The organism is Pseudomonas sp. Irchel s3f19, from assembly GCF_900187555.1.
Lineage (GTDB): Bacteria > Pseudomonadota > Gammaproteobacteria > Pseudomonadales > Pseudomonadaceae > Aquipseudomonas > Aquipseudomonas capeferrum.
Window position 1 is genome coordinate 1 of record NZ_FYDW01000019.1, and the last position, 57,671, is coordinate 57,671.

Genomic DNA, 57,671 nt, shown 5'->3' on the forward strand with positions numbered 1-57,671 from the left:
CGCTGAGCGAGAAGTGGATCAAGCGGCAGGCACATGTCAGCGTTAAAGATCTGGAGGCGTCGATCGAGTACTACCTGGAAACCTACAACCAGAACCCGAAGCCATTTCGGTGGCACAAGAAGGCCGATGACATCCTTGCCTCAGTCGCTCGCGCGGCGCGAGCGCTGGGCAAATGATTTTCAGTGGTATTTCTGAAACACCACACTAGAGCTACGCAGTCGCTCCAGAGGTAATGGTATGCTGCCGCATAAGCAGCAGGACCAATCACACCTAACGCCTCAGCATCGTCTACAGTTGCTCTGCGAACTTCTATCAATCCATGCTCTCCTGTGCCATCTCACCAATTCCAATAAATCGCCTGAGAGCTTACATACTTATGTATACGTCTGTTTTGGGGCGACAGCGGACGCCCGCAACCTATATCCTTATACTCATCTCCCGCGCTCATATGCTGGGGTTAATGAAGTGCGATCTACAGTTATTGGCCGATAACTCATTCTGCAACCTAAAAGCTGATATTGAGTGCCGTAGCTGCTAACTTTGCCAACTCAAGCCTGCTTCTTGGCTCGGCACCGTCTTCGAGCATCCAGGTTGCCGACAATCCTGTCCATGCGAGCACCCATTGCAACAACCTTCGGCGATCAATACCGGAAGCATCTGCGATGAGTGCTATACGTCGTGCGAAGCAGTCCGGTGCAAGCGCGCTTGCTTCGTCGGGATTGCAGAGAATATTGGCATAATCAAAGCCGCGCTCGCCGCATAACCCCTTGGGATCAATGGCAAGCCATCCAGCTTGGCCGAAATCAAGCACATTACCGTGATGGATATCGCCGTGAAGTACTGCGACATCGCGTGGAGCAGCCAAAAGCTCGCGTGCCGCCCCCGCACAGTGTTCAAGAATGCCGCAGTGAGTAGCTGCCGCACTCAATAGCGATTCGAACCATTGCACGAGCGGAACCAGTTCAGGGATGGGCTTGGGGCGCGGTATGTGGAGACGGGCTACTACCGCACAGAGGATGCGAATGGCTTCGTCATCCCGGCCACTATTGACCATCTGGATGAGCGTGGCCGAGCCTTGCGCGCGCTTCATCAGTAAAGCTTCACCCTCGTGGGCCAGCACAGGCGCCGCACCGTCGCCGGCCCACCAAGCCATGAGCTGGCTGCCTGCTTGTTCCTCCGGCTCTTGTGAGATTTTAAGCATGGCGGGTACATTGCCTTGGCGAACGGGTAGTAGATTGCCGTTCAGCGAGACGAAAGCATCACCGTCGATTGTCAGTCCCCATCGTTTCAGATACTGATCAAACATAGGTTCTTCAAATTTAACACTGTCCATAACTATTTTTCATTCGAGCTCTATAAGCGCAGGATAAGTCTCTCGGGATCATCCGTCAAAAGGACATTGCCAGCAATAAGTATGCATTGACCAGAGCTTCGCTAAGCTACTGGAATAATAATTCTTACTGGTTGTTTCCTGTCACGAAGGTCTGAACGGGGCGAATGCAGTTAGTCGCATTTGATCTGGGGCATTCATGCGCCGCATTTCAGGTTTTTCTGCATAAATGCATTCTGAAGCGTTACGCCCAGGCGGATCGGAAATCCTCGCCGCACGACATGAAAACCGTGCAGTTCAAAGAACGCTTCAGCCGTCTTGCTGACGTCTGAAGTGAGTTCATCAATGCCAAGTAACCTGGCTTCTTCATGGATACGGTTCATGAGTAAAGTGCCTATTCCTTGCCGAGGATGAGTACCCGACACAAAGAAATGGTCGATGTAACCGTTCGATTGAATGTCGGCATAGCCCACAATTTTCCCGTCTACCTCAGCCACGAACGGGCGGAGGTTTCGAAGGTGCTCCGCCCATAGCGTTTGATCAAGATCGGCAGGAGCCCAGGCATCGACTTGATCTCGAGTGTAATCGAGTGACGCGATGTCATGTATGGCAGAGTAAAAAACACGGAACAGCGCAATCTCATCCCCGATTCTGAATCGTCGAATTACCCTGTGCTCCTCTCAAGGCTTCTTCAAAAAGAGAGAGTTTGCCACACCAGCTGCATGGCTGACGCGCAAACCGAAATCAAGCATGCCTGAAAGGCCGTCCGTGCTAGCAGGCTGCAATGGGTCGAGAGAAGGCAATCGGCACCGGCTCCTATGGACCCAATATAGACAGTGGGTGGCCGCTGGTTGCTTCGAAGCTATTCAATGAGCATCATCTGGGCTCGACAAGGAGACGTCCCCATGCCCACACCAGTGCTTCATCTCATGTCTGGCAAGATTGCATCCGGCAAATCAACTTTGGCAAAAAGTTTGGCTACCGAACTGTCGGCGATTCTGCTAAGCGAGGATCATTGGCTCTCAAAGCTTTACCCAGACCTAATCAAGTCAGTAACCGATTACGTACGCTTCTCGCGTCAGATTAGAGATGTGGTGGGCCCGCTCGTCACTGATGTGTTGCGTGCCGGGGTGACAGTCGTCCTGGATTTCCCTGCCAACACTCTCCAGGATCGGCAATGGTTGCGGGGCCTGGCTGACGCGGCCGAGGTTGCCCATTGCGTTCACTACATCGAGGTACACGACGATGTCTGTCGAAGCAGATTGCATATTCGTAACCGCCGTGCCGAACATGAATTTGGTGCGACCGACGCAGAGTTTGATCTGATCACCAGCTACTTTCAGCCGCCCGATAAGGATGAGGGGCTCCAGATCGAAATCCATCGCATTTGACGAAGATATCTCCAGAAAAATTGGGTCGCCTAGAGTGTCCACTCCTAGCCGATAGCAGGCATCTGTGAACGGCCGCAATGGGTCGGAAGCGGTCATCTGCGACCGACCGCTATCGACCCAACGCTGACGTTCGATAACCGCCCCTAATACCTTTCCTCTTGGAACAACCCACTCACCCACTCGACAAATACCCTCACATTGGGTGACAGATGACGGCGATCTGGAAACAGCACGGAAACGGTCTTCGGCTCGACTGGAACATCCGGCAGAACCTCCACTACACGCCCGCTATCGATGTATCGCTGCAACGCCGGGCGCAGCCCCTGTACCATCCCGATCCCCGCCAGTGCGCAGTAGAGCAAAGCCTCGGCATTGTCGACGACGATGCCGCTGCGCATCTTTACGCTAATCATTTTACCGTTGGCCCTGAATCGCCAAGGCATGATCTGGCGGCGCTGCTCAACCATGAAGTTGACTGCCAGGTGCGCCTGCAGATCATCCAGCGTGCCGGGTAAACCATGTTTCTTTACGTAGGCGGGAGCCGCGCAGGTCACCAAAGCGACCTCGCCGATACGTTTGGCAACCAGGCTCGAATCATCCAGATCACCGAGCCGCACGGAACAATCGATGCCTTCCGCGATAAGGTCGTTCAAGTTGTCAGAGGTTGCCAGAGATATTTCCAGGCCAGGGTAGCGCTCCATGAACTCGGGCAGTCGCGGGATTATCACCGCGTGACCGAGTACGGTCTGCATGTCGATCCTGAGCTTGCCTCGCGGCGGACGAGTCGGCGAAAACCAGTCCAGTGTGTCCGCTAGTTCAGCGAGTAATTTCAGGCTGCGTTCGTAGAACTCATCGCCAGCGGGCGTGGTGTTTACTCTGCGCGTGGTGCGGTGTAACAGCTGCACTCCCAATTCGTGCTCGAGATTTTGGATGAGCTTGGAGAGTGCCGGGCGATGTACATTGAGTGCCTCGGCCGCTTTGGTGTAGCTGCCATGCTCAACCACCGCCACGAACATTTGCATGGCTTCAATCAGGTTCATCGCCATCTTCCAGTTACCTGTGCATTGGGACAGACGTACTCTGCACTGAGGACGATAGCGAAGCTAGGCTCCCTCTCTCAGACACCAAAACAAAGTAAGCCATCACTGCTTGGAAGCAAACAGCGATGGCGTACGACGCCAGTCTCACTGCCGCAGGATGTTATTTAGTCAACCACGACGACGATCTTGCCGATCTGCGAATTCGACTCCATTCGGCGGTGTGCTGCCGCAATTTCATTGAGCGGGAAGACTTGGTCGATGACGGGCTTGAGCTGACCACCTGCCAAGCCTTTGGCAACGAATGCCTTGGCATTGGCCAGCTTTTGAATATCTGTGGTGATTTCGAACAGCTCGTAGCCGCGCACGGTCAGGTGTTTGCCAAGAATGTCGAAGACGGGAACCGGGATATCGCGATGATCGAGAGCGCCGTACTGGAAGAAAATCCCGTTGTTGGCCATGGACTTGATCAGCTTGGTTGCCTCGGGGCCACCAACCGGATCGAAAACAATACGCGCACCTTTGCCCTCGGTGATCGCTGCCACCTCGGCAATCAGATCCTCTTCCTGGGTGGCGATGACATGTTTTGCACCTGCATGCAGCAACGCCTGACGCTTGGCACTTGTGCGGGTAAGGGCCACCGGGATGGCTCCCTGCATGTTGGCGATCTGGATCGCTGCCAGGCCGACACTGCTCGACGCAGCCGGGATAAGCACGGTTTCGCCAACCTGTAGATTGCCGTACTCAATCAGGGCGCCGTATGCAGTAACAAACATCATCCAGCTGGCCGCTGCCTCCACGAAACTGAGGTTGGACGGATGCTTGACGACAGCATGCGCAGGCGCATTGACCACCTCGCCATACATGCCGTAATCAGCGAAAGAGAATGCCGGCACGACGCTAACTACGTCACCGGGAACAAGGTCGCGGACGTCACTGCCAACCGCGCGTACAATGCCGGCCGCTTCATAGCCCAGCTTCGCTGGGAACTGGGGATCAATCACGTACTGCCCAGTGCGGTACATGATTTCTGCACGATTCAAACCGATAGCTTTTACTTCGATCTGAACCTCGCCGCTTTTCGGCGTGGGTACTGCGACTTCATCGAGGATCAGAACATCAGCGTCACCGGTACGGTGAAAGTGAACAACCTTGGGCATGGCACACCTCATTAACGACAAGAGATAACGGTTCCTTCTGGAAGGCTGTGTTGATCCTACCCACCCTCTTGCCTGCGATAGAGAGCTGATCGGCTCATAAATTGGTACTCAAGAAGAACCAATCCCTAGCTGATCGGCAAACAGAAAGGCACGGATCCGCGAAGCGCAGCCATAGGTCGAAAGCGCCCGCTCATATGGATAACGGCTATCGACCCAGAGCAGACCCTGGGTGCTGGGGCACTTCACAGCCCACCGCCGGCAAGCCCAGCCCCCACATGCACAGCGCAGGCGTGTAAGCGGCTTCCATGTCATGGACGGCAGGTCCTGCCACCTGCGTCATCGCTGATTCACAACGGAATCTATATGGAAGCCAAACTCCGCACCGGCGTACACGGTGGCTATTGCACGCTTGACTGGAACAGTGGATGCGACGTCAACTTGGGCACCTTCGTTCGCCAACTTCCTCACATCGTAATGGGCCACTATGTGGCAATCGCTTGGTCGGATAGCGCGCGATATACCCTTAGCGCTGCTGAGATTGGGTCTGACAACGCACAGCGACGGGCGAAACACGGCCGTCGCTATCCACCCCAAGGCGTCTACGGCCGAAGGTCGGGCGCAGGCTGGCGGAAACCGCGTGTCAGCCAGGTGAGGTAGACCACGCCAAGGGCAAGCCAGCAAAGCCCAATGACAATCGCGGTCGCACTTAGCTGGCTTACCAGGTAAAGGTTCACGCACATACCCAGCAGTGGAAACAACAGATAACTCACCAGCCCGAGGCGCTCGCGCCGGCGAGCGCGGTAGTAGTAGCAGATGACGCACAGGTTCACCGCAGTGAAGCCAAGGAAGGCGCCGAAGTTGATGAAGGAGGTCGCCATTTCGAGCGTGAGGTTCAAACCCAGCAACCCGATCACTGCGGTGAGCAACAGGTTGAAAACCGGCGCCCCGGTCTTGGGGTTGAGCGTGCCGAAAAACGTTTTGGGCAGTATGTCGGCCCGGCCCATGAAGTAAAGCAGGCGGCTGGTGCTGAGTTGCACGATGAGGCCTGAGGCGAACCCGGAGATGATCAAACCGAGGTTAAGCCAGTCCGCAAAGACCTGCCCGCCTACTTCGATGGACATGAGGTAGGCCGCCGTCTGGGCATCTTCGAATACGCCACCGGGATGGACCAGCTGCATGATGTACGCGACCAGCGCAAACAGCAGGCCTGCCGTCGCCATCACCAGCACCACGGCGCGCGGGATGTTGCGCTTGGCGTCGCGCGTTTCCTCGGCCATGGTGGTGACCGCATCGAAGCCCAGATAGGAATAGGCCGCCACGGCTGCCGCTGCCGATACACCCATGAAGGTGCTGCTGGCGTTCCACAGGGGCGCGGTCAGGGACACCGGAGCCTGATGCAACAGGTGGATCAGGCACAACACCACAAACAGCAACACCAGGGCGAGGCCCAGCCCTGTCAGCAACTTGTTTGTGCGATCGGCAAGGCTGAGCCCCAGGACATTTACCAGCGTGGTCAGCCCGATATTGACCAACATCCACCCCCAGAACGGTATGCCAGGGAATTGCACATGGAGAAATACCGACTGCACCAACCAGGCGACCATGGGCATGAACAGGTAGTCCAGCAACACCAGCCAGCCCACCAGAAACCCTAACTGGCCGCCCAGCATTTGCCGGGCGTAGAAGTAGGCGGACCCGGAAACCGGAAACAGCCTGGCCATCTTGGCGTAGCTCAATGCCGACAACAGCATGGCGCCGGTGGCCAACAGGAAGGCGCTAGGCGCTGTGCCGGCGCTGCCCTGGGCAATGACACCAAAAATCACCAGCACCAGGCTAGGCGCCATGTAGGCCAGGCCGAAGAGCACCACCGAGGTCAGGCTGAGGCTGGCGGTCAATTTGACGGGATTATCGGCCATGTCAAAACTCCCTTTCAGTCATGAACGGGGGGACGGCGTAGAGGGGTGCCTTGCGGCCCACGGAAGCTGCATTGATCACGGTGGTGTTCCTGTTGGTGATGAAGCAGATGCGGCCGGTCCGGGCCGCATCCGCTTTCAGGTTTGGTTCAATAGCGGTACGAGACGAACATCTCGAATGCACTGAAATCGTCGTTGCCGTAGGTTTCGCGGGCGGCGGCAAGGGGCTTGACCCAGCTGTAGGACACGCTGGTGTAAACGCTGGCTGTGGGTGTCCATTCGACGAACAGCACGTTTTCGTCGGCGAAGCGTCGATCGCTGACGGCCCCACCGTTGAGCACTTTTTCATCCAGGTTGAACTGGTAATGAATGCCGCCCAGGTTCAGCGTGGGAGTCAGGTGCGTGCGTAGTGCCCACTGGCTTACGCGTTCGTTGCTGTTGAACAGCAGATAGTTACCGACGACGTCGCCAATCAACCAGGTACCCCAGTCGACATAGCCTTTACTAAGCGGGTCCCAGGCCTGCTGTTTGCCATCGCTCGGGTCGTCGTCGCCTGAGAAGGCGGCATAGCGATAGCTCAGCAATGGCTGCAGGGGCACGGAAGAAAAGGCATAGTCGGCCTGGGCATACCAAGCGCTGGCGTCGTAGTCGACACCGGCACCCGCGCCGCGCTGGACGGCATACTCGCCGTGCAGCGTGAGGTCGTCGACAAACGGCACCTTGCCTTGCAGCGCGCGCAGGTTGTACACCTGCATGCCGTCACGCGGGGTCAACCTGTCGGCTTCGTGCGACAGGGCGTCGACCTTCATCGCCATGGCGCCCAGGGTTACCGTACCGACCAGGTCGTAGTCGATATTCAGGCCGTTCATGCGAAAGTCACCCAGGTCATCATCCGTGCGCAAGCTGAATGCCTGGGCGCTGAGCGGGCCGTGGCTGTAGCCCAGAAGCGCAGCGTCGCGAAACGCAGTCCGTGGGCCAATCCAGTAGGCGGCATCGTCGAGCACGTCGAGGTTGCCGTCCATGACGATGAAACCGGTGCCGACCTTGTAGTCCTGGCGCCCGGCGCTGAACGACCAGTCCCCTTTGCGCACGCCGCCGTAAAAGGCTTCGATGGCCAGCCCATGATCGGAGCTGCGGGTGTAGCCGCCCGCATCGCCGTCGCCAAAGGTTGCAGCCCCCACCGAAGACGCGCCGCCGAACACTTCCAGTTCGGGGCTGATCTGATAGCGCAGGGTTGCGCCGGGCTTCAGGTACATCTCCTGCCAGACAGCCCGCTCGCCGGTATTGCGGCCACTGCGCAGGTCCACGCGCCCGGCACCGAAATTGACGTTGCGGGCGCTGATGCTGGCTATGCCTGCGGCCAGCGTCGCTTCCCCTGTAACGTCGCCAGCTTCGAAGGTATACCCGGCAAAGGCGCACGGGCTGAGTAAGGCGCCAAGCGCCGAAAGCGCCCGTGCCGGGGTGATGAAGAACATGCTGAGTACTCCCGATTCTTGTTGTTGTAATGACAAACCCGGTGCCTCGCGCGCGCACTGCCCCCTGGGCCTGAAGGCCCGGCGCGAGATAGAGGGGTGCGTGGCGGGATTGGCCCCGTTGCGGGGCGGCCCGTCAGCCGAAGCCTGGGTCTCGATGGACTTCCTGGCCTTCGAGCAGGGTGAGCAGCACTTGGGTCTGGGCGATCTCGCCGGGCGCGATCTCAAACAGGTTGCGGTCAAGCACGATCAGGTCCGCGTACTTGCCGACGCTGAGGCTGCCGGTACTGTCATCCCGCCAGGCGGCGTGGGCCGCATTGAGCGTATAGCCACGCAGTGCATCTTCAATGCTGATGCGGTGATGCGGGTTGTGCACCGGGTCGTCGGGGCCGGCATCGAGTGCCTGGCGGGTGACCGCAGATTGCAGGATCTGGAAGGGGTCATAGGTGCTCACGCCCCAGTCGCTGCTCATCATGCACGTCACGCCTTTGCGTACGAACTCACCGATGGGGAAGATCCATTGGCTGCGTTGCTCGCCCAGCATGGCGTGGGCGATGGCGTCGGCTTCAGGTTGCGGCTGCGCCCACAAAGGCTGGAAGTTGGCCAGGATGCCCAGGGTGGTGAAGCGGGGAATGTCGACCGGGGCCACCACCTGCAGGTGGGCGAGTTGGTGGCGCGAATCCCATTGGCCATTCTGTTGGCGGGCGTGGTCAATGCCATCCACCGCAGCACGCACCGCACCGTCGCCGATGGTGTGTACGTGCAACTGGAACCTCTCCCGGTCGAAGGCTGCGAAGTACTCGTTGATCTGCGCCTGGGTGAACATCAACTCGGCGTTGCCACCGGTGTCGTTTCGCGGCTCCAGAAACACTGCCGTACCGCTTTCCAGCACGCCGTCGAGGAAGAACTTGGCCGAGTGCATGCTTACTCGGTCGCCCTGGTAGGTGTTGCGCAGGTCCTGGAGTTCGCGAAGCTGCTCGTCCAGTGGCTTGTGCGCGAAGACCTTGGAGGTGGCACGAACGCGCAGGGTCAGGTCACCGCGCTCATAGGACGCCTGGTAGTTTTTCATGTAGTTGCGGTTGACCATGGCATCCAGCACGCCCGTGATGCCCCGGCGGTTGAATGCCTTGCTGAAGTGCTGCATGGCCTCGAGGTATTCCTCGTCAGTGTACCCGGGGGCGATACGATTCATTGCCCAGATCGCATCCTCCAACAGCCACCCCTTGGGCGTACCGTCGGCGTTGCGCACATAACTGCCGTTCTGCGGCTCAGGGCTTCCTGCGCGCACACCGGCCACCCCGAACGCAGCGCTGTTGGCCCAGCCATTGTGGTAGTCGTTGGCAAGCATGAGTGCCGGGCGCCCGCCCGTCACACTGTCGAGTAGCTCTTTGGTGAGCACGTCCGGGCTGAACAGGCTGGAGGAAAAGCCGACGCCCCGAATCCACGCCTTGTCGGGGTGGCGTTCGGCGAACGCGCGGATACAACTCAGCAGTTCATCAAGAGTACTCGCGGCGTATAGCGAGGCATTGTGATAGAGGTCGGCGCTGCTGAGCTGAAAGTGCACGTGGGTGTCTTGCAGGCCAGGCAACATCAGCCGCCCTTGTGCGTTGATGCGGCGCGTATCGGCGCCCGCCATGCGTTCGATATCGCCGTTGGCGCCCACGGCGACGATACGCCCCTGGTGCACGGCGATGGCCTGGGCCCTGGGCAGGTTAGGGTCCATGGTGTGGATGTCAGCGTGGGTAATGATCAAGTCTGCAGAGAGAGTCATGCGTACTCCGGTCAAGCGGATTTTTGTTATGCGAAGGGTCAGGTGCGACCATCAAGTACCGCTCTTTACCTTGCTCCAGAGCCGGGTGCGCACGCGCTCCAGTTTGAGCGGCAACGTTTCGAGCGGGTACAGCGTGGCCATGACGTCCTTCGGCGGGTATACCGCCGGGTTGTCGCGCAACTGCGGATTGATGAAGGCCGTGGCGTCCTTGTTGCCATTGGGGTAGCCGAGGTAGTCGGAGCTTTTGGCGATCACTTGCGGGCGCAGCATGTAGTTGATGAAGTCATAACCTTGCTGCGGGTGCGGTGCATCCTTGAGCAACACCATGTTTTCGAACCAGACCGGCGCGCCCTCCTTCGGAATGCTGTAGGCCAGCTTGACGCCGTTGTTGGCGTGGTCTGCCGTGACCTTGGCGTTGTACACCGAGCCGCCCCAGCCAACCACGGCACAGATGTCGCCATTGGCCAGGTCGGTGGTGAATTTCGAGGAATCGAAATAGCGGATGTACGGGCGGACTTTGAGCAGCAACGCTTCAGCCTTGCGGTAGTCTTCAGGCTCCTTGCTGTTCGGTGGCAGCCCCAGGTAACTCAGCGCAATAGGCACGATCTCCACGGGCGCATCCAGCATCGCCACGCCGCATTTGCTGAGCTTCGCGATGTTCTCTTCTTTGAATATCAGGTCCCAGGAGTCCACCGGCGCGTTCGTACCCAGCAGTTGCCGGACCTTGACCTGGTCATAGCCAATGCCCGTCGTGCCCCACATGTAGGGAACGGCGTAGCGGTTGCCCGGGTCGTTGCCTTGCTGTTTTTCCAGGATTTCCGGGGCCAGGTGCGTCCAGTTGCCCAGGCGTTCACGGTCTAGCGCCTGTATCACTCCAGCCTTGACCAGGCTGGGCAAGAGGTCGTCGGGTACCATCACCACGTCATAACCCGTGCGCCCGGCCATCAACTTGCTTTGCATCACTTCGGCATTGTCGAAGGCGTCCCAGATCAGCGAAATACCCGTATCTGCCTGGAATTCCTTGGGGGTTTCCGGTGCCAGAAAGTCGGACCAGTTATACAGGTGCACGCGGGCAGGCTCCGCGCGGGCAACGTTCAAGGTGGTGCCGAGCAGTGCGATGAGACCGAACCTGAGTAAAGGGTGAAGCTTCATGGAAGGCTCCTGGCGGAGTGCCGGCTGGCGACCGTGCAGTCCGCTGACTGTCGCTGGATTATTGTTATCGTTGGCGCGAGCCCGGTGGTGCTGGGCACGTCAAGCCTTGCTCAGGGAATCAGCAGTTCGCGTCGGCCATCGGCATGTTCGATGCGCTCACCGGGCAGCTGGAAGCGCTGGTCTGCCTGGTAGTGGTAGAGCGCACGGGCATCGGCCAGTTGAGTCATGTCCAACTCGATGACATGCCGGCACTCCTGGCGCCCGCTTTCCAGCAACACCTGCCCGAACGGGTCGACCACCGCACTGCCACCGGCGAACACGGTATTGTCCTCACCCTCCCCGACCCGGTTTACGACCACGGCAAACACCTGGTTTTCCTGCGCACGGGCGGTGACCGAGGTGCGGTGCACGTGGCCATAGGGTTCCATGTTGCCATCGGTGACCAGGATCAGCTCGGCGCCCAGGGCCGCCACAGCCCGGGCGGTTTCCGGGAACTCGGTGTCGTAGCAGATCAGCAGGCCGATGCGCACGCCCCGCCACGCCACGGTGCCATAGCGGTCGCCGGGCAACACCAGCCCGGGTTCGGAAACCCAGAGGTGGGTCTTGCGGTAACCGAGCTGCACTCCTTCGGGGGTGATGAACAGTGTCGTGTTGTAGTACTGCCCACCGTCGTTCTCGATCAGCCCCACGACCACCGCTACCTGGCGCTCATGCGCGGCCTGCTGGATGGCCAGGATACTGGGGCTGTCGAGGGTCAAGGCTTGTTCGGCAATGTTCTGCTGGTTCAGAAAGCCGGTGACCTGTGCTTCGGGAAAAACGATGATATCGACGCCTGGCGCGCAGTGGGCGATGGCGTCCAGGGTACGTCGCAGATTGTAGGCGGTGTCGCCATCGCGCCCCGCCAGTTGTACCAGTTCGAGCTTCATATTCGGACCTTGTTATCGGGCTGATTCCCGGTCAGGAAATAAGTGACTTTTGCAAAAGGTCGATGCAATTATGCGTTTTTTCAGCCTGTTTCCAATCACGTCGAGTGGTTAACCCCAGGGGGTAGATGCATGACACCAACGCTCCAGGACATGGCCTGGCATCGCGCTGCCGGCCACGTGATCGAACACCTGGACAAGGCTGATTTCTGGCGAACCTTGAGCCGCTTGATAGGCGAATACGTACCGATCGATAACTGGGCGGTGCTGTTGTTCAGCGAGGGTTGCCCGTTTGTATTCGCTGAAAGCCCGTATGAGGGAGAAGGCCCCGACCCGCTGTTTCATGACTACATCAAGGGCATGTACCTACTCGACCCTTTCTACATCGCCAACCGCGAGCAACCGGCCACCGGGCTGTTCCGCCTGGCGGACGTGGCGCCGGAGCGCTTCAGGGACACCGAATACCACCAGCGCTACTTCAACCATTATGTGAAACAGGACGAACTGCACTACAACGTGCGGCTCGATGAGGTGCGCAGCCTGTGCCTGTCCCTGGGCAGCCGGCACCTGTTCACGCCGGAGCAGGTTTCGCTGCTGGAGATGATTCGCCCGTGGGTCGTGGGCCTGATGCGCCAACGCATGTTTTTCGAGGCGGCGATGCCTGAAAGCGCGCCACGCCAGGCACCTCGCTGGCAAGCCAACCTAGAAGAGGCCATGGTGCGCCTCGGCACGCCGCTGACCGCCAGGGAGCTGGATGTGATCCGCCTGATCCTCAGCGGCTGCTCGAACAAGGAAGTGGCCAGCAAGCTGGGGATCTCGGCCGAAACCGTCAAGGTGCACCGCCGGCATGTCTACGCGAAGTTGAATGTAAAATCGCCGCAAGAACTGTTTGCGCTGTTCCACAAGGCACAGGTTGAAAACGCTTGAACGGGAGCTGGCACGCCACAGGTGCACGGCCCCTGACAGGTAGAATCTGCCGAGCCGGTCATGGCGCATTCACGGAAACAACAGCGATTCATCCTGTTTGGGCTGCTCCCAAGCGCTTTATGGAATATCCTTGCACCACGCAATCAACTTCGAAGCAGTGAATTGAACGATGGGTTTTGAACAACTAGCTGAGCTACGTGACCGCCTCAGGTCGGAAAAACAACAGGTCAAGGCCGATAGCGCGAAACACCCCAAGCGCAAGCCTTCCCCGCAGGCGAAGCCTCGTGCCCAGGATCCGGCGGTGGAAGCGATCTGGCCATTGCAGAAGCATTTTCCATTGGCCTTCCCTGTCAACCCTGCCCCCAAGGTGCCGCTCAAGGAGGGTATTTTCAAGGATGCCGAGCAACACCTGGAGCTGCTGGGTCTGACCCGCGAGCAGCTTAAGCTGGGCATCTCTACCTGGTGTCGCGGAGCTCGATACTGGGCAAGCATGGTGGAGGGTGCGCCGCGTTTGGACTTGAGTGGACAACCCTCTGGCACCGTGACCGCCGCACAGGCGCTGCACGCGAAGCAACAAGCTTCGCGGCAACGCAGCCAGGGCCGACGTGATCGTATGAAGCCAAAAGCGAGCGCCCCGGCCACTGCCGCCGATACCACAGCGCAACAGACTACAGACTGAGTTCAGTCGCGCTCAGCCCGGTCAGGCGGCTCTCTTTGCCTGCTGTTCCAGGTGCACCTGCAATGTCGGATCGATTTGCAGTGCGCCGGCCAGCTCGTCAAGGTAGGCCCGCTCTGCGGGCTGCTGGTCATCCACCAGCATCACACTGGCCAAGTACATTTCCGCGGCCATGGCCGGGTCCTGAGCCGACTGTGCCACTTCTGCAGCATCGAGTGGCTTGCTGACTTCCTCATCCAGCCATTGCTGCAGCTGCGGGTCGCTGGTGTGACGTTTGATTTCGGCGTAGATCAACTGTTGTTCTTGCTCGTCGATGCGACCGTCGGCCTTGGCTGCCGCAATCAGCGCGCGCAAGATCGCATGGCTGTGGTCTTCGGCCTCGGGGCCGCTCAATTGATCCACAGTGCGCACAGCTTGTTGCGGAGCGGCCGCCTGGCTGCGCTGCCAGCTTTGATAGGCCTGGTAAGCCATCATGCCCAACGACGCCAGGGCCGCATAATTGACGCCACCTGCGGAGCGCCCTTGGCTATTGCCGCCCGCGCTGCTGCCCCCACGGCCACCCAACAGGCCGCCCAGTAAACCACCCAGGCCACCGCCGCCGTCCGTTGCATTGCCGCCGCCAAGCAAACCGCCCAGCAAACCACCCAGGCCGTCTTGCGACGACATGCTGCCACTGCCTTGTTGCGCCCGTGAGCCCTGCCCGGCGCGAAGTAACTGTTCGAGTAAATCACTAGTGTTCATGGCACCGCCCTCGGTCGGTAGTCGTTGCCCAACCCAGCAACGATAGCCCCCTCAAGGTGATCCGCCATGACCGTTTGGCCGACGGGTGGCCTGGGGAGTACCGAGCAGTCAGGTAGACTGCGCTGCTTGCGTCAACCTCTGCATCACCTGCGCAACCATCTGCTCAGCACTACTCACGCCATCCACCCGTAAAACCGCAGACGTCCGCGCCGCCAACCACGCCTCATGCCACGCCCGGTTGCGGCCAGAAAAGCTCGGGTCGTCATACTGCGAAGCCCATTCGCGGAAGGCCACATGGATCGCGTGCATGTCACCGCCCGGTGCAATCCGCTCGCCAAAGCGCGCCTTTTCACGTGCGGCCAGCCGCTCAAGGCGAACCGGCGTTGGTGTGACAACGAACACCGTAAGGTCTACAGTGGCAACCAGCGCATCGCCCCAGCCCAGGCACGAACCGGTCAGCACCCAATCGTCGCCACCCAGCCTTTGCTGCAACAAAGCCACGCGCTCATCGACAGGCCGCTTGGTGGTAAATTGAGGGTTGGTGGGCATCCAGTAAAAATCGTCGACATCGACATGCTGCAAGCCGAGCTGCCTTGCGAGGTTTTGACCCAGCGTGGTCACACCGGCGCACGATGCCCCTGTAATGTAGATACGCAATTTATCCTCCATGAATGCAAGCCGAATTCGGGGCCGCACCATACACCATAGCCCTCGGCAGCAAACAGCAGGCGCTCTGCACTGGGCGTCTTATCGATCGTACTGATGATTACTATCGAGCCGCGCGCCTGTGTGGTGGCGCCAACCCCCTCGTATAATCGCCTTCAATTTTCGCCCTCTCCTCGCCTGCTGCAGGCGACATCCCCCTTGGAACCCAGCATCATGCCAAGCGACAGCCAGGCCCCTAGCGGCCTTCCCGAACATAACCAACAAAGCGTCAAACAGCAGTGGCTGGCGATTCTTTCGGTCGCCGTGGGTGCCTTCGCCCTGGTCACCAGTGAGTTTCTGCCGGTGGGCGTGCTCAACGACGTTGCCAGCGACCTCGGCATCAGCGCAGGCCAGGCCGGCCTGATGGTGACCCTGCCCGGCATCATGGCCGCCCTCGCCGCCCCTTTGCTGTCGGTGGGCATTGGCGCCATGGACCGCCGTTACCTGCTGATCGGCCTGACGCTGATCATGATCATCGCCAACGCGGTGGTGGCCTACGCCAGTGACTTCAGCCTGCTGCTGTTCGGCCGCGTCCTGCTGGGCGTCAGCATCGGCGGTTTCTGGGCCACGGCCATTGCCCTCAGCGGCCGCCTGGCACCCAAAGGCGTGGGCGTTGCCCAGGCCACCTCGATCATCATGGTCGGGGTAACCCTGGCCACCGTGCTGGGCGTGCCCGTGGGCACCTGGCTGAGTGGCCTGATGGGCTGGCGCATGACCTTCCTGGTTACCGCGCTGGTGGGCGTGCCGGTGCTGCTGGCGCAGGTCCTGCTGCTACCGCGGCTCAACCCGGACAAGGCCATCCGCATCAGTGACCTGCCGGCCCTGTTCATCAACCCGCAAGCGCGGGTTGGGTTGATTGCGGTATTGCTGATTGGCCTGGCGCACTTTGCCGCGTACACCTATGTGGCACCCTTCTTCAAACAGAACGCCGGCTTCGATGGGCCGACGATTGGCTCGCTGCTGTTGCTGTATGGCGTGGCAGGGGTAATCGGCAACATCTTCGCCGGCTTCGCCGCCAACCGCAGCGTGCGCCACACCCTGATGCTGGTGGCCGTGATGATTGGCGTCAGCACCGCCCTGTTCCCCCACTTCGCCACGGGCATGACCGGCGCTGCAATGTTGATCGCACTGTGGGGCTTCGCCTTCGGCGCCTTCCCGGCGTGTGCCAGTATCTGGATGTTTGTGGTCGCGCCCAAGGATGTCGAACGCGGCATGCCCCTGTTCGTGGCGATGTTCCAGGTGATTATTGCGCTGGGCTCGTTCTTTGGCGGGCAGATCGTCGACCAGTTGGGCAGCTCGGTGCTGTTGAGCCTGGCCACGGTGCTGGTGGGCTGCGGCTTTGTCACGGTGCTGGTGTTGGGGCGTAGCGTCACTAACCGATTGGCCGTTCAGCCCTGCTGACAGGCCGCAGTAAAAAACCGGCATCAATCCGCGAGCGGGTACTCACCCGCTCCGGTTCAACTGGGGCAACCTGCCGCTGGTCGACAGCACGGGCGATGGAGCGCCGCGCAACGTGACGGCGTCGGTGACCTGGAAGTATTGATCGGGGGTTTGCTTTTCAGTGATGAATAATCAGATTTAACCCCTTCCTTGTAGGCCTTTTCCCAAACATACTCCTGCCGCCTTTTTTCCGTTGCGGCCGCTCAGGCACCGCTCTAGTCTCGGCCTGTCGCTGCAAAGAGCGATCGGCTTTGACAGGCCGCGACGGTACATGGCACAGCTCGTCCTTATGGCGGCTGTACGTGCGGGCACGCTTGCGTGCGCCGGAACTTGCTATGTCCGCCGGTCTGTCAACCCACGTCCAGCTGCCACCCTTCTGTTTGACAGCAGGCAGGTGACCGCATCTCTAAAAGGACGTAGTCATGCTCAAGATCGTTCCCGATCCACCCCACAACCACCACTCTCTCGAAGACACCCTCATCCAGGCTGCGGACTACGCGTTGTGCGCACAGACCGTGGCCCACCAGGCGATTCTGCTGCAGCCCAAATCACCCGTGTCGATCCTGATGATGACGACCATGCATGAGCTGGAGGCGCTGCGTGTGCTGCTTGAGTCGGCGTTGATTCAGGTGCAGATGCCTGCCGAGCCGCGTACTCAGCATTAATGCCTATTGATGTGATGTGTTGCCTGGTCTGGCCTCTTCGCGGGGCAAGCCCGCTACCACAAGTACACATCAGGCTCGAGTCTGTGGTGATCCTGTGGGAGCGGGCTTGCCCCGCGAAAAGGCCAGACCAGGCTGCAAAACTTCAGCGCATTGGCCAAGCCGCTGATGGACGACGCGGAACTGGGCATGATGCATTGAGGCCCGTGTAGACTAGTGTGGTGTTTCAGAATACCAATGAAAATTACGTGCCCAAGGCCTGTCCTGGACGGATGACAGGGGCCAGAATGGCCTCGGCTTTTTAATGGGGGTGGATGCCTGGAGATTGTATATGGGGCCACCAGGTGCCTGGCTTGGCATTTTCAGCGCCTATCAGATCGAGCGCCGCCCCACCTCCAAACCCAAGACAGGCGCCTAGCCACCATCACCCTATCTCCCGACAAGCACATAGCGGCCCCACATTGGATAACCTCAAGCACAAAGCGGCCAATGATTCAGAGCGGGTTCCAGAAATGCTTCAACAGTCTCAGGCCCTGTGGGAGCAATACGCCGAGGCGGAATGCAATGGGTGATACGAACAGAGTATCGCTGGGACTATTCGGGGTTTCGTTTCGCAATATTGCAGATACCGCATGGCCCTCCAGCGCCTGACTGAATTGGACGAATGGTGAGTGGTCAGATTTTTTACCGTACAAGGATGTCACGATCATCGCCACCGCCATCATGAAGATGGCTAAAGCCCCTGTGAAATCAATTCAGTACCCCTCGATCAGGCCCCAACCTAGAATACGTCTCAACTAGAGAGCCTATAAATATTCGAGTGGGACAGCCGACCATGACGAACACAGATTTCAACTTTTCCATCAAGACCATTCGTTTCGACGAACATTATCACCCCGCCGAAAACACACGCCTCACGACCAACTTCGCCAATCTGGCGAGGGGCGCGAGCCGCCAGGAAAACTTGCGCAACACCCTGGGGATGATCGACAACCGCTTCAACGCCCTGGCGCATTGGGACAACCCAAAAGGCGACCGTTACAGCGTCGAGCTTGAGATAATTTCCGTCGCGATGACGATCGATGCTGAACGCAGCGATCACGCCCTGCCCTTGATTGAAATATTGAAAACCCACATCGTCGACCGAAAAACCGGCGAGCGCATCGCCGGCATGGTGGGGAATAATTTTTCGTCCTACGTGCGCGATTACGACTTCAGCGTACTGCTACTGGGGCACAACAAGAACCAGCCAGCGTTCAGCACACCTGAGCATTTTGGCGAGCTGCATGGCAAGCTGTTCAAGCGCTTCGTGAACTCCGCCACCTACAAACAGCACTTTGACAAGCCCCCGGTCATCTGCCTGAGCGTGTCGAGCAGCAAAACTTACCATCGCACTGAAAACCAGCACCCGGTGCTGGGCTTTGAATACCAGCAAGATGAATATTCCTTGACCGATGAATACTTCGGGAAGATGGGATTGAAAGTGCGTTACTTCATGCCTGCGAACAGCGCTGCGCCGTTGGCTTTCTATTTTTGCGGCGATTTGCTCAGTGACTACAGCAACCTTGAGCTGATCAGCACCATCAGCACCATGGATACCTTCCAGAAAATCTACCGCCCCGAAATCTACAATGCCAACTCGGTGGCAGGAAAGTCCTACCAGCCCAGCTTGAAGCACGAAGATTATTCGCTGACACGCATTGTTTATGATCGGGAAGAACGTAGCCGGCTGGCTATTGAACAGGGACGATTTGTCGAAGAGCACTTCATCAAACCTTACCACGCCATGCTTGAGCAGTGGTCCGCCCACTACGCTTCCTGACTTACGCAAATACAAGGTCTTCTTTCATGAAAAAGCTGTTACCCACGTCGACTGCCGGCAGTTTGCCTAAACCCTCTTGGCTCGCACAACCCGAGACACTTTGGTCCCCCTGGAAGTTGCAGGACGAGGCGTTGACCGAAGGCAAACAGGATGCACTGCGCCTGTCATTGCAAGAGCAGCAACACGCCGGCATTGATATCGTCAGTGATGGCGAGCAAACGCGCCAACACTTTGTGACGACCTTCATCGAGCACCTCAGCGGCGTTGATTTCGAGAAACGTGAAACCGTGCGCATCCGCGATCGCTACGACGCAAGCGTACCGACGGTGGTGGGTGCTGTCGCTCGGCAAAAGCCAGTGTTTGTAGAAGATGCCAAGTTTTTGCGTCAGCAAACCCGGCAGCCCATCAAATGGGCGCTGCCAGGCCCCATGACCATGATCGATACGCTGTACGACAACCATTACAAAAGCCGCGAAAAACTGGCGTGGGAATTCGCCAAGATTCTCAACCAGGAAGCCCTTGAGCTAGAGGCTGCCGGTGTGGACATCATCCAGTTCGATGAACCCGCCTTCAATGTCTTCTTCGACGAAGTCAATGACTGGGGTGTGGCCACGCTGGAAAGGGCCATTGAAGGCCTCACGTGTGAAACGGCCGTGCATATTTGTTATGGCTATGGCATCAAAGCCAACACCGACTGGAAAAAGACCCTGGGCAGTGAGTGGCGCCAATATGAAGAAGCGTTCCCCAAACTGCAAAAATCCAGCATCGATATCATCTCGCTGGAATGCCACAACTCGCACGTCCCGCTGGACCTGATGGCGCTCATTCGCGGTAAGAAAGTGATGGTAGGCGCCATTGACGTGGCAAACCACACCATTGAAACCCCCGAGGAAGTCGCTGCTACCCTGCGCAAAGCACTGCAATTTGTAGATGCCGACAAACTCTACCCGTGCACCAACTGTGGTATGGCCCCCTTACCTCGCCAGGTCGCCAGGGGCAAGTTGAATGCGCTGAGTGCAGGCGCAGACATCGTGCGCAGAGAACTCCTGGCCCATTAAAGGCCCCCTCACGTCAGGACCTACCATGTCACTTCCCAGTACTGTCATCGCGCCATCGAGCTTTCGCGAAGCGCTCGGGCACTACGCGTCCGGTATCACGGTGATCACCTCGCTCATTGATGGCGCGCCGATTGGCTTCACCTGCCAGTCGTTCTATAGCGTGTCGATGAGCCCGCCGCTGGTGTCATTCAGCGTGATGGCCAGTTCGGCCAGCTACCCCGGCATTCGCCAGGCGGGCCGCTTCGCGGTCAATATCCTTTCGGGTGAACAGGTGGGGATTTCCAACCAGTTCGCCCGCAAAGGCGCGGACAAATGGCATGGGGTCAAGTGGCAGGCGTCGCCGCTGGGTAATCCGGTCATTGCCGGCAGCCTGCACTGGCTGGATTGCGAGATTCACGCCGAACACGCAGCCGGTGACCACGTGATCGTGATTGGCGAAGTGAAAGCGCTGAACGTGCAGGACGCCGCAGCTACGCAACCCTTGCTGTATTTCAAAGGACAATATTGCAACCTCGCCGCGCATTGCGCGGTTTGAGCGTTGCCCTCTTCTCATGATCGACTTGAGACACCTACGCACCCTTCATGCCCTGCGCGAAACGGACAGCCTACCCGAGGCCGCCGAGTTCCTGCACCTGACGCAATCGGCGCTGTCGCACCAGTTCCGGGAGCTGGAAAGTCGCCTCGGCATGCCCGTGTTCGTGCGCAAGTCCAAGCCGGTGCGCTTCACCACGGCCGGCCTCAAGCTGTTGCAACTGGCCGACCAGGTGCTGCCGCTGATTCGCACCACGGAGCGCAAGCTGAGCAAACTGGCTGGCGGTACGGCCGACCGGCTGCACATCGCCATCGAGTGCCACAGTTGCTACCAATGGCTGATGCCCTCGGTGGACGATTTCCGCGAGGTATGGCCAGAGGTTGAACTGGACCTGGCCTCAGGGTTGTCGTTCGCGCCACTGCCGGCCCTGGAACGGGGGGACCTCGACCTGGTGGTGACCTCCGACCCGGTGACCTTGCCAGGTATCACCTACGTACCACTGTTCGGCTACGAGGCAATGCTGGCCATTGACAAGCACCATCCCCTGCGCGAAAAGCCCTACCTGGAACCCGCCGACATCGCCAGCCAGACCCTGATCACATACCCGATCGAGCGCAACCGCCTGGACATCTTCACCCGCTTCTTCGACCCCGCCGACCTCGAGCCCGCCCAGGTACGCACCGCCGAGATGACCGTGATGATGATGCAGCTGGTGGCAAGCGGCCGCGGGGTTTGCTGCCTGCCGAACTGGGCGGTGCATGAATACACCTCGCGCGGCTATGTCATTGCCAAGCGCCTGGGCGAGAAAGGGCTACAGGCCACGCTATTCGCGGCGGTTCGCAGCGATATGCTGGAAATGCCTTACATGAGGGACTTCCTGCTTACAGCAAAAGACATTTCCTTTGCGACTTTGGAGGGTGTCAATGCGGTGTAAGGCCCGTTGCCTGATAGCTATGGCTCGTAAGCTGTTGCTCAACACAGGCTAGTGTGGTGTTTCAGAAATACCAATTAAGATTACTTACCTAGGGCCCTTTCCGCACGGGCGACTGAGGCCAAAATGACCTCGGCTTTTTTATGGTCTTCACGGAATGTTGGGGAAGTGGGGCTGCCATGTGCTTGTCGGGGTATAGGGTGAGGGCAGCTAGGTGCCCTCACCCTATACCCTGACACGGCTCACCATCGGCAGTCCATTTTGTGGGAGCGGGCTTGCCCCGCGAAGAGGCCGAGCCAGAAAATGGGGTTGACTGGCACGGGCTACGCCCGTGTTCGCGGGGCTAGCCCGCTCCCACAGACGGCAGGAAGAACGACTACGGCCAGGCGTAGGCAGCATGTGAGCCGCCCTAGCCGTCCCCCTCCTGCACAGTAACCCTCACCCCCGTGCTTGCAATTTCGTACTCGGATTCAGAAATCCTACGCACCGCCCCACCAAACTGCATCTCGAAATGCTTCAGCCCTTCATGCCGAATCATGCCGTTTGGCGAGCGTTCAATCGTCTCGTCCTGATAAATGTTGATCACGTAGACCACGTTGTCCGTACCCACCCCGACGATCTTCCCAACATATTTATCTGCCATGTCCGCACTCCCTGAGTAAACCCCACAGTTGCTGCAACTGAGATGCTGACTGTTCAAGGATGTGCGCAATGGCGGTAAGGGTCTGTACGCTACCGAACAGACCCCTCACGTCATTCTGCCAGCCGACGCCGAAGACGCAGGGCTGGATGTTATCCTCGACACTTCAACCCGTTTGGCGGTATTGGACGGCGAACGAAGGACAAAAGGAAAATGTCATGCGCACACGCACCCTCCTCGCGGCAATCGGTACCGCTTTCACCTTGATCTCAGCCCCGGCATCAGCCACCCAGCCCGCATCGCAGGCGTCGGCAACGTTGAGCAAAGACCGCATCTCGGTAACCGTTGAGGGCGCCGGCCCGGATGTCATCCTGATCCCGGGCTTGGCGTCTTCCCGCGAAGTGTGGCAAGACCTGGCCGCCAGGCTAAAGCATAGCTACCGCCTGCACCTGGTGCAGGTCGCAGGCTTTGCTGGAGCACCGGCCGTCTCCAACCCGCAAGGCAACGTGGCCGCCCCAACGGCCGAGGCCATCGCTGACTACATCCGCACCCAGCACCTCAAGGCCCCGGTGATCATTGGCCACTCGCTGGGTGGCGAGGTGGCGCTGATGCTCGGTGCGCGTCATCCCGACCAGGTCGCACGCCTGATGATCGTCGATGCCCTGCCCTTCTACACCCTGCTGATGGACCCCGCCGCCACTCGCGAAACTGCCGCACCGCATGCGGCGGCGTTCCGTGATGCGCTGCTGGCGTCACCGCCGGCGCAAACCGAGGCCATGCAGCGCGCCTCCATAGCCCGCCTGGCAAAAAGCGAAGCGGCCAGGCCTGCACTGCTCGCGGCGGCATTAGGCTCGGACCGGCAGACCACGGCCGATGCCACCTATGAACTGATGACCACCGACCTGCGCCCTGAGCTCGGTCGCATCCAGGTGCCGGTAGAAGTCGTCTATGCCTACGACCCTCTCTACGGCATACCCGCTGCCAACGTCGAGGCCACCTTCCGCAACGCCTACGCCACCACCCCGCACATCCGCTTCAAGCGCATCGACGACAGCTTCCACTTCGTCATGCTCGACCAGCCACAGGCGTTCGCCAACGCGGTCACCGATTTTCTGAAACCGTAGCGTTTGCCACAGCCGTTCAGCGCTTGAGCAGGGCAATGAAAAACAACCCGCCAAGCGCTGCGGTGGCAATGCCGATGGGCAAGTCTTGCGGGGCGATCAAGGTGCGTGCAGCCACATCCACCCAAACCAGAAAAATCGCCCCAAGCAGTGCACTGACCGGCATCAGCCGGCGGTTTTCCGCGCCCACCAGCGCCCGCGCCATGTGCGGCACCATCAGGCCGACGAAGCCGATGGCGCCCGACAGCGATACCAGTACGCCGGTCAGCAGCGAGGTGCAGGTGAACACCTGCAGGCGCAGGCGTCGGCCGTTGAAACCCAGGCTCAGCGCCGTCTGCTCACCACTCATCAGCGCATTCAGGCCGCGCCCCAACATTTGCAGCGTGACCAGCCCCAGCACCACGCACAGCGCCGGCAGCCAGATGACATGCCAGCGCGCCGCGCCCAGGCCACCCAGCATCCAGAACACCACCGAAGCGGCGGCATGCTGATCGCCCGTGTACAACAGCAGGTTGACCACCGCCATCAGCACGAACGACACGGCGACGCCCGCCAACAGCAGGCGGTCGGTTTCCATGCGGCCATTGCGCCGGGCCACGCCGATCACCAGCAACATGCTCGCCGCCGCGCCCATGAACGCCGCCAGTGGCAAGCTGAAGACCCCGATGAATTCGCCCAGGTAGAGCATCACCAGCACTGCCCCCAGCGCCGCCCCCGAGCTGACACCCAACAGGTGCGGGTCTGCCAGGGGGTTGCGGGTCACGGCTTGCAGCGCGCTGCCGACCAGCGCCAGGCCGGCACCCACCAAAGCCCCCAGCAACACCCGGGGCGCGCGGATCAGCCAGATGATATGGGCCTGGCTCTGGCTCCACTCACCCGGCATGTCGATGCCCAGTTGCTGGCCGACAATACCGGCAACCTTGGCCAGCGGCACCGACGCGGGGCCAAAGGCAAGCGCGATCAGGCACGACAGCAGCAACACGACGCTCAGCAGCACGATCAGCCACCGGTACGCCGCAGTGCTGTGCCCAACCCTCATCGGGCAGCACCTTGGAGCAACGGGGGATGCAATGCATCGGCAAGCTTTTCGATGGCCACTGCGTTCTCCACGGAAGGCGTCACCTCTAGGTAGGTCAGCACAATGAAGCGCTGATCACGAATCGCCCGCACGTCTTTCAACGCAGGTTGGCGCACCAGGAAGTCGCGCTTCTGCTGCCAACTGCTGGGGCCGTAGTCGACGATCAGAATGACCTCCGGGTCGCGCTCCACCACGCTTTCCCAGTTCACCTCGGTCCAGCTGGCGGCCACATCGTCCATCACGTTGCGCCCGCCGGCGGCTTCGATCAGGGCCTGGGGCACGCCAAGCCTTCCCGAGGTGGTCGGGCGGTCTTCGCCACTGTCGTAAAGGAACACCCGTGGCATGTACCGCGCCTGCCCGACCCGATGCTGCACTTCACCGATACGCGCGCGCATGCTGGCGATCACGCGGTCGGCCTGGGGCTCGACCGAGAATATCCGCCCCAGGTTGCCCAGGTCGCGGTAGACATCGTCCAGGCTGGCCCGCTGCTGGGCCATGACCCACGAGCACGACTCGCTCAGCTCGTACACCGGGATGGCAAATGGCGCAAGGGTGCTGGGGGTCACCGGGCCGCCAACCTGCATGCCGTAGTTCCAGCCGGCAAAAAACAGATCGGCTTCAGCCGCCAGCAAGGTTTCGATGGCCGGGTAGCGGCTGGCCAGCTGCGGCACGCCCTGCAGCGCCGTGTCCAGCCACGGGTCGCGGTGCTTGCGGGCGCTGAAACCGGTGTAGCCGACGATGCGCTCGCGCAGCCCGAGGTGCAGCAGCATTGCGCTCATGTTCACATCGTGCACCACCACCCGCTGCGGTGCCTGGGTGAACGTCACGTCGCGGTCACAGCTGCGCACGCTCAAGGGGTAGTCGCTGGCCGTGGCAGGCAGCGCGGTCAGGATCGACAGCAAGCCGATCAGGTAGCGAAGGGTCATGGTCGTGTGATCCAGGTAATACGTGGGTAAGTGTGCAGGGGGTGGCGGTCGACCAGCGCCTCGACACCGAAGACCTGCCTGAGCAGGCCGGGGGTCAGCACCGCTTGCGGCGTACCGCTGGCAACAAGGCGCCCGCCGTCGATGACGTACAGCCGATCACAGAACGCGGCCGCCAAGTTAAGGTCATGAAAGCTGGCCAGAATGCTCAGGCCCAGGCTGCGCAGGTGCTGGAGCAGCTCCAGCTGGTAGCGTGGGTCCAGGTGGTTGGTCGGCTCATCGAGCATCAGCAACTGCGGTGCCTGCACCAAGGCCCGGGCCAGCAGCACGCGCTGTTTCTCGCCTCCTGACAGGCTGGCAAACGCCCGCTCGCGCTGCTCGGCAAGGCCCACCTGCGCAAGTGCCTGCACCACGTGCCGGGCATCCTCGGCACTGTCGCCATCGAACAGGCCCTTGTGCGGCGCGCGGCCCATGGCAACCACCTCGGCAACGCTCAAGCCGAACTCATCGGGAAACTCCTGCAGCACCACCGCGATGCGTTGTGCGCACCATCGCGCGCTGCGCTGCCAGATGTCATCCGCGCCAAGGCTCACCCGGCCTTGGTCAGGTGGGTTGGCGCGGTAGGCGCAGCGCAGCAGGCTGGTCTTGCCGCTGCCATTGGGGCCGATCAGGCCGACGAACTCGCCCGGCCCCACGTGCAGGTCCACGCCTTGCAACAGCGGGCGCGGTGCCCGCCCCCGTTCCTGCGGGGCCCAGGCGAGGGCCTCGATGTGCAGTTGCGTCATGGGCATCACCTCCAGGAGGCACCGGCCAATGGCCGGTGCGGCAGGCTCAGAAGCTGTAATCAGCCGTGACGAAGAATGAGCGCGGCTCACCCAGGTACCACTGCCGGCCGTTGTTGCCGGTGGTGATGGCGTACTGGCGATCGAACAGGTTGTTCAACTGCAGGCCCAGGGTCAGGTCCGGTTGCACGTGCCAGTCGACAGTGGCGTCGACCACGGTGTAGCTGGGCACCTGAACGGTATTGGCGTTGTCGGCGTAACGGCTGTCGACATAACGCGCCCCGGCACCGGCACTGAAGCGTTGGCCGAAATCCTTGCTCAACCACAGGTTGGCGGAACGGCGAGGCACCTCGGTGGGCTGGTTGCCGGAGTAGTCGTCGGTACCATTGGTAAATTCGTCATACTCCGCCCGCACCCAGGCGGCGTTGGCGGACAGCTGCACGTCGTAGGGCAGGCGCAGTTCGAGGGTGGCTTCGATACCGTCCGACGACTGCTGGCCGACCTGCTGTTGCAGCGTCGGGTTGAGCGGGTCGGTGCTTAGCAGCTTTTTCTTGACGATGTGGTACGCCGCCAAGGTCCACTCCCCTCGCCCCTCGGGCAGCATCTGCTTGATGCCCACTTCGGTTTGCTTGGCGGTGCTCAGGTCCCACTGCTGCTGAGCGGCGTCGAGGGTCAGCAGGTCGCTTACGCCTTCGGTACTGGTGGCGTACTGGCCGTAGACCGACAAGTCCTCGGTAACCGCGAACACCAACCCAGCGCGCCAGTTGTTGCCGGACAAGCTGCGGTCGGTGCGGGTATCGGTATCCAGGTCGTCGCTGTGCAAGTGCACCTGGTCGCGGCGCACACCGGTGATCAGCGACAGGCGCTCGGTCAACTGCGTGCGGTTCTCGGCAAACAGCGAAAACTGCTTGGCCTGGTTGGCTTCGCGCGAGCGGAAGGGGTCGTTGCTGATGTATTCGCCGCCCCCCGACCCCGACAACGGCACCGTATCGGTCAGGGTGTTGCCGAAGTCGTGTTTGCGCACGAAGCGGATCGTGTTGTAGTCGGCGCCCACCACGGTCTGGCTGTCCAGGCCGAACAGCGAGTGTTGCAAGGTGAACGACTGGCGGTCACCGAGCTGTTCCTGGGTCTGCTTGATGCTGATGAAGCTGCTACGGCGCACCTGGTCACCTGGCAACCAGGTGTAGGTCTCGGCGTTGCGCCAGCGACGCTGGGCCTTGAGGAAGTACAACTGGTTGCTGGCGGTCAGGTTGTCGTTGATCACCCAGTCGGTCACCAGGCGCGTGGACTGGTCGTTGTAATGCAGCTCGGCGTTGTCGACGTTGTAGTTGTGGTCGCGCAGCGACTCGCGGTAGTGCCCACCCACCAACGGCGTACCCATGTACTGCTGCGGGTTCTGGTCACCGTAGTCGTGGCTGAGGGTGAAGCTCAGCTCGTCACTGGGCTGCCAGCGCAGCGAGCCGCTGATGGCGAGGCTCTGCGAGTCGCCGCGGTCGACCCAGCCGTTGCTGGCCTGTTTGTTCAGGTTCAGGCGATAGCTCAAGGTATCGGTCAGCGAACCGCCGCTGTCCAGGGCCATCTGCCGGCGGTCATCCGAGCCGTAGCCCAGGCGCAGGTGGTTGCGGATTTCACCCTCGAACGGCTTCTTCGGCACCACGTTGATCACCGCGCCGGTGGCGCCCTCCCCGTACAGCACCGATGCCGGGCCGCGCAGCACATCGATGCGTTCTACCGACCAGGTGTCCACCGGGAAGGTCACCGTGCCGGCGCCTACGTACAGCCGGGTGCCGTCGTACAACTGCATGGTCGAACTGTGCCCGGTAAAACCGCGGGCCGACAACGCCGTGCCGCCGTTGCCGGGGGTACCGATGAAGGTGATGCCGGGCGAACGGGTCACCGCGTCCTGAACTGTTGCGTTGTTGCGCTTGAGGATTTGCTCGGCACTGATGCTGGTCACGCTGGCGGGTGTTTCCAGCGGCGTCAGGCCAAGCCGCGAGCCACTGGTGCCTGGGGTATGCAGGTCGGGCTGCGGGTTGCGCTCGGCCGTGCCGGTAATGTCCGTGGCCGGCAGCGCCAGGGCGTTATCCGCCTCGGCGGCGTGGGCGGCAACGCTAATAAAAACACAGGGCAGCAGGCTTGCATGCAGCAGCGAGCCTGGCAGAGAACTGAACAGCGAATAACGGGACATGTCGTTCCACTTGAAGCAGGAATGAAAGAATCCCGGGGGAACAACGCAAAGGGGCATCGCAGGCGCACACGCCTACGGAAACCGGCCTGCGCCCGCCCACCGCGGGTTTGCCAAACGATGCTTCAGGCCGGTCTCCGGGCTCGCGAGGGGCATGAAGCATTCACCTTCCCATGCCGGGGCACAGTGGTGTCTTGAATACTTCTCTCGCATACCGTTGCGGGGGCAGCGCCGGACTGATCATCGCGCGATGACGAACCGGCTTCCCGTTTCACCCCATGCACGGCGGCAGGGGGCACCTGAAACAGGCGCGCAGATGACCATCAAAATGCCGCTACGTCAACCGCCCTGTACAGCGCAAAGGCGCTGCTTCGCGACAGCAACGGCTAGACTCACTGTCTGTACCCGCGTCACAACCCGACTCGCTGGAGGCACCTGCGCACATGAGTTTCATTGTCTGGGTGGCCATGCTCGGCGCCGTCTTGCTGCTGCTGGCGCTGACCTCCTCTTACCTGCGCTGGATCCCTGTCACTACCTCGGTGGTGTGCCTGGGGCTGGGCGTAGGCCTTGGCCCGGGTGGCCTCGGGCTGCTGCAACTCGACCTGCCCCAGGCCAGCGGCTGGATGGAGCACCTGACCGAGGTCGCTGTGTTGTTTTCCCTGTTCGTCAGCGGCCTCAAGCTGCGCCTGCCGCTGAGCAGCCGCAGTTGGCGGGTGGCCTTCTTCCTGGCCGGGCCCGTGATGCTGGCCTGCATCGCGGGGGTCAGCCTGGTGCTGCACTACGGCCTGCAACTGGGTTGGGGAGTATCGGTGCTGATTGGCGCCATCCTGGCCCCGACCGACCCGGTGCTGGCCACGCTGGTACAGGTCAACGACGCGCAGGACTACGACCGGGTGCGCTTCAGCCTGTCGGGCGAAGCGGGGCTCAACGATGGCATCGCCTTTCCGTTCGTGATCCTCGGCCTGCTGCTGGTGCAGGGCGCCGAAGGCAGCCAGTGGCTTACCGACTGGCTGTTGCAGGACGTGCTGTGGGCGGTACCCGCAGGCTTGCTCAGTGGCTACTGGATGGGCCGCGGCCTTGGGCACTTGAGCCTGTACCTGCGCACCCAGCATGCCGACAGCACGCTTTCGCCCAACGACTACCTGGCACTGGCGCTGATTGCCATGGCTTATGTGGTCGCCGACCTGATCCATGGCTATGGCTTTCTTGCGGTATTCGCGGCGGGGCTCGGCCTGCGACAGGCCGAGGTGCACACCAGCCCCACCCCGCAAGCGCCCGCCGAGCACCTTGTACAGCCCGTCGTCGGTCACCAGCATGTCGCCCCGGAGCATGCGGTGAAAGGGGATATCGCCGCACTGGAAGACACCCAGGTCGCAGCGGGCATCATGCTCGGCGACATGCTCTCTTTTGGCGGGCTGGTGGAGCGGGCGATGGAGGTCTTTCTGGTGACCTTGCTCGGGGTCGTGTTGATCGAGCACTGGGACTGGCGAGCGCTGGTCGTCGGCGCGGCGCTGTTCGTGATCATTCGGCCACTGAGCACGCTGCTGATCCCCGGGCGCGACCTGCTGGACCTGCGCCAGCGCGGCCTGCTTGGCTGGTTCGGCATACGCGGCATCGGTAGCCTCTACTACCTGTTCTACGCGCTCAATCACCCGATGCTGCCCAGTGTTGCCGCGTCGAGTACCAACCTCACGTTGTCGGTGGTGGCGCTGAGCATCGTGGTGCATGGGCTAAGCGTCCAGCCCCTGCTGGCGCGCTACGAAGCCGGCCGAAAACGCCGCGGCCAATAGCCCCTCAGAGGGCGTCGCCCGCTGGCAGCGACGCCCCCTGAGGTTTTCAGGACGGGAAGCCCAACCCCGAAGACAAGTCAGTGTCCGCCGTTCGATGCGTGCCCGTGGGCGCCTCTTTCGCGGTGGCTTCCCTTACCGACTCTTTTACCGCCTCCTTGGCTTGCTCACCCTTGGCCTTCAGCGTGTCGGTCAAGCGGTCACTGCTGGCGCCCATCAGCTCATCCTCTTTACGGGTGCCGGGCAATGCCGCGCCCAAGGCTGCACCCAACGCGATGCCTAGCGCCGCCAGCACCAAAGGCTGCTCCTTGAGCAACTGATCGAAGTGGCCCTTCAGGGCTGTGGCCTGGTCACCGATCTGCTGGGCGCTGCCGCGCAGGCTGTCAGCCGAGCCGTGCACCGTGTCGCGCGCGCCCTGCCCCAGCTCGCCAGCCCGGTCACGCAGGTCATGGGCCTTGCTGCTCACCGCGTGGCCGGCATCGTGCAGCGCCTCTGTGGCATGGGCAAAAGCCCCCTTCACACTGTCGACCGCATCACCCAGTTTTTCGCCCAGGCCTGGGCCGGTGTGCGCAGGGCCAGGGTTGAACGGGCGATTCTGATTGAAGCCCAGCCACGCCAGGCCAAGCACCGTGAGGGTGGTCGGCACCGGGTTGTTTTTCAAGGTGGTGCCCAGGTTATGGAAGAACTCCCCGCCGCTGCCCTTGCTGTAAGCCAATACCTGGTCCATCAGTTGGCCGGGGCTCAGGCGCTGCTCCAGGGCATCGACCAGGTCACTGATATGCTCGCGCTTGGCATTGATCTGTTGCTCGAGCAGGTCAGGGTCTTTCTGCGTTTCTTGTTCGAAAGAAGTGCTCATGGCAGTTTCCTCTTCAGCGCATCCTTGTCCTGCTGCAGGGCATGCAGCGTGCGATCCGGGGTCAGTTGAGCTGGCTCGAACTGCTTCTTGCCGGCCTGCAGCATGATGAACCCGATGATCACCGTTACCGCCCCGACGATAAGCGCTGCAAGCCAGGGCACGAGCACCATCGACAAGGCATACACCGCTGCCAGCAGCAGGATGATGAAGCCCGCCAATAGCACGATGGCCCCTACCGCCACCGCTGCCGTACCGGCCTTCAAGGCGTTGAGATTGCGCTGCAGTTCGGCCTTGGCCAGGGCCAGCTCCTGGGTGAACAGTTCTGGGATTTCGCGCATCAACTGACGCAGCAAACCGCCCACCCCGACCGTGTCCTCTGCCGGGGTATGTAGCCCCGGCGCAGGTTGTAGAGGGTCTTTGTTCATCATTCACCTCCTTTGAGCGGGTCACGCTCCAATGGGCCACCGCTTACCGGCGTGCCGCCGCCCATGCCGACAGGGTCGACCGGGGTGTAGGGTTTGTGCGTGGACACGTCGCTGGCGCGGTCCGGCATCGGCGCAGCGGCGTGCCTGGGCTCGCTGCTGCCTTGCCCTGGCACCGGCGACGGCGCCGTAGTGGCGTGGCTGGCGCTGGCGCGCAGAAAGCGGGACAAGGCAAACCCTGCCGCCACACTGCCAGCCAGGAACAGCGCCGGGTTGTCCCGCGCCAGGCGAGACCCTCGGTGCAGCAGGTCCTCAGCACTTTCATGGCGGATTTGCTCGGCAAAATTGCCCATCCACTCGGCAGCTTCGCCCAGGTAATGGGAAAGCCCCAGGCTGTCGTTGCCCTGCAACGCGGATGCAGCCGAGCGTGCACCTTGTTGCAAGGAATCAAGTTGCTCGGCGGCTGTGGTGCGGTAGTGCTCGTACTGCTCGGTGCCCTGGTGCTTTGCCTCGCTCAGTAGGGCGCCGGCCTCGTCGGTAATGGCGTGCAGGTGATCCTGGGGGCTGCTCGGCGGTGCCGCCGAGCCTTGATCGCGTTCCATGGTCATATCCCTCGCAAATGAACAACCGGCAGGTGCCGGACTGTGTGCCTTCATTCGGGGGACGTAGCGCTGGGGCCGGGAGTTCAGTCAGAGTGATCGGCAGCCATTGCCCTCTGCACCAATGGCCTGCACGGGGTTTACTGGGGGGCAAAGCTTAAGTTTGTCGGGGCCGCCAGGTGCTTGGCTTGGTTTATCCGCCCCCCTGAATAAACCAAGCCAAGCACCTAGTCAGACTGCAGATCAACCAACCACTGGCCTCAACAACACCTGCGCTTCATACAGCGGCGGCAAATAGCGCAGCCGTATCTCGTCAACGCTCAACCGTGAGGCGTGGGTGGTGATCGTCAGGGTCGCCTTCAATTCATCGCTGCGGTCCAGCAGCGGCACGCCCAGCACGCGCATGCCGACTTCATACTCCTGGTCGACGATGCAGAAGCCCTGCTGGCGTACACGTTGCAGCGCTTGCTCCAGTAGCGCCCTGTCTGTCTGCGTGTAGGGCGTGAGCTGGCGTAACGGGTTGCGCGAGAAATACGCGTCGCGCGCTGCCTCGCTCAGCGCGGCCAGCCAGATTCGCCCCCCGGCCGTGCAGTACATCGGCACCCGCGAACCGGGCCTGATCGACAACGAGGCGATGTGGCTGTAGCGGCTGCGCACCAGGTGGATGATTTCATCGCCGTCTCGGGTGCCGACCGAGACATGTTCCTGGGTCTGCCGGGCAACCTGCTCGACGATAGGCCGCAGCATGCGCGGCAGTTGCGCCGAATCCACGTAGGCCTGGCCAATGCGCAGCGCCTTGGGCGTGAGCCAGTAATGGCGGCTGTCGGTGTCGGCAAAGCCTTCGTGTACCAAGGTCAGCAGGAAGCGCCGCGCAGCGCTGGGGGTAAGGCCTGACTGCTTGGCCGCCTGTGGCACGGTCAGGCGCGGCTGATCGACGCTGAACAGCTGCATCAACGCCAGGCCTTTCTGCAAGCCGGCGATCAGGTCGCGGGGGTGGATCTGCGGTTTGTCCATGCCTTCACCTCGTGCGGTCTGTCGTGATCCGGGCTGTACATTGTTCAGCACTCTGGTTCGATAATCGCCATGCAACTGCGATTATCGCACTACTTGCCCGACAAGCGCATTGTCCCCCACCCCCTCGCACGCCACCCTTGCCTGCACAACAACAGCAAGCACGGAGGTCAGCATGATTCGGGGTTCGACAGAACTGGTCGCCATCGTCGGTTCACCCATCGCCCAGGTGAAATCGCCTGAAAACTTCAACACCTGGTTCGCCAGCCATGGCTGCGACCTGGCGATGCTCCCCATCGACTTGCAGGAAACGGCGCTGGACGCCTTCGTCGACAGCCTGCGGGGCTGGCGCAACCTGCGCGGTTGCGTGGTCACCGTGCCCTACAAACAGGCGCTGGCCACGCGCCTGGACGGCCTGAGCGAACGCGCTGGCGCACTGGGCTCGGTCAATGTGGTGCGGCGCGGCAGCGACGGGTGCCTGCTGGGCGACAACGTCGACGGCGCAGGCTTCCTCAGCGCCGCGCGCAAGCAGGGCTTTCAGCCAGCGGGCAAACGCGCACTGGTGATCGGCTGTGGTGGGGTCGGCAGCGCCATCGCTTATGCCCTGGGTGAGGCTGGCGTGGGCCAGGTCACCCTGAGCGACCCCTGCTCGGCACGGGCGGGCGCGCTTTGCGAACTGCTTGGCAACACCTTCCCCAACCTCGAAGTCGCTACCCAATACCACTCGCTGGAGGCGTTCGACCTGCTGGTCAACGCTTCGCCCATCGGCATGGGCGGCAGCGACGAGCTGCCTCTGCCTGGCGCCCTGCTGGACACCCTGCAGCCCTGCACCCTGGTTGCCGACGTGGTCACTTCGCCAGAGATCACCCCCTTGCTGCACAGGGCACGCCAGCTCGGTTGTGCGATCCAGACCGGGCCACAGATGGCCTTTGCCCAACTCGGACTGCTCGGCGCCTTCATGGGCGTCACCCCGCTGGAGATCTGAGGCCCTGCCCTCACCGTCGGCTGGCTCGTCGCCAGCCCTATTGCCGAACGCCTGCAGGCGTCGGCCCCTCATCCGGAGACTGTCGCATGTATTTTGAACTGAGAACCTACACCCTCGACCCGCTGAAAATGGCCGACTGGCTGGCCCTGTACCAGAGCCATGCGCTGGCGGTGCAGAGCGAACACCTGGGCAACCTGGTCGGCTTTTTCACCAGCGAATTCGGCGAGGTCAACCAGGTGGTGCACCTGTGGGGCTATGCCAGCCTCGACGAGCGCATGCAGCGCCGCGCAGCGATGGCTGCGGACCCGCGCTGGGCGGAGTTCTCCAAGCGCAATCGCGAACTGGGCGCCGTGCTGCGATTGCAATCGCGGCTAATGCGCCCGACCGGCTTTTCGCCCCTGCAGTGAATGCCTTGCCCCCCACCTGACCGGAGCGCACCCATGCAATCCCTGGAATGTGACGTACTTGTCCTCGGCTCCGGTGCCTCTGGCCTGGCTGCCGCAGTAACCGCCGCGCATCATGGCCTGAAGGTGATCGTCGCCGAAAAGGCCAGCCAGTTCGGCGGCACCAGCGCCTGGTCGGGGGGGTGGTTGTGGATACCCCGCAACCCGCTGGCCATCGCCGAAGGCATCGTCGAAACCGACGACGCACCCGAACGCTACCTGCGCGCGCAAACCCACGTCGCCGAGCTGGACTTGCGCCAGCAGGCGTTCTTACGCCATGGGCCGGAAATGGTGGCGTTCTTCCAGCAGCACACCGCTGTGCAGTTCCAGTCCGGCACGAAGATGCCCGACATGCACGAGGGCGACGGCAGCGCACCGGGTGGGCGCTCCCTGTGCGCGCAGCCATTCGACGGGCGCCTGCTCGGGCACTGGGTGCACCGCCTTCGCCCCCCTTTGGACATCGTCAGCCTGGCCGGCATGGGCATCGCCGGTGGGGCGGACATGGCCGCGTTCTTCAATGCCAGCCGTTCGCCCAAGGCCGCCTGGCACGTCGGCAAGCGCCTGCTGCGCCATGGGCGCGACTTGCTGCTGCATCGTCGCGGCCTGCACCTGGTCAACGGCAATGCGCTGGTGGCGCGCCTGCTGCGCAGCGCCCTCGACCTGGGCGTGACGCTGTTGCATGCGCGACAGGCCACCGGGTTGCTCAGGGATGGGCGCATCACTGGCGTTCAGTTCAGCGATGGTCAGGTGATCCACACACGACGCGGTGTGGTGCTGGCCTGCGGCGGATTCCCGCATGACCGCCAGCGCATCGCGCAACTGATACCCCATGCGCCCGAAGGCGATCGCCACTACTCCGCTGCACCCTTACAAAACAGCGGCGACGGCCTGCGCCTGGGCGAGCAGGTTGGCGCACAAGTCGCCACCACGGCGGCCCACGACGGGGCCTGGGCGCCGGTGTCACAGGTGCCACGAAGCGACGGTAGCCTCGGCCATTTTCCGCACCTGATCGACCGTGCGAAGCCCGGTTTCATTGCCGTGCGCCGGGACGGCCGGCGGTTCGTCAACGAGGCCGACAGCTACCATGCCTTCATGAATGCGCTGTTCGCGGCCACGCCGCCAGGCGAGGCACCTGAGGCCTGGCTGATCTGCGATCACGCCGCGCAGCGCCGCCATGGCATCGGCTGGGCCAAGCCGTTCCCCTTCCCTACCGGCTTCTATGAACGGCGTGGCTACCTGTTCAGCGGCCCTAACCTGGCGCAGTTGGCCGCACGCTGCGGGATCGACGCCCAGCAACTGCAGCGCAGCGTTGCCCGTTTCAACTACCACGCAACGCAGGGCACAGACCCGGACTACCAGCGCGGCGCCTCGCGCTACAACTGCGCGCAGGGCGACCCGCTGCAAGCGCCCAACCCGTCACTGCGGCCCCTGCTGCACGGCCCCTTTCATGCGGTGAAGCTGCTGCCGGGCAGCCTGGGGACGTTCGCCGGCCTGTGCACGGAGGCTTCTGCCCAGGTCCTGGACAGCGAACAGCGCCCGATACCCGGCCTCTATGCAGTCGGCAACGATATGCACAGCATCATGGGCGGGCACTACCCAAGCGGCGGCATCACCCTTGGCCCCGGCATGACCTTCGGCTACCTGGCGGGCAAAGCGCTGTGCGGCCCCGCAACTTAGCGCAGCAGCACTTTTGTTCGATCAGCGAACAGTAGCCCCATCTTTGAATTGACGCTCAATCATTCACTGCTCACCATTAAATGACCTTGCGTGCCCATCCTTGCCATGGGCAAAACCGCGTTCCAGACGCACTGCCGTTCAAAACAATTTCAAGAAACGACCTCACATGACCCCTTCCAAGTTCAACACTGCCACCCCCCGCCTCGCCCATGGCTCCATCGGTGACAAGGTGCGTGGCGCCTTCGCCGTCGGCAAGACCCGCTGGGGCATGCTGGCCCTGGTGTTCTTCGCCACCACCCTGAATTACATCGACCGCGCCGCCCTCGGCATCATGCAACCGGTCCTGGCCAAGGACATGGGCTGGACGGCGATGGACTACGCCAACATCAATTTCTGGTTCCAGGTCGGCTACGCGATCGGCTTTCTGCTGCAGGGCCGGTTGATCGACAGGGTTGGGGTCAAGCACGCCTTCTTCGTTGCGGTGCTGCTGTGGAGCCTGGCCACCGGCGCCCACGGCCTGGCCACCTCGGCGGCCGGCTTCATGGTCTGCCGCTTCATCCTCGGCCTGACCGAGGCGGCCAACTACCCGGCCTGCGTGAAGACCACGCGGTTGTGGTTCCCTGCCGGCGAACGCGCCATCGCCACCGGCCTGTTCAACGCCGGCACCAACGTCGGTGCCATGGTCACCCCGGCGCTGCTGCCGCTGATCCTGGCCGCCTGGGGCTGGCAGGCCGCGTTCATTGCCATGGGCAGCCTTGGCCTGGTGTGGGTGGTGTTGTGGGGGTTGAAGTACTTCAACCCGGAAGCGCACCCGCACGTGCGCCAGAGCGAGCTGGACTATATCCAGCAGGATGACGAGCCCGAAGCGAAGCCGATGCCATTTCGCCGCATCTTGCGCCAGCGCGGCACCTGGGCCTTCGCCGTGGCTTACTCGATCACGGCGCCGGTGTTCTGGTTCTACCTCTACTGGCTGCCACCGTTTCTGAACCAGCAGTACGCGCTGGGCATCAGCGTGACGCAGATGGGTATCCCGTTGATCCTGATCTGGCTGACTGCGGATTTCGGCAGCATTGGCGGCGGGATACTTTCGTCGTGGCTGATCGGCCGCGGCGTACGTGCGATCCGCGCACGGCTGATCTCGATGCTGATCTTTGCCTGCACCATTGTCAGTGTGGTCTTTGCTGCCCACGCCAGTGGCCTGTGGGTCGCAGTGCTCGCCATTGCCGTGGCGGTCGGCGCGCACCAGGCCTGGACCGCGAATATCTGGAGCCTGGTCATGGACTACACACCCAAGCACCTGGTGAGCACGGTGTTCGGCTTTGGCAGCATGTGTGCGGCCATCGGTGGGATGTTCATGACGCAGATCGTCGGCAGCGTGCTGACGGTTACCCACAACAATTATGCGGTGCTGTTTACCATGATCCCGGTGATGTACTTCCTGGCGCTGGTGTGGATGTATTTCATGGCGCCGCGTGGGGTTGAGGGGGCTTAGTGCCTGGCATTGGATGTGTGTTGGTGCATAGATCGAGCGCCGCGCGGGCGGCGCTCGATCTATGCCCCACCTCAAAACCCAAGCCAGGCACTAAGCCGCCCCAACCCTATCTCACACCCGCGCCAGCACCGCCTTGGCCTTCTCCAGCGCCAGCCGCGCCCGCTGCTCGCCGCTGACACCTTGCTCCAGCAACTGCCGCGTCGGAATCTCCAGGCTCAGCGGCACGCTTGCCGGCAAGCCGCGCAACAACCCGACCAGGTCAGCATCGCCATCACCGGGGAAGCGCCGTTCATTACGCGCCTGGCGCAATATCTCGCCCATATCATCCGGCACCGGGCCGGCCACGTCGCACAACTGGGCGTAACGCATGCGCTGTGGTGCCAGGCGCGCCAGGTCGTCGAGCGAGGAGGCAGAGCGGTTGAAATGGAACGCGTCCACCAGCACACAGCCATTTTCCCGGCCAGCGTTGGCTACCACACGCATGGCCTGGCGCAAGTCGCGAACGTCGGTCCAGGGCATGAACTCCAGGTGCGGATGGATACCGTAACCCGCCGCCAGGTCGCACAGCTCGGCAAAGCGCTCAGTAAGGCGGGCCTCGTCCGGGTCGTTGCCGGCAACCAGCAGTTCGGTACCCCCCAACTCGGCACCCACCGCCAGAATGGCCTCGAAATCAGCCACACAGGTTTCAGGCTTGAGGCGCAGGATTTCCAGGTCGAGCACCTTGATACCGGTGTCGCGCAGGCGCGCCTGGGTCTGGCGACGCAACTCGGCATCGGCAACCAGCGGGAAGTGCTGTTCCTCCGGGGTGGCCGCGACCAGGCGCAGGCCCACGTGGCTGTAGCCGGCTCGGGCGGCAGCTTCCACCATGGCGGGCGGCGAAAGCTCGAGCACCGTCAGCGCGGCAAGGGAAAAAATACGGTCAGTCATGTTCGTTACCTGAAAGCAAAAAAGGTGTGATCGAAGGTCGCGCTTTGCTCGCGCGTCAGGCGATGATCGCGGGGGCACACGCTCGGCCGCTTTCGGCGGCCTGGCGGATCGCCTCGACCAGGGCCAAGGTACGGGCGCCGTCTGCGGCGTCGGTCAGCGGTGCTTCTTCACCGCGGGCAACGCGCACGAAGTGCTGCAGTTGCAAGGTCAATGCCTCGCCCGCCGGGGTGCCAGCCTCGCTTTGCAGCAACGGTGTATGCCAACCCGAGCCGGCTTCGGCGTACTGCCAGCGCTTGAGCTGCGGAATACTCAGCGCCCCCTGGGTGCCCGCCAGCAGGAAGCAGGGCTGGCCATCCTGGCGCGGGTAGATCGGGCTCTCGCCAGACGTCAGCTCCCAGCTCCAGGGTGCAGCCACCGCGTCGGAGCCCGTCAGGCTGCCCAGCGCGCCGTTGGCGAACTGCAGCAGTACCGCTGCGCTGTCTTCATTGGCATAACCGCGTACATCGTTGCGGGTGAACGCCTGTACCTGCACCACCTCGCCGCACAGATAACGCAGCAGATCCAGGTCGTGGATCAGGTTGGTCAACAAGAAACCAGCGCCTGGCTCACGGCGCCAGGGGGTGTCGAAGTAGCTGTCGGGCTTCTGCAACTGCCACAGCGCGGTGACGTTGATCAGCCTGCCCAGGGCGCCGTCGGCGATCATCCCACGGGCACTGGCGATCAGAGGGTTATGCCGTCGGTGGTGGCCGACCAGCACGGGCACGCCACAGCGCCGAGACGCCTCCACCAGCGCACGGACTTCATCCAGGTGCACGCCCACCGGTTTTTCCAACAGCACCGGCACACCGGCCTCGATGCAATCGAGCGCGGTGGCCACATGCAGGTTATTGGGGTTGGCGACGATCACCGCCTCGGGCTGGACTACCTCCAGCATGCGGCGGTGGTCGGCAAAACAAGGCACCGCGCATTCGGCCGCGAAGGCCTCGGCCTGCGGGCCAGGGTCTGCCACCGCGCACAACTGGGCTTGCGGGACCTGACGCAGGTGCTGGTAGTGCTGGCGGCCCATGATGCCGGCGCCAATCAGGGCGATACGAAGCGGTGCGTTCAACGGACTGTCCTCTTGTCATTGTTGTCATTATTGTCGGATCACGGATTACGGAACGCTGTTCCAGAATCCACAATCAACAATTTAGAACCCCGTTCCGCTTTACAGAAGCACCGCACCCACAGACTGTGCGGTTATCGACCACAAACGCACAGGCCTGCGCATGTCAGGCAAACAGTTCGCTGGCCTGGCTGGCGGCGGACAGCTCGTCGGCTGCGGCCAACAGCTGCGCCGCCAGTTCAGGCAAACGCGTAGGCGCCAGCCGTGCGCTGGGGCCTGCAATGCTCAGCACGCCAATCACTTCATCGGTACGGGGGCGCCGCACCACGGCGGCCAACGCCGACGTGCCCACTGCCGAGGTTTGCTCGACCCAGGCATAGCCCCGCTCGCGTGCCTGTTGCAGGTAGCCCAGCAGCTCGTCCGTGGAGCGCGGTGCATTCGGGCCGAACTGCGCGGGGTCGGCAATGCCCTGGCGCAACACCATCTGCACGGCATCGGCATCGCTCAGGCTGGCCAGCCAGGCATGCCCGGAGGCGGTGTAGAACAAGGGCGCATCGCGGCCCATGTCGGGGTCGTAGCGCAAACCCGAGCGCGCTCCCTGGGACTTGGCGATCCAAGTCTGGCGGCTACCGTCGATCACACCGAGGCGCACCAGCTCGCCGCTGTCCTGGGCCAGGCGGTCGAGAATCGGCTGGATGATGTCGGCACCACTGCTGGAGAGGTAGCGAAAGCCCAGCGCCACCAGCTTGGCAGACAACTGGTAGCGGCTGTTGTCGCGGTTCTGCCGCACGTAGCCCAGGCGAATCAGCTCGGCCAGCATGCGGTGGGTGGCGCTCTTGGGAATCTCCAGGCGCTCGGCCAGGGTCTGCAGGGCAAGGCCCTCAGGCTCGCCGGTAAGGCTTTCTACAAGACTGAAGGCGCGTTCGATCTGACTACCAGCCATGACTAAGGTCCCTGAAAATGTGGCGAATTCTGGAAGATGATTCCACAACCAAGGCCACCGTGCAGCAGCGCTACGCTGAAGTGTCCGGTAATCGACCATTACCACGCGGCGCGGCTTGCAACTTAAGTCGTCACACGGGAAAAATATGGAATCACATTCCAATAATAGCCCCGGAGACCCTGCAATGCCCACCGACACCTTGCAAGCCGAATACGACGTACTGGTCATTGGCTCCGGCGCAGCCGGCCTGGCCGCGGCAGTAACGGCTGCCTGGCATGGGCAACGCGTGCTGCTGGTAGAGAAGGCGCCTGTGTTCGGCGGCGCCACCGCCTGGTCCGGCGGCTGGGCCTGGGTGCCACGCAACCCGCTGGCGCGCCGCGCCGGTATCGAAGAAGACATCGAGCAGCCGCGCACCTACCTGCGCAACGAGCTGGGCGCGCATTACGACGCTGAACGGGTGGATGCCTTCCTCCAGGCCTGCCCGCACATGGTCGCCTTTTTCGAGCAACACACCGCCCTGCAGTTCGTCGACGGCAACGCTATCCCCGACATGCACGGCGACACACCCGGCGCCGCCACCGGCGGCCACCAGGTCATCGCCGCCCCCTATGATGCCCGTGAGGTTGGCGCGCTGTTGCCGCGCCTGCGCAAGACCCTGCGTGAAACCTCGTTCATGGGCATGCCGATCATGGCCGGTGCCGACCTGGCCGCCTTCCTCAACATGACCCGCTCGCCACGGGCCTTTGTGCAGGTGTGCAAGCGCTTTGGCCGCCACCTGTACCACCTCGCCCGATATGGCCGGGCCATGCACCTGGTCAACGGCGTGGCGCTGGTGGCGCGCCTGGCCAAGTCGGCCGAAGACCTTGGCGTGCGCCTGCTGGAGTCTGCCCCGGCCAAGCGCCTGCTGATCGAGGACGGCCAGGTGCGCGGGGCTGTGATAGGCACACCGCAGGGCGATATGACGGTGCGGGCGAAAGCCGTGGTACTCGCCGCCGGTGGCTTCCCCCACGACAGTGCGCGGCGCCAGCAGCTGTTTGCCGGTGACGCCACCGGCCATGACAACCTCGCCCTGCCCCCGCCGTCCTGCTCGGGCGACGGCCTGCGCCTTGGCGAGTCGGCTGGCGGCGTCGTCGCCACCGACCTGAAATCAGCGGTGGCCTGGGCACCGGTCTCCAAGGTGCCGCACCGCGACGGCAGTGTCGGCCACTTCCCGCACATCATCGAGCGCGGCAAGCCGGGAGTTATCGGGGTACTGGCCAGTGGCAAACGCTTCGTCAACGAGGCGCACGGTTACTACGACTATGTATCGGCCATGCTCGAGGCGGTGCCGCAGGGCGAGCAAGCCTGCTCGTGGCTGGTCTGCGACCACCGCTTCTTGCGTCGCTATGGCCTCGGCCACGCTCGCCCCGCGCCGCTGCCGGTATGGCCGCACCTGCGCAGCGGCTACCTCAAGCGCGGCGCCAGCCTCGAACAATTGGCCAGCGCCTGTGGCATCGACCCAGCCGGGTTGAGTGCCACCGTCGCTGAGTACAACCGCTATGCGCGCCTGGGCCAGGACCCGGCATTTGGCCGCGGCTCCACGCCGTTCAACCGCAAACAAGGTGACCCGGCTTACAGCGGGCCTAACCCCTGCGTCGCACCGATCGAACAAGGGCCGTTCTATGCGGTGAAGGTGCAGCCAGGTTGCTTTGGCACCTTCGCCGGCCTGCGCACCGACGGCCACGCACGCGTGCTGGATGACCAGGGCCAACCGATCGGCGGCCTGTATGCGGCGGGTACCGACATGGCCAGCGTGTTTGGCGGCTGGTACCCCTCCGGCGGTATCAATCTGGGCCCGGCGCTGACCTTCGGCTACGTGGCCGGGCGGCATATTGCCGGGGCTCACGCACCGCAATGAGGCGGGTCTGTACGCTACCGAACAGACCGGCACGGCCTGGCCGGCGCACACTGCCCACCTGACCGGCCAGCTCACGGCACCCGACTCACCATGGACAACCCTTGGCTTCGCGCACTCACCTACGTGCAACGCCTGGCCAACCGTGCCCGGCGCTGGCGTGCGCCGCGCCACACGTTCACCTACGAAAGCCTGCTGCGCTCGGAGCTCTACAGCGCCCAGCAACTGGCCGACCATGGCAACTGGCTGGCCAGCCAGCACCGTTTGAGCAAACTGCCGGCCGACGACTCGCTGCTCGAACGCCTGGCCGACAACGAACGCATGCTCTACGCCAGCTGTTCGGCCCTCGCCAGCGCGCTGCCCGACGCGCGCCCGACCTTGCCTGCAGCGCAGTGGCTGCTCGACAACTTCTACCTGGTCGAAAGCCATATCCGCATTGCCAAACGCCACCTGCCGGCCGACTACAGCCTGCAACTGCCACGCCTGGACACCGGCGCTTCGAGCGGCTTGCCGCGGGTCTATGACATTGCCCTGGAAACCATCTGCCACGGTGATGGCCGGGTCGATGCCGAGAGCCTGAGCCATTTCGTCGAGGCGTATCAGCACACCGCCACGCTGACCCTCGGCGAGCTGTGGGCGATCCCGATCATGCTCAGGCTGGCGCTGATCGAAAACCTGCGCCGCGTCGCCGCCCGGGTCATGGCCAGCCTGGCAGACCGCGACCTGGCCAATGACTGGGCCGACAAGCTTGGCGAAACCGCCGAACGCGATGCCAAGAGCGTGGTGCTGGTGGTGGCCGACATGGCCCGCTCGGACCCACCCATGACCACCGCCTTCGTCGCCGAACTGGCCAGGCGACTACAGGGCCACAGCAGCACGCTCACCCAGCCGCTGGCCTGGATCGAGCAGTTGCTCAGCGAGTCGTCCTTGAGTATCGAGCGCCATGTGCAGCTCGATGCGCAGCAGCAGGCCATCGACCAGGTGTCGATCAGCAACAGCATCGGCAGCCTGCGCCTGCTGTCGACCATTGACTGGCGGCTGTTCGTCGAACACCTGAGCCACGTCGAACACATCCTCGGCGAAGACCCGGCGGCAGTGTATGCCGCCATGGACTTCGCCAGCCGCGATCACTATCGGCACATCGTCGAACAGCTGGCACGGCATAGCGCCTTCAGTGAAGAACAGGTGGCGCGCACGGCGATCGAGCTGGCGCAGGCCGCACACGCACAACCACGCGAGCAGGCAGCGCATGTCGGTTATTACCTGGCTGGCGATGGCTTGCTGCTGCTCGAACGGCAGCTGGCTGCGCGGGTGGCACTTGCCGAGCGCTGGCAGCGCCTGTTGCACCGGGCGCCGCTGGCCTTCTACCTGGTGCCGGCGGCGCTGCTGTCGTGCCTGCTGGCCTGGGGCTTCGTGGCTGGCATTGCCGCCGAAGGCTGGCCCACCTGGGTGGCAGCGGCCATGGCGTTGCCGGTGCTGCTGACCACCAGCCGGCTCGCCCTCGGCCTGGTCAACTGGCTGGTGACGCTGACCGTGAAGCCTGCGTTCCTGCCCCGGCTGGACTACACCGAAGGGATTCCCGTCGAGGCCCGTACCCTGGTCGTGGTGCCCAGCATGCTGGGCGCTGCCGGCGATGTCGAGGAACTGGTCGAAGGCCTTGAGGTGCGCTTTCTGGCCAACCGTGACGAGCACCTGCATTTCGCCCTGTTGACTGACTTCATGGATGCCCCCGAGCAGACCCGGCCCGACGACATGGCCCTGCTCGACCTTGCCAGCGACGGTATTCGCGCGTTGAATGCGAAGTACCCGAGCGGCGCCGAGCGCTTCTTCCTGCTGCATCGCCCCAGGGAGTGGAACGCCACCGAGCGCTGCTGGATGGGCCGTGAGCGCAAGCGCGGCAAGCTGGCTGAGCTCAATGCCCTGCTGCGTGGGCGCGGCGCCGAGCGTTTCATGCGCATCGTCGGCGACCTGCGCGCGCTGGACCGGGTGCGCTATGTCATCACCCTGGACACCGACACCCAGTTGCCGCGCGATGTGGCGCAGCAGTTCGTCGGCGCCATGCAGCACCCGCTGAACCGCGCACGTTTCGATGCCACGAGCGGTCGCCTGCAGTCAGGCTACGCGATCCTGCAACCACGGGTGGGCATCAGCCTGCCCAGCGTGTCGCGCTCAACCTACGCGCGGCTGTTCGGCAGCGATGCCGGGGTCGACCCCTACACCCTGGCCGTGTCGGATGTGTACCAGGACCTGTTCCTCAGTGGCTCGTTCATTGGCAAAGGCATCTACGCAGTGGATGCCTTCGAACGCGCACTGGAGGGGCGCTTTGCCGACAACTGTGTACTGAGCCACGACTTGATCGAGGGCTGCTACGCCCATGCCGGCCTGCTCAGTGACGTGCAATTGTTCGAGGCCTACCCGGCACGCTACAGCGCCGATGTGAAGCGCCGCCACCGCTGGATACGGGGTGATTGGCAACTGCTGCCCTGGCTGCTGCCGTGGTCGCGCACCGGGCTGCAAGGCCAGGCGCAAAGCGGGCTGAGCGCGCTGTCGCGATGGAAGATTGTCGACAATCTGCGCCGCAGCCTGGAGCCGGCCGCCCTGCTGAGCGCGCTGCTGTGGGGCTGGCTGGCCAGCGCCTCGCCGCTGCTGTGGACGCTCGCGCTGCTGGGCCTGCTACTGACCCGCCCTGTGCTCGATTCGCTGCTCGAGCTGCTACGCAAGACCATCGATGTGCCGCTGGCCGAACACCTGCTGGCGGCTCTGCACACCTCAAGCATCTATTTCGTGCGGGCTGGGTTGTCGCTGGCCTGGTTGCCGTTCGAGACCCTCTACAGCCTGGATGCGATTTGCCGCACGCTGTGGCGCCTGGCCGTGAGCAAACGCCGGCTGCTGCAATGGAACCCCTCGCGGGATGACGAACGCACCAGTGCCGATACCCTGCAAGCGTTCTATCGCGAACAATGGGTACAACCCGGGCTGGTGCTGTTGCTGGTGGGAGCATTGGCGATGCGCCCGAGTGTGCTGTTGCTGGCCGCCCCCATCCTTGCCCTGTGGCTGCTTGGCCCGGCCCTGGCCTGGTGGCTCAGCCGCACGCGGGGGCGCAGCGCGTTCGCGCCGCAGGCACAGGAGCTGCGGTTTCTGCATCGGCTGGCCCGGCGCAACTGGGCGTTCTTCGACCGGCATGTCGGGCCTGATGAAAACTGGCTGCCGCCTGACAACCTGCAAGAGCCGCCTTTCCCCAGCATCGCCCACCGCACGTCGCCGACCAACATCGGCATGGCCCTGCTTTCGCACCTGGCAGCCCATGATTTCGGCTACCTGACTGCCGCCCGACTGTTCCAGCGCCTGACCCAGATGCTCGACAGCATGGGCCAGCTGGAGCGCTACAAGGGGCACTTCTACAACTGGTACGACACCCAGACCCGAACACCATTGCACCCGCTCTACATCTCTGCGGTGGACAGCGGCAACCTGGCCGCCCTGCTGCTGACGCTGCGGCCAGGGCTGCTGGCGATGGCCGATACCCCTGTGCTGGACCGCCGCCTGAGCCAGGGCCTGCTGGACACGCTGGACATCCTGCGCGAAGCGTTCACCACCGCGGGCCGTGCCGACGAGCCGCTCCAGGCCCTGGGCAAACAGCTCTGGCAAGCCCATGAACAGCCAGGCCCGCTGCCCGCCTCGCTGCTGGAACAGCTCGCCGAGCAGCTACAGGGGCTGATCCAGCAGTACGCGCCACGCGCGGGCGAGGCCGACGACTGCCTGTTCTGGTTGCAGGCGATGCACCAGCAATGCCTGGACCTGGGCGGCGAAGTGCAGGCCTTCCAGTTGCCACCTGGCAACGACGACCCCACGCTTCAGGCGCCATTGAGCTGGCGCCAGCTGGCCGAACTGCTGCCAGAGCAGTGGCCTGCCGCCGAACGTCCGGCCGTGGCCGACATACGCACGCTGGCCCGCCAGCGCATCGCCCAGTCGCAAAGCCTGGCGCTGCGCATCGCCGCCATGGCCGACATGGACTTCACCTTCCTCTACGACAACCAGCGTGACCTGTTCGCCATCGGTTACAACGCCGATGAACATCGCCTCGATTCAGCCTTCTATGACTTGCTGGCATCGGAGATGCGCCTGACCAACTTCGTGGTCATCGCCCAGGGCCAGGTGCCCCAGGCCAGCTGGTTCGCCCTGGGCCGGCTGCTGACCAGCAATGCCGGGGTGCCGGTGCTGTTGTCCTGGTCGGGTTCGATGTTCGAATACCTGATGCCGCTGCTGGTGATGCCGAGCTACGAAGGCACCCTGCTCGACCAGACCTGCCAGGCCGCCGTCGAGCGGCAGATCGACCACGGCAACGTGCTGGGCATCCCCTGGGGCGTTTCAGAGTCGGCCTACAACGCCCTGGACGCTCACCTGAACTACCAATACCGGGCGTTTGGCGTACCGGGCCTGGGCCTCAAGCGCGGCCTGGGTGAAGAACGGGTGGTCGCCCCCTACGCCAGTGCACTCGCCCTGCTGGTGGCGCCAGGCGCCGCCTGCCGAAACCTGCAACGCCTGTGCACGCTGGGGCTGGCCGGCCGCTTCGGGTTGTACGAGGCCATTGACTACAGCGAGTCACGGCTGCCCCCCGGCCAGCAGGCCGTGGTGATCCGCTCGTTCATGGCCCACCATCAGGGCATGAGCTTGCTGGCCCTGACCTCCCTGCTGCTGGACAAACCCATGCAACGGCGCTTCGCCTCAGACCCGCAATTTCAGGCGAGCATGCTGCTGTTACAGGAGCGCGTACCGAAAACGGCCGCGCCCTACCTGCACACCCTGCAGGCCCCGGCTGTGGACGCTGCGGGCCAATCCGGTGAGACACGCTTGCGGGTGTTCAGCGAGCCGAATCGGCGCCACCCCGCCGTGCAGTTGCTGTCCAACGGCCGCTACCACGTCATGGTCAACCATGTCGGCAGTGGCTACAGCAAGCGCGACGCGATGGCGCTGACACGGTGGCGCGAGGACGCCAGCTGCGACGCCCTGGGCAGCTTCTGTTACCTGCGTGACGTCGCCAGCGCAGCGTTCTGGTCAACCACCTACCAACCGACGCGGCATCGCGGCAAGAACCAGGAGGCGATCTTCAGTGATGGCCGCGCCGAGTTCCGCATCCGTGAAGGCGACTTCGACTGCCACACCGAAATAGCCGTTTCCCCCGAGGACGACATCGAACTGCGGCGCCTGCACCTGACCAACCATGGTGACCAACAGCGCACCCTGGAGCTGACCAGCTACGCCGAGGTGGTGCTGGCACCCGCCCTTGCCGATGCGTTGCACCCGGCGTTCAGCAAGCTGTTCGTGCAGACCGAACTGGTCCGCCCGCTGCAGGCCATCATCTGTTCCAGGCGGCCGCGCTCGCAGCAGGACGCCGTGCCGTGGATGTGCCATGTGCTCGCGGTGCATGGCGCCGACATCGATGCCGTGTCCTACGAAACCGACCGCGCCCGCTTTATAGGGCGCGGCCGCACGCTGGTCGCCCCGGCGGCTCTGGACGCGCAGACAGAGGCCTTGTCCGACACCGCCGGGGCGGTGCTTGACCCGATCGTGGCGATCCGCTGCCGTATCAGCCTGGCACCCGGCCAGAACGCCACGGTCGACCTGGTCACAGGGGTGTCCGACAGCCGCGACGCCTGCCTGCAGCAGATCGCCAAGTACCGCGACCGGCACCTGGCCGACCGGGTGTTCGACCTCGCCTGGCCACACAGCCAGGTGCAGTTGCGCCAGCTCAACGGCTCGCTCAACGATGCCAGGCTGTTCGAGCAGATGGCCGCTTCGGTGATCTACCCCAACGCGGCGCTACGGCCCCGCGGCGTCCCGCTGGCCGACAACCGGCGCAGCCAGTCAGGCCTGTGGGGCCAAGGGCTGTCGGGGGACCTGCCAATCGTGCTGGTGCAGATCAGCGACCCGGCCAACATCAACCTGGTCAAGCAGATGGTGCTTGCCCATGCCTATTGGCGACAGAAGGGCCTGGCGCTGGACCTGGTGATCTGGAACGAAGACCAGGCCGGTTACCGCCAGCAATTGCAGGATCTGATCATGGGCATCGTCACCTCCGGCAGCGAGGCGGCGCTGCTCGACCGGCCCGGGGGCATCTTTGTGCGCCCCGCACAGCAGCTGTCGGCAGAGGACCGCACCCTGACCCTTTCGGTAGCGCGGCTGGTGCTCAGCGACAGCCTTGGCACCCTCGCCGAACAACTGCACCACCGCCGCACACCGCCCGCACCCGCCGCGTTCGAGCCAGCCCCGGCAGCCCCGCAGGCGAAAGCCGATGGCCCTGCGCCGGCCCCCGCACCCGCGCTGATGCTTGCCAACCGCTACGGGGGGTACAGCAGCGACGGCCAGGAATACGTCATCCACCACGACCAGGCTCAGCCACCCCCGGCGCCCTGGGCCAATATCCTTGCCAACCCGCAGTTTGGCAGCGTGCTGTCGGAGGCCGGCAGTGCCTATACCTGGTACGAGAACGCGCACGAGTACCGGCTGACACCCTGGCACAACGACCCAGTCTGCGACCCCAGTGGCGAAACCCTCTACCTGCGTGACGAGGACAGCGGCCAGTACTGGTCACCCACGCCGATGCCGTGCCCCGGCCCTGGCCGCTATCGCACCCGCCATGGCTTTGGCTACAGCGTCTTCGAATACACCGACGACGGCCTGGACAGTGAGTTATGGGTACATGTCGCGCTGGATGCACCAATCAAGTTCAGCCGGCTCAAGCTGCACAACCGCTCGGCGCAGGCGCGGCGGTTGTCACTGACCTGCTACGTCGAGTGGGTGCTGGGCGATCTGCGCAGCAAGTCGGCCCTGCATGTAGTCAGCGAGATCGACCCGGTCAGCGGCGCCTTGTTTGCCCGCAATAGCTATGCCGAGGGGTTTTCCAGGCATGTGGGGTTTGTCGATTGCGACCTGCCCTTTTACGGCATTACCTGCGACCGCAGCGAGTTCCTTGGGCGCAATGGCGATTGCCAGGCGCCGGCCGGCATGCACCAGGCACGGTTGTCGGGGCGCACGGGCGCGAGGCTGGACCCGTGCGCGGCGGTGCAGGTCAACGTGCTGCTGCAGCCTGGCGAACGCCGAGAGGTGGTGTTTCGCCTGGGTGCCGGGCCCAACGCCGAAGCCGCCAGCCGCTGTGTACAGCAATACCGCGGGCTGCGCGCGGCCATGGATGCGCTGGAGAAAGTGCGTGCCTACTGGCGCCAGACCTTGGGCAGCGTGCAGATCGAAACCCCGGAGCCGTCGCTGGACGTGCTGGCCAACGGCTGGTTGCTGTACCAGGTGATTGCCTGCCGCTTCTGGGCGCGCAGCGGTTACTACCAGTCTGGCGGTGCCATTGGCTTTCGCGATCAGTTGCAAGACAGCATGGCCATGCTCCACGCCGCCCCGGCCCTGGCGCGCCAGCACCTGCTCGACTGCGCCGGTCACCAGTATGCCGAAGGCGATGCGCAGCACTGGTGGCACCCCCCCCTGCAACGGGGTGTACGCACCCGCTGCTCGGATGACCTGCTGTGGCTGCCACTGGCAACCAGCCGCTACGTGGCGCTGACCGGTGACCGCTCGGTGCTCGACGAGCCGGTCGGCTACCTGGAGGGGCGTGCGCTGAACGCGGGTGAAGAGTCCTATTACGACTTGCCCACCCAGGCGAACCTGGTCGAGAGCCTGTACCAGCATTGCCAGCGCGCCCTCGGGCATGCCCTGCAGTATGGCGCCCACGGCCTGCCGTTGATGGGCAGCGGGGACTGGAATGACGGCATGAACCGCGTCGGTGAACAAGGCCTGGGCGAAAGCGTGTGGCTGGGGTTCTTCGGCCACGAGGTGTTGCGGGCATTCGCCAGCGTTGCCCTGCGCCACGGCGACAGCGTCTTCGCCCTGCAGTGCAGCCGGCAGGCCGCCACCCTGGCCGAGCACCTGGAGCAGCATGCCTGGGACGGTGACTGGTACCGCCGCGCCTGGTTCGACAACGGCCAGCTACTCGGCTCGGCAAGCAACCAGGAATGCCGCATCGACTCCGTGGCGCAGAGCTGGGCGGTGCTTTCCGGGGTTGCCCCGCCGGCACGCGCGCAGGCCGCCATGGCGGCGCTGGACAAGCACCTGGTGCGCCGCGACATCGGTATTGTCACACTGCTCGACCCACCCTTCGACCACGGCGACCTGGACCCCGGCTACATCAAGGGCTACCTGCCCGGCGTGCGCGAAAATGGCGGCCAGTACACCCACGCGGCCATCTGGGCGAGCATGGCCTATGCCCGCCTGGGCGATGCCGCCAAGGCCTGGGAACTGCTGCGCTTGATCAACCCGGTGCGCCAGGGTGCTAGCGGGCTGATCGAAACCTACAAGGTCGAACCCTATGTGATGGCCGCCGATGTCTATGCCGTCGCCCCCCATGCAGGGCGCGGTGGCTGGAGCTGGTACACAGGCTCGGCGGGCTGGATGTACCGGCTGATCGTGGAAAGCCTGCTCGGCCTGCAACGCTGCGGTGACACCCTACGGATCGAGCCGCTGCTGCCGGCGGACTGGCCAGGTGTAACCCTGCACTACCGTTTTGGCAGCACCCCGTACCGCATAGAAGTGCGCAACGGCGCTGACACCGAACTGACCCTGACCCTCGACGGCCAGCAACTGGCCCAAGCGGTGCTGCCACTCAAGGATGATGGCGTGCTGCACCAGGTGATCGCCGAGTACCAGCCGTCAGCCTTGCCCACCCATTGAGGCCTGCCGCACGGCAGCACCTGCGCGCTGGGCTAACCTTGTTGCTTCAGCCGCAGCCCTCGACGGTGCCAAGCAATGCCCCCTACGTCCAGCCCCCTGCACAATCACTTGTTGGCCGCGCTTTCGGCAGAAACGTTCGGCCGCCTGCAACCGCACCTGGAACGCAGCAACCTGCCGCTCGGCAAGGCGCTCTACGAGTCCGGCGACACCCTGCGCCATGTCTACTTCCCAACCGATGCAATCGTCTCGCTGCTGTATGTGATGGAGAACGGCGCCTCAGCGGAAATCTCGGTGGTGGGCAATGAAGGGCTGGTCGGCATCGCCGTGTTCATGGGCGGCGAGAGCACCCCCAGCCGGGCGATCGTGCAAAGCGCTGGGCATGCCTACCGCCTGCCCGGGCAGCGCCTGAAGGACGAGTTCAACCGTCATGGCGAGCTGATGATGCTGATGCTGCGCTACACCCAGGCGCTGATTACCCAGATGGCGCAGACGGCGGTGTGCAACCGGCATCACTCCATCGACCAGCAACTGTGCCGTTGGCTGCTGCTATCGCTGGATCGGCTGCCGGGTGACCGGCTGTGCATGACCCAGGAGCTGATCGCCAACATGCTGGGCGTACGTCGCGAGGGGGTGACCGATGCCGCTGGCAAACTCCAGCGGCTGGGGGTGATCGAATACAATCGAGGGCACATCAGGGTGCTCGACAGGGCGCACCTGGAACAGCTCAGCTGCGAATGCTACGCCGTGGTCAGGAAGGAGACCGAGCGCCTGCTCCCCTATCTGCCACAAGCACGCCCCACCGTTTAGCTAAGGGTCACGGATAACAGGCCTATGGCCCAATGCTGTCCACTCAAGATCGCCAACGCCGCTCTGCGGCCCTTTCGCGGCACAAGGCCGCTCCTACAGTGTCCGCGTGAGGCCTGTACATGTTGGCTTGCGCGGTCGTTGTAGGAGCGGCCTTGTGCCGCGATGGGCTGCGAAGCAGCCCTAAGTGAGCAGCATTAGCCTATGGCCTTATCTTCTGCTGTGGCTGATAGCTGTAGCGTTCAGCCGCCGAGGCTCTGGAGGGGTCGGGACGACCTGATCCTTTTTCGCTTTCCCTGGGCGACTCGTCGAGGTAGTCATCGCGATCTTCGGGTCGAGAACGCTTGACGTCCTCGCTATCGTCTTCATCTTTCCCGGTTGGCCAGTCTTCGTCTTGCCCAGGTTCGACACCCGTGGCATCGACATCTGTGAAGCGCTTGCCAGTGGTCATACGCACCTCTCAATGCTCAGAAGTCCTGAGCTAAGACGAGTGTGCGCCTTCCAGGCTCAGCGCAGTTTTATATCGGACCAGTTGCCGTCGCGGCATTTGTCGCGCGCGCGTGTTGCAGGGCCGCCAGGCATGTATATATGATAAGCATTATCGTTTGCAGTAATGACTCACCTGGCGGCCGCACACCATGCTCCCTTCCTCTGATCCCCTTTTGAGCGATGTCGCGCTGCTCTACCGCCAGCAGCACAGCTGGTTGACGCGCTGGCTCAGGCAGCGCCTGAATTGCTCGCAAAGCGCAGCGGACCTGGCCCAAGACACCTTCATCCGGCTGTTGAACAAGGAGCAGGTGCCGCAACTGCATGCGCCGCGTACCTTTCTGGCCAAGGTGGCGCAAAGCGTGTTGTGCAACCACTACCGGCGGCAAAAGCTCGAACGCGCCTACCTTGAGGCGCTGGCGATGCTGCCTGAGCCGGTGGTGCCAAGCCTGGAGACCCAGGCGATCCTGCTGGAAACCCTGATCGCCCTCGACGCGGCCCTCGATGGCCTGGAGCGCCCGGTGCGCGAGGCGTTCCTGTTGTCGCAGGTGGATGGCCTGGGGCACGCCGAAATCGCGCAACGGCTGGCCGTGTCGGTCACCACGGTCAAGCGCTACATCATCAAGGCAGGTGCACTGTGCATCATGCTCGACCACAGCCTGGACCTGCCATGAACGGCCAGGGCGCAACGTCGATCCCGGGCGAGGTGGCCGAGCAGGCCATGCACTGGCACCTCGAACTGCAAGAGCCGGCCGTCAGTGCCGCCACCCTGGCCGCCTGCATGAGCTGGCGCCAGGCGCACCCGCTACATGAACATGCCTGGCAACGGACCCAAGTGTTTGCCCAACGCCTGCGCGAAATGCGCAGCCCGGGCCAGCGCCCCTTGGCCCATGCGGCGCTGCGGCCGCAGCAGTCGCGGCGCACTGCGCTCAAGCAATTGTCGCTGCTGATGGCCGCAGGCGCAGGGGCCTGGTACTTGAAGGACGCCGCGCTGGTACAAGACTGGCGCGCTGATTACCACAGCCGCATCGGCGAGCAGCGGCGCCTGACCCTGGCCGATGGCACCCAGGTACAGCTGAACACCGACAGCGCCCTCAATGTGGCATTCGACCAGCAGGCACGCCGCCTGAGGCTGCTGCGCGGCGAGATGCTGATCACCCGCCCCGCCCTCGCCGATAGCCGCCCACTGTGGGTAGACACCGAGCACGGCCGCCTTGAGTCGACGCTGGCGCAGTTCAATGTGCGGCTGCACGGCCAACACACCCAGGCCACCGTGTATCAGGGCAGCGTGGCGCTGCAACCAGCCCTGCATGCCTACCCGCCCATCCTGCTGGGCGCCGGTGAACAGGCCAGTTTCAACCAGCAGGGCTTGCTGGCGCGGCAGGCCGTGGCCGCTGTCGCCCCCGCCTGGAGCCAAGGCATGCTGGTTGCTCAAGGCCAGCCCCTGGCTGCGTTTATCGAAGACCTGGCCCGCTATCGCCGCGGACACCTGGCCTGCGACCCGGCCTTGGCCGGCCTGCGTGTATCCGGCACGTTCCCGCTGGAAAACACCGACAAGATCATTGCTGCCGTGGCAGAAACCTTGCAGTTGGAGGTGCAGCATTTCACCCGCTACTGGGTGACATTGAAGCCGCGCATGGCCTGACGCAAAAAAAGTTGCGCAGGGGTGGTCCGATTTCGCGCCTCACGAGACTTAACCCTCAGCACTTCAAATCAATGGGGGAACACTTGTGAATCACACCGCACGCAAACGTCAGGGCTGGCAACGCTCAGTCTCGCAGAAACTCGCCGGCGCCGTGGTCCAGGGCATCGCTTGCATGGGCGCAAGCGCCCCGCTGCTGCTGATGCCCGCCTGGGCCACGGCCGCCGCACAGGCGCAGGCAGACTTCGACATCCCCGCAGGCCCCCTGGCGCCGGCATTGGCCCACTTCGGCCAGAGTGCGCACATTCTGCTGTCCTACCCCACCGCATTGACCGAGGGCCGCAGCACTTCCGGGCTTGCTGGCCGCTTCGACATCGACCAGGGCCTGGCGATACTGCTCGCCGGCACAGGGCTTGAGGCCAGCCGCGGCGCCAACGGCAGCTATTCGCTGCAAGCCAGTGCCAGCACAGGCGCCCTGGAGCTGAGCGCGGTGTCCATTTCTGGCAAGGCGCCAGGCTCGACCACAGAAGGCACCGGGCTCTACACCACCTACTCGTCGAGCAGCTCGACGCGCCTCAACCTCACCCCACGCGAGACGCCACAATCGCTGACGGTGATGACCCGCCAGCGTCTGGACGACCAACGCCTGACCAACCTCACCGACGCACTGGAAGCCACCCCAGGCATCACCGTGGTGCGCGATGGCCTTGGCTCGGAAAGCGACTCGTACTGGTCGCGCGGCTTTGCCATTCAGAACTACGAGGTCGACGGTGTTCCGACCAGCACCCGCCTGGACAACTACTCGCAAAGCATGGCGATGTTCGACCGTGTCGAAATCGTGCGCGGCGCCACCGGCCTGATCAGCGGCATGGGCAACCCTTCGGCGACGATCAACCTCATCCGTAAACGCCCGACTGCCGAGGCCCAGGCCAGCATCACCGGCGAGGCCGGTAACTGGGACCGCTACGGCACAGGTTTCGACGTGTCCGGGCCGCTGACCGAAACCGGCAACATTCGCGGGCGCTTCGTCGCCGACTACAAAACCGAAAAAGCCTGGATCGACCGCTACAACCAGCAGTCGCAGCTGATGTATGGCATTACCGAATTCGACCTCAGCGAAGACACCTTGCTGACGGTGGGCTTCAGCTACCTGCGCAGCGACATCGACTCGCCCCTGCGCTCCGGCCTGCCCACACGCTTCTCGACCGGTGAGCGCACCAACCTCAAACGTTCGCTCAACGCCGCGCCGGACTGGTCCTACAACGACCACGAGCAAACCAGCTTCTTCACCTCTATCGAACAGCAACTGGGCAACGGCTGGAGCGGCAAGATCGAGCTCACCCATGCCGAGAACAAGTTCGACGAGCTGTTCAACTTTGCCATGGGTGAGCTGAACCCGGATGGCAGCGGCCTGTCGCAGTTGCCGGTGCGCTTCTCGGGCACGCCGCGCCAGGACAACCTCGACCTGTACGCTACCGGGCCGTTCAGCCTGTTCGGCCGCGAGCATGAACTGATCACCGGCATGACCCTGTCCCAGTACCGGGAAAACACCCCGAGCTGGGGCGGCTGGCGCTATGACTACGCAGGCTCGCCCGCTGGGGCCATCGACAACCTGTTCAACTGGGACGGCAAGTCGGCCAAGCCGGCCTTCGTCGAAAGTGGCAAGTCGTCGATCGACGAAGACCAGTATGCGGCGTACCTGACCTCGCGTTTCAGCGTCACCGACGACCTCAGCCTGATCCTCGGCAGCCGCCTGATCAACTGGAAACGCGACACCTCGGACCGGCCTTATGGCGGCGAGGAAACCGAAGTGAATCGCGAGGAAAACGGCGTCTTCATCCCCTATGCCGGCGTGGTCTACGACCTGGACGACACCTGGTCGCTGTACGCCAGCTACACCAAGATCTTCAACCCGCAAGGGTCGTGGGTCACCGACGAGAGCAACAAACCGCTCGACCCCATGGAAGGCGTAGGCTACGAGCTCGGCATCAAGGGCACTCACCTGGATGGCAAGCTCAACTCCAGCCTCGCGGTGTTCAAGCTGGAGCAGGACAACCTGGCCATCTGGCAACACGACAACGTCTACAGCGCCGAACAGGACACCACCTCCAAGGGCATCGAGCTGGAGCTGAACGGGGAACTGGCCGAAGGCTGGCAAGCGTCGGCCGGTTACGCCTACTCGGTCACCACCGATGCCGACGACCAGCGCATCAACACCAACCTGCCGCGCAACAGCTTCAAGACCTTCACCAGCTACCGGCTGCATGGGCCGCTGGACAAGATCACCATCGGCGGTGGGGTGAACTGGCAGAGCAAGGTCGGCGCCGACCTGCATACCTTCAGCCAGGGCAGCTACGCGGTCACCAACCTGATGGCGCGCTACGACATCAACCAGCACTTGAGTGCGTCGGTGAACCTGAACAACGTGTTCGATCGCGAGTACTACAGCCAATCGGGCTTGTACGGGGTTTATGGTACGCCGCGCAATGTGATGACCAGCTTCAAGTACAGCTTCTGAACCCAGTGAAGCCGGGGCGCAAAAGCGCCCCCGGCTTCAGCTAGTCCGCAATCACTACCACCTCTTTCAAGCGCTCGCTCGCCGGCGCCGGGCGCCCGTACAGATACCCCTGAAAATGCGAGCAGCCCTCCGCTGCCAGCCGCCGCATCTGCTCTTCCGACTCCACGCCCTCGGCCGTGGTCTTGATCATCAAGCTGTTGGACAAATCGGTAATGGCCCGAATGATCGACATCGCCTCTCGGCTGTCGCACATGTCGTGCACGAACGACTTGTCGATCTTGATCCGGTCGAACGGGAACGAGCGCAGATACCCCAGCGACGAATAACCAGTGCCGAAGTCATCCAGCGAAATGGAAACGCCCAGGTCTTTCAGTGCCCGCAGGGTGCGCACATTTTCTTCACTGTTGCCCAGCAACACCGACTCGGTGATCTCCAGCTCCAGGCGCCGCGCCGGCAACCCCGAGTCGGCCAGGGCCAAGGCCACGGTGTGGACCAGGTTGGCATTCTTGAACTGCACCGGTGACAGGTTGACCGACACCGTCTGCTCGCTGTCCCAGCTGGCCGCCTCCTGGCAGGCCAGGTTCAACGCGCGGATGCCCAGTTCATGGATCAGCCCGGTCTCTTCGGCGATGGGGATGAAGTCCATGGGCATGACCATGCCGCGGGTCGGGTGCTCCCAGCGCAGCAGCGCCTCGTAGCCCGTCACGCTGCTGGTCTGCTGGTCGACCACTGGCTGGTAATGCAGCTCCAGTTGGCCCAGGTGCAACGCCGTGCGCAGGTCGGTTTCGACCAGGCGGCGCTGGCGGGCGGCGACGTCCAGCTCGACGTTGAAGCACTCGTAGCGGTTGCGGCCATTGCGCTTGGCCTCGTACAAGGCCATGTCGGCATAGCCGAGCAGTTGCTCCGCCTGGTCGTTGTCGTCCGGGGCGATGGCCACACCGATACTCACACCCACGGTGAACTGGTGCCCCTCGATCT

The 57,671-nt window shown here is 62.9% G+C and carries 46 protein-coding genes, 1 pseudogene and 1 riboswitch (1 of these 48 running past the window's edge); of the genes and pseudogenes, 22 read left to right on the forward strand and 25 right to left on the reverse strand.

The window, feature by feature from the left end:
- Positions 1-176: pseudogene (locus tag CKW22_RS25880) on the forward strand (IS630 family transposase); the annotation flags it as partial.
- A gap of 329 nt (positions 177-505) precedes the next feature.
- Here CKW22_RS25880 and CKW22_RS25885 read toward each other — a convergent pair.
- Together CKW22_RS25885 and CKW22_RS25890 are read right to left on the reverse strand one after the other, a co-directional pair.
- Positions 506-1,306 carry an aminoglycoside phosphotransferase family protein gene (locus CKW22_RS25885; RefSeq protein WP_177447968.1) on the reverse strand — a complete coding sequence of 267 codons (801 nt, stop codon included), beginning with the start codon at positions 1,304-1,306 and terminating at the stop codon, positions 506-508.
- Between the two features lie 221 nt (positions 1,307-1,527).
- Positions 1,528-1,995: a GNAT family N-acetyltransferase gene (locus CKW22_RS25890; RefSeq protein ID WP_047583788.1), complete on the reverse strand. Its 468-nt coding sequence runs from the start codon at positions 1,993-1,995 to the stop codon at positions 1,528-1,530.
- Between the two features lie 240 nt (positions 1,996-2,235).
- On the opposite strand from CKW22_RS25890, the gene CKW22_RS25895 reads away from it, so the two are divergent.
- Positions 2,236-2,721: an ATP-binding protein gene (locus CKW22_RS25895; RefSeq protein ID WP_095065514.1), complete on the forward strand. Its 486-nt coding sequence runs from the start codon at positions 2,236-2,238 to the stop codon at positions 2,719-2,721.
- A gap of 143 nt (positions 2,722-2,864) precedes the next feature.
- Here CKW22_RS25895 and CKW22_RS25900 read toward each other — a convergent pair whose 3' ends face one another.
- The 7 genes from CKW22_RS25900 to CKW22_RS25930 all read right to left on the reverse strand — a co-directional run bounded on the left by CKW22_RS25900 (position 2,865) and on the right by CKW22_RS25930 (position 12,152).
- Entirely contained in the window at positions 2,865-3,761 is an 897-nt protein-coding gene (locus CKW22_RS25900; protein WP_033698646.1) for a LysR family transcriptional regulator, read from the reverse strand.
- 164 nt (positions 3,762-3,925) lie between these two features.
- A complete protein-coding gene (locus CKW22_RS25905; protein ID WP_033698647.1) occupies positions 3,926-4,918 on the reverse strand; it encodes a zinc-dependent alcohol dehydrogenase family protein in 993 nt (330 codons plus the stop codon).
- Positions 4,919-5,517: 599 nt separating this feature from the next.
- A complete protein-coding gene (locus tag CKW22_RS25910) occupies positions 5,518-6,834 on the reverse strand; it encodes an APC family permease (protein WP_033698648.1) in 1,317 nt (438 codons plus the stop codon).
- Positions 6,835-6,980: 146 nt separating this feature from the next.
- On the reverse strand, positions 6,981-8,306 hold the full coding sequence (locus CKW22_RS25915) for an alginate export family protein (protein WP_095065516.1): 1,326 nt from the start codon (positions 8,304-8,306) through the stop codon (positions 6,981-6,983).
- 133 nt (positions 8,307-8,439) lie between these two features.
- Positions 8,440-10,074 carry an amidohydrolase gene (locus tag CKW22_RS25920; protein ID WP_095065518.1) on the reverse strand — a complete coding sequence of 545 codons (1,635 nt, stop codon included), beginning with the start codon at positions 10,072-10,074 and terminating at the stop codon, positions 8,440-8,442.
- Between the two features lie 51 nt (positions 10,075-10,125).
- A complete protein-coding gene (locus tag CKW22_RS25925; protein WP_095065520.1) occupies positions 10,126-11,226 on the reverse strand; it encodes a polyamine ABC transporter substrate-binding protein in 1,101 nt (366 codons plus the stop codon).
- A gap of 110 nt (positions 11,227-11,336) precedes the next feature.
- Entirely contained in the window at positions 11,337-12,152 is an 816-nt protein-coding gene (locus tag CKW22_RS25930) for a carbon-nitrogen hydrolase family protein (RefSeq protein WP_033698654.1), read from the reverse strand.
- A 129-nt stretch (positions 12,153-12,281) separates the two neighbouring features.
- Between CKW22_RS25930 and CKW22_RS25935 the strand changes: the two genes are divergently transcribed.
- Positions 12,282-13,076, forward strand: coding sequence for a helix-turn-helix transcriptional regulator (locus CKW22_RS25935; RefSeq protein ID WP_033698655.1), 795 nt, complete (start codon positions 12,282-12,284; stop codon positions 13,074-13,076).
- A 169-nt stretch (positions 13,077-13,245) separates the two neighbouring features.
- Positions 13,246-13,755, forward strand: a complete 510-nt coding sequence (locus tag CKW22_RS25940) for a ProQ/FinO family protein (RefSeq protein ID WP_095065522.1) — start codon at positions 13,246-13,248, stop codon at positions 13,753-13,755.
- Between the two features lie 21 nt (positions 13,756-13,776).
- Here the strand turns inward: CKW22_RS25940 and CKW22_RS25945 are convergent, their stop codons facing one another.
- Both CKW22_RS25945 and CKW22_RS25950 read right to left on the reverse strand, forming a co-directional pair.
- Positions 13,777-14,493: a tellurite resistance TerB family protein gene (locus tag CKW22_RS25945; protein WP_033698659.1), complete on the reverse strand. Its 717-nt coding sequence runs from the start codon at positions 14,491-14,493 to the stop codon at positions 13,777-13,779.
- 108 nt (positions 14,494-14,601) lie between these two features.
- Complete coding sequence (locus CKW22_RS25950; protein WP_095065560.1) at positions 14,602-15,150, reverse strand: adenylate kinase; 549 nt, start codon at positions 15,148-15,150, stop codon at positions 14,602-14,604.
- A gap of 222 nt (positions 15,151-15,372) precedes the next feature.
- On the opposite strand from CKW22_RS25950, the gene CKW22_RS25955 reads away from it, so the two are divergent.
- The 6 genes from CKW22_RS25955 (at position 15,373) to CKW22_RS25980 (ending at position 21,646) form a co-directional block, all read left to right on the forward strand.
- Positions 15,373-16,599, forward strand: a complete 1,227-nt coding sequence (locus tag CKW22_RS25955) for an MFS transporter (RefSeq protein WP_095065562.1) — start codon at positions 15,373-15,375, stop codon at positions 16,597-16,599.
- A gap of 461 nt (positions 16,600-17,060) precedes the next feature.
- Positions 17,061-17,303, forward strand: a complete 243-nt coding sequence (locus tag CKW22_RS25960; RefSeq protein WP_095065524.1) for a hypothetical protein — start codon at positions 17,061-17,063, stop codon at positions 17,301-17,303.
- 832 nt (positions 17,304-18,135) lie between these two features.
- Positions 18,136-19,122 carry a DUF1852 domain-containing protein gene (locus CKW22_RS25965; RefSeq protein WP_095065525.1) on the forward strand — a complete coding sequence of 329 codons (987 nt, stop codon included), beginning with the start codon at positions 18,136-18,138 and terminating at the stop codon, positions 19,120-19,122.
- A gap of 26 nt (positions 19,123-19,148) precedes the next feature.
- Entirely contained in the window at positions 19,149-20,180 is a 1,032-nt protein-coding gene (locus CKW22_RS25970) for a methionine synthase (RefSeq protein ID WP_033698666.1), read from the forward strand.
- A gap of 25 nt (positions 20,181-20,205) precedes the next feature.
- Positions 20,206-20,715, forward strand: coding sequence for a flavin reductase family protein (locus CKW22_RS25975; protein WP_033698668.1), 510 nt, complete (start codon positions 20,206-20,208; stop codon positions 20,713-20,715).
- Positions 20,716-20,731: 16 nt separating this feature from the next.
- On the forward strand, positions 20,732-21,646 hold the full coding sequence (locus CKW22_RS25980; protein WP_095065527.1) for a LysR family transcriptional regulator: 915 nt from the start codon (positions 20,732-20,734) through the stop codon (positions 21,644-21,646).
- Between the two features lie 406 nt (positions 21,647-22,052).
- On the opposite strand, the gene CKW22_RS25985 is transcribed toward CKW22_RS25980, so the two are convergent.
- Positions 22,053-22,286, reverse strand: coding sequence for a hypothetical protein (locus CKW22_RS25985; RefSeq protein WP_095065529.1), 234 nt, complete (start codon positions 22,284-22,286; stop codon positions 22,053-22,055).
- A 215-nt stretch (positions 22,287-22,501) separates the two neighbouring features.
- On the opposite strand from CKW22_RS25985, the gene CKW22_RS25990 reads away from it, so the two are divergent.
- A complete protein-coding gene (locus tag CKW22_RS25990) occupies positions 22,502-23,407 on the forward strand; it encodes an alpha/beta fold hydrolase (protein WP_047583784.1) in 906 nt (301 codons plus the stop codon).
- Between the two features lie 16 nt (positions 23,408-23,423).
- Here CKW22_RS25990 and CKW22_RS25995 read toward each other — a convergent pair whose 3' ends face one another.
- The 4 genes from CKW22_RS25995 to CKW22_RS26010 are packed head-to-tail and all read right to left on the reverse strand — an operon-like array spanning position 23,424 to position 28,375.
- Positions 23,424-24,443 (reverse strand): iron ABC transporter permease, encoded by a 1,020-nt coding sequence (locus CKW22_RS25995; protein WP_047583783.1) that lies wholly within the window; start codon positions 24,441-24,443, stop codon positions 23,424-23,426.
- Positions 24,440-25,408 (reverse strand): ABC transporter substrate-binding protein, encoded by a 969-nt coding sequence (locus tag CKW22_RS26000; protein ID WP_033698675.1) that lies wholly within the window; start codon positions 25,406-25,408, stop codon positions 24,440-24,442. The genes CKW22_RS25995 and CKW22_RS26000 overlap by 4 nt, the downstream gene beginning before the upstream one ends.
- Positions 25,405-26,190 (reverse strand): ABC transporter ATP-binding protein, encoded by a 786-nt coding sequence (locus tag CKW22_RS26005; RefSeq protein WP_047583782.1) that lies wholly within the window; start codon positions 26,188-26,190, stop codon positions 25,405-25,407. Before CKW22_RS26005 ends, CKW22_RS26000 begins: the two co-directional genes overlap by 4 nt.
- A 46-nt stretch (positions 26,191-26,236) precedes the next feature.
- A complete protein-coding gene (locus CKW22_RS26010; RefSeq protein ID WP_033698677.1) occupies positions 26,237-28,375 on the reverse strand; it encodes a TonB-dependent siderophore receptor in 2,139 nt (712 codons plus the stop codon).
- Between the two features lie 107 nt (positions 28,376-28,482).
- Positions 28,483-28,690: riboswitch (cobalamin riboswitch) on the reverse strand.
- Positions 28,691-28,815: 125 nt separating this feature from the next.
- On the opposite strand from CKW22_RS26010, the gene CKW22_RS26015 reads away from it, so the two are divergent.
- Complete coding sequence (locus tag CKW22_RS26015; RefSeq protein ID WP_095065531.1) at positions 28,816-30,162, forward strand: sodium:proton antiporter; 1,347 nt, start codon at positions 28,816-28,818, stop codon at positions 30,160-30,162.
- Between the two features lie 46 nt (positions 30,163-30,208).
- Here the strand turns inward: CKW22_RS26015 and CKW22_RS26020 are convergent, their stop codons facing one another.
- From CKW22_RS26020 to CKW22_RS26035, 4 genes are all read right to left on the reverse strand, one after another.
- The gene (locus CKW22_RS26020) at positions 30,209-31,015 is read right to left on the reverse strand and encodes a DUF3618 domain-containing protein (RefSeq protein WP_095065533.1); all 807 of its coding nucleotides are present in this window, start codon (positions 31,013-31,015) and stop codon (positions 30,209-30,211) included.
- The gene (locus CKW22_RS26025) at positions 31,012-31,440 is read right to left on the reverse strand and encodes a phage holin family protein (protein ID WP_033698681.1); all 429 of its coding nucleotides are present in this window, start codon (positions 31,438-31,440) and stop codon (positions 31,012-31,014) included. Before CKW22_RS26025 ends, CKW22_RS26020 begins: the two co-directional genes overlap by 4 nt.
- Positions 31,440-32,039: a hypothetical protein gene (locus CKW22_RS26030; protein ID WP_033698683.1), complete on the reverse strand. Its 600-nt coding sequence runs from the start codon at positions 32,037-32,039 to the stop codon at positions 31,440-31,442. The genes CKW22_RS26025 and CKW22_RS26030 overlap by 1 nt, the downstream gene beginning before the upstream one ends.
- 240 nt (positions 32,040-32,279) lie before the next feature.
- The gene (locus CKW22_RS26035; RefSeq protein WP_095065535.1) at positions 32,280-33,050 is read right to left on the reverse strand and encodes an IclR family transcriptional regulator C-terminal domain-containing protein; all 771 of its coding nucleotides are present in this window, start codon (positions 33,048-33,050) and stop codon (positions 32,280-32,282) included.
- Positions 33,051-33,222: 172 nt separating this feature from the next.
- Between CKW22_RS26035 and CKW22_RS26040 the strand changes: the two genes are divergently transcribed.
- From CKW22_RS26040 to CKW22_RS26055, 4 genes are all read left to right on the forward strand, one after another.
- Positions 33,223-34,032: a shikimate dehydrogenase gene (locus tag CKW22_RS26040; protein WP_033698685.1), complete on the forward strand. Its 810-nt coding sequence runs from the start codon at positions 33,223-33,225 to the stop codon at positions 34,030-34,032.
- 86 nt (positions 34,033-34,118) lie between these two features.
- Complete coding sequence (locus tag CKW22_RS26045; protein WP_095065537.1) at positions 34,119-34,439, forward strand: NIPSNAP family protein; 321 nt, start codon at positions 34,119-34,121, stop codon at positions 34,437-34,439.
- Positions 34,440-34,472: 33 nt separating this feature from the next.
- Entirely contained in the window at positions 34,473-36,152 is a 1,680-nt protein-coding gene (locus tag CKW22_RS26050; RefSeq protein ID WP_095065539.1) for an FAD-dependent oxidoreductase, read from the forward strand.
- Positions 36,153-36,318: 166 nt separating this feature from the next.
- Positions 36,319-37,644, forward strand: coding sequence for an MFS transporter (locus tag CKW22_RS26055; protein ID WP_033698689.1), 1,326 nt, complete (start codon positions 36,319-36,321; stop codon positions 37,642-37,644).
- 111 nt (positions 37,645-37,755) lie between these two features.
- Here the strand turns inward: CKW22_RS26055 and CKW22_RS26060 are convergent, their stop codons facing one another.
- The 3 genes from CKW22_RS26060 to CKW22_RS26070 all read right to left on the reverse strand — a co-directional run bounded on the left by CKW22_RS26060 (position 37,756) and on the right by CKW22_RS26070 (position 40,619).
- Positions 37,756-38,571 (reverse strand): sugar phosphate isomerase/epimerase, encoded by an 816-nt coding sequence (locus CKW22_RS26060; RefSeq protein ID WP_095065541.1) that lies wholly within the window; start codon positions 38,569-38,571, stop codon positions 37,756-37,758.
- 55 nt (positions 38,572-38,626) lie between these two features.
- Positions 38,627-39,679 carry a Gfo/Idh/MocA family protein gene (locus CKW22_RS26065; RefSeq protein ID WP_033698692.1) on the reverse strand — a complete coding sequence of 351 codons (1,053 nt, stop codon included), beginning with the start codon at positions 39,677-39,679 and terminating at the stop codon, positions 38,627-38,629.
- Between the two features lie 163 nt (positions 39,680-39,842).
- A complete protein-coding gene (locus CKW22_RS26070; protein WP_095065543.1) occupies positions 39,843-40,619 on the reverse strand; it encodes an IclR family transcriptional regulator in 777 nt (258 codons plus the stop codon).
- Positions 40,620-40,803: 184 nt separating this feature from the next.
- Between CKW22_RS26070 and CKW22_RS26075 the strand changes: the two genes are divergently transcribed.
- From CKW22_RS26075 to CKW22_RS26085, 3 genes are all read left to right on the forward strand, one after another.
- Positions 40,804-42,516, forward strand: coding sequence for an FAD-dependent oxidoreductase (locus CKW22_RS26075; protein WP_033698695.1), 1,713 nt, complete (start codon positions 40,804-40,806; stop codon positions 42,514-42,516).
- A 90-nt stretch (positions 42,517-42,606) separates the two neighbouring features.
- The gene (locus tag CKW22_RS26080; protein ID WP_095065545.1) at positions 42,607-51,243 is read left to right on the forward strand and encodes a GH36-type glycosyl hydrolase domain-containing protein; all 8,637 of its coding nucleotides are present in this window, start codon (positions 42,607-42,609) and stop codon (positions 51,241-51,243) included.
- A gap of 75 nt (positions 51,244-51,318) precedes the next feature.
- Entirely contained in the window at positions 51,319-52,050 is a 732-nt protein-coding gene (locus tag CKW22_RS26085; RefSeq protein WP_033698699.1) for a Crp/Fnr family transcriptional regulator, read from the forward strand.
- Positions 52,051-52,249: 199 nt separating this feature from the next.
- On the opposite strand, the gene CKW22_RS27430 is transcribed toward CKW22_RS26085, so the two are convergent.
- On the reverse strand, positions 52,250-52,498 hold the full coding sequence (locus tag CKW22_RS27430; RefSeq protein ID WP_033698701.1) for a hypothetical protein: 249 nt from the start codon (positions 52,496-52,498) through the stop codon (positions 52,250-52,252).
- Positions 52,499-52,685: 187 nt separating this feature from the next.
- Here CKW22_RS27430 and CKW22_RS26090 point away from each other — a divergent pair, with 187 nt between their 5' ends.
- The 3 genes from CKW22_RS26090 (at position 52,686) to CKW22_RS26100 (ending at position 56,693) form a co-directional block, all read left to right on the forward strand.
- The gene (locus tag CKW22_RS26090) at positions 52,686-53,207 is read left to right on the forward strand and encodes a sigma-70 family RNA polymerase sigma factor (protein WP_095065547.1); all 522 of its coding nucleotides are present in this window, start codon (positions 52,686-52,688) and stop codon (positions 53,205-53,207) included.
- Positions 53,204-54,178, forward strand: coding sequence for a FecR domain-containing protein (locus CKW22_RS26095; protein WP_033698704.1), 975 nt, complete (start codon positions 53,204-53,206; stop codon positions 54,176-54,178). The genes CKW22_RS26090 and CKW22_RS26095 overlap by 4 nt, the downstream gene beginning before the upstream one ends.
- A gap of 172 nt (positions 54,179-54,350) precedes the next feature.
- Positions 54,351-56,693: a TonB-dependent receptor gene (locus tag CKW22_RS26100; protein ID WP_095065564.1), complete on the forward strand. Its 2,343-nt coding sequence runs from the start codon at positions 54,351-54,353 to the stop codon at positions 56,691-56,693.
- A gap of 40 nt (positions 56,694-56,733) precedes the next feature.
- Here CKW22_RS26100 and CKW22_RS26105 read toward each other — a convergent pair whose 3' ends face one another.
- On the reverse strand, positions 56,734-57,671 hold the end of the coding sequence (locus CKW22_RS26105) for a bifunctional diguanylate cyclase/phosphodiesterase (protein WP_033698706.1). It continues 1,162 nt past the right edge of the window; only the last 938 of its 2,100 coding nucleotides appear in the window; its start codon lies off the right edge, out of view; it ends in the stop codon at positions 56,734-56,736.

What these genes read in the sequence shown, in the direction of transcription:
- CKW22_RS26075 (WP_033698695.1), top strand. Translation starts at nt 40,804, where the DNA reads ATGCCCACCGACACCTTGCAAGCCGAATACGACGTACTGGTCATTGGC.
- CKW22_RS25980 (WP_095065527.1), top strand. Translation starts at nt 20,732, where the DNA reads ATGATCGACTTGAGACACCTACGCACCCTTCATGCCCTGCGCGAAACG.
- CKW22_RS25990 (WP_047583784.1), top strand. Translation starts at nt 22,502, where the DNA reads ATGCGCACACGCACCCTCCTCGCGGCAATCGGTACCGCTTTCACCTTG.
- CKW22_RS25910 (WP_033698648.1), bottom strand. Translation starts at nt 6,834, where the DNA reads ATGGCCGATAATCCCGTCAAATTGACCGCCAGCCTCAGCCTGACCTCG.
- CKW22_RS25975 (WP_033698668.1), top strand. Translation starts at nt 20,206, where the DNA reads ATGTCACTTCCCAGTACTGTCATCGCGCCATCGAGCTTTCGCGAAGCG.
- CKW22_RS26085 (WP_033698699.1), top strand. Translation starts at nt 51,319, where the DNA reads ATGCCCCCTACGTCCAGCCCCCTGCACAATCACTTGTTGGCCGCGCTT.
- CKW22_RS26020 (WP_095065533.1), bottom strand. Translation starts at nt 31,015, where the DNA reads ATGAGCACTTCTTTCGAACAAGAAACGCAGAAAGACCCTGACCTGCTC.
- CKW22_RS26055 (WP_033698689.1), top strand. Translation starts at nt 36,319, where the DNA reads ATGACCCCTTCCAAGTTCAACACTGCCACCCCCCGCCTCGCCCATGGC.
- CKW22_RS25920 (WP_095065518.1), bottom strand. Translation starts at nt 10,074, where the DNA reads ATGACTCTCTCTGCAGACTTGATCATTACCCACGCTGACATCCACACC.
- CKW22_RS26060 (WP_095065541.1), bottom strand. Translation starts at nt 38,571, where the DNA reads ATGACTGACCGTATTTTTTCCCTTGCCGCGCTGACGGTGCTCGAGCTT.
- CKW22_RS26040 (WP_033698685.1), top strand. Translation starts at nt 33,223, where the DNA reads ATGATTCGGGGTTCGACAGAACTGGTCGCCATCGTCGGTTCACCCATC.
- CKW22_RS26090 (WP_095065547.1), top strand. Translation starts at nt 52,686, where the DNA reads ATGCTCCCTTCCTCTGATCCCCTTTTGAGCGATGTCGCGCTGCTCTAC.
- CKW22_RS25900 (WP_033698646.1), bottom strand. Translation starts at nt 3,761, where the DNA reads ATGAACCTGATTGAAGCCATGCAAATGTTCGTGGCGGTGGTTGAGCAT.
- CKW22_RS25925 (WP_095065520.1), bottom strand. Translation starts at nt 11,226, where the DNA reads ATGAAGCTTCACCCTTTACTCAGGTTCGGTCTCATCGCACTGCTCGGC.
- CKW22_RS25965 (WP_095065525.1), top strand. Translation starts at nt 18,136, where the DNA reads ATGACGAACACAGATTTCAACTTTTCCATCAAGACCATTCGTTTCGAC.
- CKW22_RS25985 (WP_095065529.1), bottom strand. Translation starts at nt 22,286, where the DNA reads ATGGCAGATAAATATGTTGGGAAGATCGTCGGGGTGGGTACGGACAAC.
- CKW22_RS26030 (WP_033698683.1), bottom strand. Translation starts at nt 32,039, where the DNA reads ATGGAACGCGATCAAGGCTCGGCGGCACCGCCGAGCAGCCCCCAGGAT.
- CKW22_RS25960 (WP_095065524.1), top strand. Translation starts at nt 17,061, where the DNA reads ATGCTCAAGATCGTTCCCGATCCACCCCACAACCACCACTCTCTCGAA.
- CKW22_RS25995 (WP_047583783.1), bottom strand. Translation starts at nt 24,443, where the DNA reads ATGAGGGTTGGGCACAGCACTGCGGCGTACCGGTGGCTGATCGTGCTG.
- CKW22_RS25885 (WP_177447968.1), bottom strand. Translation starts at nt 1,306, where the DNA reads ATGTTTGATCAGTATCTGAAACGATGGGGACTGACAATCGACGGTGAT.
- CKW22_RS25895 (WP_095065514.1), top strand. Translation starts at nt 2,236, where the DNA reads ATGCCCACACCAGTGCTTCATCTCATGTCTGGCAAGATTGCATCCGGC.
- CKW22_RS26035 (WP_095065535.1), bottom strand. Translation starts at nt 33,050, where the DNA reads ATGGACAAACCGCAGATCCACCCCCGCGACCTGATCGCCGGCTTGCAG.
- CKW22_RS26025 (WP_033698681.1), bottom strand. Translation starts at nt 31,440, where the DNA reads ATGAACAAAGACCCTCTACAACCTGCGCCGGGGCTACATACCCCGGCA.
- CKW22_RS26070 (WP_095065543.1), bottom strand. Translation starts at nt 40,619, where the DNA reads ATGGCTGGTAGTCAGATCGAACGCGCCTTCAGTCTTGTAGAAAGCCTT.
- CKW22_RS26005 (WP_047583782.1), bottom strand. Translation starts at nt 26,190, where the DNA reads ATGACGCAACTGCACATCGAGGCCCTCGCCTGGGCCCCGCAGGAACGG.
- CKW22_RS25930 (WP_033698654.1), bottom strand. Translation starts at nt 12,152, where the DNA reads ATGAAGCTCGAACTGGTACAACTGGCGGGGCGCGATGGCGACACCGCC.
- CKW22_RS25935 (WP_033698655.1), top strand. Translation starts at nt 12,282, where the DNA reads ATGACACCAACGCTCCAGGACATGGCCTGGCATCGCGCTGCCGGCCAC.
- CKW22_RS25945 (WP_033698659.1), bottom strand. Translation starts at nt 14,493, where the DNA reads ATGAACACTAGTGATTTACTCGAACAGTTACTTCGCGCCGGGCAGGGC.
- CKW22_RS26000 (WP_033698675.1), bottom strand. Translation starts at nt 25,408, where the DNA reads ATGACCCTTCGCTACCTGATCGGCTTGCTGTCGATCCTGACCGCGCTG.
- CKW22_RS26015 (WP_095065531.1), top strand. Translation starts at nt 28,816, where the DNA reads ATGAGTTTCATTGTCTGGGTGGCCATGCTCGGCGCCGTCTTGCTGCTG.
- CKW22_RS25970 (WP_033698666.1), top strand. Translation starts at nt 19,149, where the DNA reads ATGAAAAAGCTGTTACCCACGTCGACTGCCGGCAGTTTGCCTAAACCC.
- CKW22_RS25905 (WP_033698647.1), bottom strand. Translation starts at nt 4,918, where the DNA reads ATGCCCAAGGTTGTTCACTTTCACCGTACCGGTGACGCTGATGTTCTG.
- CKW22_RS26095 (WP_033698704.1), top strand. Translation starts at nt 53,204, where the DNA reads ATGAACGGCCAGGGCGCAACGTCGATCCCGGGCGAGGTGGCCGAGCAG.
- CKW22_RS25955 (WP_095065562.1), top strand. Translation starts at nt 15,373, where the DNA reads ATGCCAAGCGACAGCCAGGCCCCTAGCGGCCTTCCCGAACATAACCAA.
- CKW22_RS26045 (WP_095065537.1), top strand. Translation starts at nt 34,119, where the DNA reads ATGTATTTTGAACTGAGAACCTACACCCTCGACCCGCTGAAAATGGCC.
- CKW22_RS27430 (WP_033698701.1), bottom strand. Translation starts at nt 52,498, where the DNA reads ATGACCACTGGCAAGCGCTTCACAGATGTCGATGCCACGGGTGTCGAA.
- CKW22_RS26050 (WP_095065539.1), top strand. Translation starts at nt 34,473, where the DNA reads ATGCAATCCCTGGAATGTGACGTACTTGTCCTCGGCTCCGGTGCCTCT.
- CKW22_RS25915 (WP_095065516.1), bottom strand. Translation starts at nt 8,306, where the DNA reads ATGTTCTTCATCACCCCGGCACGGGCGCTTTCGGCGCTTGGCGCCTTA.
- CKW22_RS25940 (WP_095065522.1), top strand. Translation starts at nt 13,246, where the DNA reads ATGGGTTTTGAACAACTAGCTGAGCTACGTGACCGCCTCAGGTCGGAA.
- CKW22_RS26010 (WP_033698677.1), bottom strand. Translation starts at nt 28,375, where the DNA reads ATGTCCCGTTATTCGCTGTTCAGTTCTCTGCCAGGCTCGCTGCTGCAT.
- CKW22_RS26100 (WP_095065564.1), top strand. Translation starts at nt 54,351, where the DNA reads ATGGGCGCAAGCGCCCCGCTGCTGCTGATGCCCGCCTGGGCCACGGCC.
- CKW22_RS26080 (WP_095065545.1), top strand. Translation starts at nt 42,607, where the DNA reads ATGGACAACCCTTGGCTTCGCGCACTCACCTACGTGCAACGCCTGGCC.